Annotated in this window: 44 protein-coding genes and 1 riboswitch (1 of these 45 running past the window's edge); of the genes, 1 reads left to right on the forward strand and 43 read right to left on the reverse strand. The window is 35.6% G+C overall.

All coding sequences use genetic code 11. The features are described 5' to 3' along the window. Nucleotides 1-217: 217 nt before the first annotated feature. Nucleotides 218-835 (reverse strand): superoxide dismutase, encoded by a 618-nt coding sequence (locus tag COD11_RS09635; RefSeq protein WP_098796545.1) that lies wholly within the window; start codon nucleotides 833-835, stop codon nucleotides 218-220. A gap of 220 nt (nucleotides 836-1,055) precedes the next feature. On the opposite strand from COD11_RS09635, the gene COD11_RS09640 reads away from it, so the two are divergent. Continuing rightward, the gene (locus COD11_RS09640) at nucleotides 1,056-1,694 is read left to right on the forward strand and encodes a helix-turn-helix transcriptional regulator (protein ID WP_098796546.1); all 639 of its coding nucleotides are present in this window, start codon (nucleotides 1,056-1,058) and stop codon (nucleotides 1,692-1,694) included. A gap of 67 nt (nucleotides 1,695-1,761) precedes the next feature. Here COD11_RS09640 and COD11_RS09645 read toward each other — a convergent pair whose 3' ends face one another. The 42 genes from COD11_RS09645 to COD11_RS09845 form a co-directional block, all read right to left on the reverse strand. Next, nucleotides 1,762-2,271, reverse strand: a complete 510-nt coding sequence (locus COD11_RS09645; protein ID WP_141549667.1) for a hypothetical protein — start codon at nucleotides 2,269-2,271, stop codon at nucleotides 1,762-1,764. Next, a complete protein-coding gene (locus COD11_RS09650) occupies nucleotides 2,243-3,118 on the reverse strand; it encodes a pirin family protein (RefSeq protein WP_255301582.1) in 876 nt (291 codons plus the stop codon). Before COD11_RS09650 ends, COD11_RS09645 begins: the two co-directional genes overlap by 29 nt. 22 nt (nucleotides 3,119-3,140) lie before the next feature. Beyond that, a complete protein-coding gene (gene murB / locus COD11_RS09655; protein ID WP_098796549.1) occupies nucleotides 3,141-4,064 on the reverse strand; it encodes a UDP-N-acetylmuramate dehydrogenase in 924 nt (307 codons plus the stop codon). A 361-nt stretch (nucleotides 4,065-4,425) separates the two neighbouring features. Continuing rightward, the gene (abnA, locus tag COD11_RS09660) at nucleotides 4,426-5,385 is read right to left on the reverse strand and encodes an arabinan endo-1,5-alpha-L-arabinosidase AbnA (protein ID WP_098796550.1); all 960 of its coding nucleotides are present in this window, start codon (nucleotides 5,383-5,385) and stop codon (nucleotides 4,426-4,428) included. Nucleotides 5,386-5,564: 179 nt separating this feature from the next. Next, nucleotides 5,565-5,819 carry a DUF6171 family protein gene (locus COD11_RS09665; protein WP_098796551.1) on the reverse strand — a complete coding sequence of 85 codons (255 nt, stop codon included), beginning with the start codon at nucleotides 5,817-5,819 and terminating at the stop codon, nucleotides 5,565-5,567. Between the two features lie 22 nt (nucleotides 5,820-5,841). Then, entirely contained in the window at nucleotides 5,842-7,323 is a 1,482-nt protein-coding gene (locus COD11_RS09670) for an alpha-N-arabinofuranosidase (RefSeq protein ID WP_098796552.1), read from the reverse strand. A 100-nt stretch (nucleotides 7,324-7,423) separates the two neighbouring features. Next, nucleotides 7,424-8,908 (reverse strand): L-arabinose isomerase, encoded by a 1,485-nt coding sequence (araA, locus tag COD11_RS09675; RefSeq protein ID WP_098796553.1) that lies wholly within the window; start codon nucleotides 8,906-8,908, stop codon nucleotides 7,424-7,426. A 23-nt stretch (nucleotides 8,909-8,931) separates the two neighbouring features. Then, entirely contained in the window at nucleotides 8,932-9,645 is a 714-nt protein-coding gene (araD, locus tag COD11_RS09680; protein WP_098796554.1) for an L-ribulose-5-phosphate 4-epimerase, read from the reverse strand. 83 nt (nucleotides 9,646-9,728) lie between these two features. Beyond that, complete coding sequence (gene araB / locus COD11_RS09685) at nucleotides 9,729-11,423, reverse strand: ribulokinase (RefSeq protein WP_098796555.1); 1,695 nt, start codon at nucleotides 11,421-11,423, stop codon at nucleotides 9,729-9,731. 271 nt (nucleotides 11,424-11,694) lie between these two features. Next, on the reverse strand, nucleotides 11,695-13,026 hold the full coding sequence (locus COD11_RS09690) for an arabinan endo-1,5-alpha-L-arabinosidase (RefSeq protein WP_098796556.1): 1,332 nt from the start codon (nucleotides 13,024-13,026) through the stop codon (nucleotides 11,695-11,697). A 134-nt stretch (nucleotides 13,027-13,160) separates the two neighbouring features. After that, a complete protein-coding gene (locus tag COD11_RS09695) occupies nucleotides 13,161-14,132 on the reverse strand; it encodes a glycoside hydrolase family 43 protein (protein ID WP_098796557.1) in 972 nt (323 codons plus the stop codon). A gap of 31 nt (nucleotides 14,133-14,163) precedes the next feature. Then, entirely contained in the window at nucleotides 14,164-15,660 is a 1,497-nt protein-coding gene (gene arfA / locus COD11_RS09700) for an arabinosylfuranosidase ArfA (RefSeq protein ID WP_098796558.1), read from the reverse strand. A 90-nt stretch (nucleotides 15,661-15,750) separates the two neighbouring features. Next, a complete protein-coding gene (locus COD11_RS09705; protein ID WP_098796559.1) occupies nucleotides 15,751-16,638 on the reverse strand; it encodes a carbohydrate ABC transporter permease in 888 nt (295 codons plus the stop codon). 25 nt (nucleotides 16,639-16,663) lie between these two features. After that, nucleotides 16,664-17,554 carry a carbohydrate ABC transporter permease gene (locus COD11_RS09710; RefSeq protein WP_098796560.1) on the reverse strand — a complete coding sequence of 297 codons (891 nt, stop codon included), beginning with the start codon at nucleotides 17,552-17,554 and terminating at the stop codon, nucleotides 16,664-16,666. A gap of 95 nt (nucleotides 17,555-17,649) precedes the next feature. Continuing rightward, nucleotides 17,650-18,966 carry an ABC transporter substrate-binding protein gene (locus COD11_RS09715; protein ID WP_098796632.1) on the reverse strand — a complete coding sequence of 439 codons (1,317 nt, stop codon included), beginning with the start codon at nucleotides 18,964-18,966 and terminating at the stop codon, nucleotides 17,650-17,652. A gap of 337 nt (nucleotides 18,967-19,303) precedes the next feature. Further along, on the reverse strand, nucleotides 19,304-20,518 hold the full coding sequence (locus COD11_RS09720; RefSeq protein WP_098796561.1) for a sn-glycerol-1-phosphate dehydrogenase: 1,215 nt from the start codon (nucleotides 20,516-20,518) through the stop codon (nucleotides 19,304-19,306). A 53-nt stretch (nucleotides 20,519-20,571) separates the two neighbouring features. Continuing rightward, nucleotides 20,572-21,711, reverse strand: coding sequence for a GntR family transcriptional regulator (locus COD11_RS09725; RefSeq protein WP_098796562.1), 1,140 nt, complete (start codon nucleotides 21,709-21,711; stop codon nucleotides 20,572-20,574). 194 nt (nucleotides 21,712-21,905) lie between these two features. Then, nucleotides 21,906-24,185, reverse strand: coding sequence for a glycoside hydrolase family 127 protein (locus tag COD11_RS09730; RefSeq protein WP_098796563.1), 2,280 nt, complete (start codon nucleotides 24,183-24,185; stop codon nucleotides 21,906-21,908). Between the two features lie 84 nt (nucleotides 24,186-24,269). Continuing rightward, entirely contained in the window at nucleotides 24,270-25,553 is a 1,284-nt protein-coding gene (locus COD11_RS09735) for a glycoside hydrolase family 27 protein (protein ID WP_098796564.1), read from the reverse strand. Nucleotides 25,554-25,651: 98 nt separating this feature from the next. Then, nucleotides 25,652-27,220, reverse strand: coding sequence for an arabinan endo-1,5-alpha-L-arabinosidase AbnB (gene abnB, locus COD11_RS09740; protein WP_098796565.1), 1,569 nt, complete (start codon nucleotides 27,218-27,220; stop codon nucleotides 25,652-25,654). 302 nt (nucleotides 27,221-27,522) lie between these two features. Further along, complete coding sequence (locus COD11_RS09745) at nucleotides 27,523-30,087, reverse strand: rhamnogalacturonan lyase (protein ID WP_098796566.1); 2,565 nt, start codon at nucleotides 30,085-30,087, stop codon at nucleotides 27,523-27,525. 541 nt (nucleotides 30,088-30,628) lie between these two features. Beyond that, nucleotides 30,629-32,680: a glycosyl hydrolase 115 family protein gene (locus tag COD11_RS09750; protein ID WP_098796567.1), complete on the reverse strand. Its 2,052-nt coding sequence runs from the start codon at nucleotides 32,678-32,680 to the stop codon at nucleotides 30,629-30,631. A 1-nt stretch (nucleotide 32,681) separates the two neighbouring features. Beyond that, nucleotides 32,682-34,055: a family 4 glycosyl hydrolase gene (locus COD11_RS09755; RefSeq protein WP_098796568.1), complete on the reverse strand. Its 1,374-nt coding sequence runs from the start codon at nucleotides 34,053-34,055 to the stop codon at nucleotides 32,682-32,684. 32 nt (nucleotides 34,056-34,087) lie between these two features. Further along, complete coding sequence (locus tag COD11_RS09760) at nucleotides 34,088-36,073, reverse strand: beta-galactosidase (RefSeq protein ID WP_098796569.1); 1,986 nt, start codon at nucleotides 36,071-36,073, stop codon at nucleotides 34,088-34,090. 112 nt (nucleotides 36,074-36,185) lie between these two features. Then, nucleotides 36,186-36,863, reverse strand: coding sequence for a rhamnogalacturonan acetylesterase (locus COD11_RS09765; protein WP_483296284.1), 678 nt, complete (start codon nucleotides 36,861-36,863; stop codon nucleotides 36,186-36,188). A gap of 33 nt (nucleotides 36,864-36,896) precedes the next feature. Continuing rightward, nucleotides 36,897-37,931, reverse strand: a complete 1,035-nt coding sequence (locus tag COD11_RS09770) for a glycoside hydrolase family 88/105 protein (RefSeq protein ID WP_098796571.1) — start codon at nucleotides 37,929-37,931, stop codon at nucleotides 36,897-36,899. 18 nt (nucleotides 37,932-37,949) lie between these two features. After that, the gene (locus COD11_RS09775) at nucleotides 37,950-39,245 is read right to left on the reverse strand and encodes an ABC transporter substrate-binding protein (RefSeq protein ID WP_098796572.1); all 1,296 of its coding nucleotides are present in this window, start codon (nucleotides 39,243-39,245) and stop codon (nucleotides 37,950-37,952) included. A 167-nt stretch (nucleotides 39,246-39,412) separates the two neighbouring features. Next, nucleotides 39,413-40,081 (reverse strand): YesL family protein, encoded by a 669-nt coding sequence (locus COD11_RS09780; RefSeq protein ID WP_176551034.1) that lies wholly within the window; start codon nucleotides 40,079-40,081, stop codon nucleotides 39,413-39,415. Nucleotides 40,082-40,145: 64 nt separating this feature from the next. After that, nucleotides 40,146-40,979, reverse strand: coding sequence for a carbohydrate ABC transporter permease (locus tag COD11_RS09785; protein ID WP_098796633.1), 834 nt, complete (start codon nucleotides 40,977-40,979; stop codon nucleotides 40,146-40,148). A gap of 65 nt (nucleotides 40,980-41,044) precedes the next feature. Further along, a complete protein-coding gene (locus COD11_RS09790; RefSeq protein WP_098796574.1) occupies nucleotides 41,045-41,944 on the reverse strand; it encodes a carbohydrate ABC transporter permease in 900 nt (299 codons plus the stop codon). Nucleotides 41,945-42,029: 85 nt separating this feature from the next. Beyond that, nucleotides 42,030-43,337, reverse strand: a complete 1,308-nt coding sequence (locus tag COD11_RS09795) for an ABC transporter substrate-binding protein (protein WP_098796575.1) — start codon at nucleotides 43,335-43,337, stop codon at nucleotides 42,030-42,032. 278 nt (nucleotides 43,338-43,615) lie between these two features. Then, nucleotides 43,616-45,154 (reverse strand): response regulator transcription factor, encoded by a 1,539-nt coding sequence (locus COD11_RS27855; RefSeq protein WP_176551035.1) that lies wholly within the window; start codon nucleotides 45,152-45,154, stop codon nucleotides 43,616-43,618. Then, nucleotides 45,147-46,916, reverse strand: a complete 1,770-nt coding sequence (locus tag COD11_RS09805) for a cache domain-containing sensor histidine kinase (protein ID WP_098796577.1) — start codon at nucleotides 46,914-46,916, stop codon at nucleotides 45,147-45,149. The genes COD11_RS27855 and COD11_RS09805 overlap by 8 nt, the downstream gene beginning before the upstream one ends. Nucleotides 46,917-46,961: 45 nt before the next feature. Further along, nucleotides 46,962-47,333, reverse strand: coding sequence for a sensory rhodopsin transducer (locus COD11_RS09810; protein WP_098796578.1), 372 nt, complete (start codon nucleotides 47,331-47,333; stop codon nucleotides 46,962-46,964). A gap of 268 nt (nucleotides 47,334-47,601) precedes the next feature. Beyond that, nucleotides 47,602-48,897 (reverse strand): NCS2 family permease, encoded by a 1,296-nt coding sequence (locus COD11_RS09815; RefSeq protein WP_098796579.1) that lies wholly within the window; start codon nucleotides 48,895-48,897, stop codon nucleotides 47,602-47,604. Between the two features lie 78 nt (nucleotides 48,898-48,975). After that, a riboswitch (purine riboswitch) is annotated at nucleotides 48,976-49,077 on the reverse strand. Between the two features lie 214 nt (nucleotides 49,078-49,291). Further along, nucleotides 49,292-49,933, reverse strand: a complete 642-nt coding sequence (gene sigH, locus COD11_RS09820; protein ID WP_098796580.1) for an RNA polymerase sporulation sigma factor SigH — start codon at nucleotides 49,931-49,933, stop codon at nucleotides 49,292-49,294. A gap of 459 nt (nucleotides 49,934-50,392) precedes the next feature. Next, nucleotides 50,393-50,554, reverse strand: coding sequence for a hypothetical protein (locus tag COD11_RS26795; RefSeq protein ID WP_176551036.1), 162 nt, complete (start codon nucleotides 50,552-50,554; stop codon nucleotides 50,393-50,395). A gap of 72 nt (nucleotides 50,555-50,626) precedes the next feature. Beyond that, complete coding sequence (gene rhaA, locus COD11_RS09825) at nucleotides 50,627-51,880, reverse strand: L-rhamnose isomerase (RefSeq protein WP_098796581.1); 1,254 nt, start codon at nucleotides 51,878-51,880, stop codon at nucleotides 50,627-50,629. Between the two features lie 5 nt (nucleotides 51,881-51,885). Continuing rightward, nucleotides 51,886-53,301: a rhamnulokinase gene (gene rhaB, locus COD11_RS09830; RefSeq protein ID WP_098796582.1), complete on the reverse strand. Its 1,416-nt coding sequence runs from the start codon at nucleotides 53,299-53,301 to the stop codon at nucleotides 51,886-51,888. A 159-nt stretch (nucleotides 53,302-53,460) separates the two neighbouring features. Beyond that, complete coding sequence (locus COD11_RS09835) at nucleotides 53,461-54,426, reverse strand: AraC family transcriptional regulator (protein ID WP_098796583.1); 966 nt, start codon at nucleotides 54,424-54,426, stop codon at nucleotides 53,461-53,463. Between the two features lie 770 nt (nucleotides 54,427-55,196). Beyond that, nucleotides 55,197-55,967 (reverse strand): DeoR/GlpR family DNA-binding transcription regulator, encoded by a 771-nt coding sequence (locus tag COD11_RS09840; RefSeq protein ID WP_098796584.1) that lies wholly within the window; start codon nucleotides 55,965-55,967, stop codon nucleotides 55,197-55,199. Nucleotides 55,968-56,184: 217 nt separating this feature from the next. Beyond that, nucleotides 56,185-57,671: the 3' portion of a bifunctional aldolase/short-chain dehydrogenase gene (locus COD11_RS09845; RefSeq protein ID WP_098796585.1), read on the reverse strand. It continues 583 nt past the right edge of the window; the window shows 1,487 of its 2,070 coding nt (coding positions 584-2,070); its start codon lies off the right edge, out of view; its stop codon occupies nucleotides 56,185-56,187.

Here is a 57,671-nt window from a genome sequence, read left to right on the forward strand (position 1 = left end):
TTTGACACTACCTTGAAAAAGCTTGTGTGTGAGATGATAAAATGTTCCATAGTTAACAATAACATGCTCAATCGTTTATTTTCTCTTTTTTTCCATCTTTGCTAACAAGAACAACCTTTTTAAAAAAAATCACTTCTGTATCACATAAGGAAACTTTCATTTTAACAGCAAATAAGGTGCCTTTTTAGACACCTTATTCATAAAACTCATTGATTATTTATCTAGTTTTTTCTAATTTTTCTGCTACTACATCCCAATTAATAATGTTAAAAAAGCTTGAAATATAGTCAGGTCTTCTGTTTTGGTAGTTTAAGTAGTATGCGTGCTCCCAAACATCAAGCCCTAAAATGGCTTGTTGACCATCCATAATTGGGTTGTCTTGGTTAGCTGTACTTGTTACTTGAAGGTTTCCATTTTGATCAACTACAAGCCAAGCCCAACCTGATCCAAAGCGTGTTGTTGCCGCTTTAGTGAATGCTTCTTTAAAGCTCTCAAAGCTTCCAAATGCATTGTTAATTGCAGCTGCTAATTGTCCTGTAGGAGTTTGGTCATTACCAGAGGGTGCAATAACTTCCCAGAATAATGAATGATTTAAATGACCGCCACCATTATTTCTAACAGCCGTTCTAATTTGTTCTGGGACAGCATCTAAATTACTTAATAGCTCCTCTAGTGATTTTGCTTGCAAATCTGCTTTTCCTTCAAGTGCAGCATTTAAGTTATTAACATATGTTTGATGATGCTTCCCGTGATGAATTTCCATTGTGCGCTGATCAATATGAGGCTCAAGTGCATCAAAGCTATACGATAAAGTCGGTAAAGAATAAGTTGTCATTTTTTCCATCCTCCAATAATTTTATATTTTTATACTTGTTAGTATAATAAGTATAAATAAAGAATAAACAAAACTTTTTTAAAGATCAAATAATTTGCTTAAACACGTTTATAAAAAAGAGAAAGTCAGCTAGATGAACATTTCTTCAAACATTTTATACTATATGGTATAATTATATTTTACACCATATCTTCTCCGTATTAAAAATGGAGGTGTTAGTATGAACACGATTCAAAATAGTACAACAAAGGACAAGATCCTTCACTTATTAAAAAAAGAACAAACAATGACTGTTAATGAACTAACAGATGAATTAGGAATTACTCACATGGCAGTTAGAAAGCATCTTTTAAGTCTCGAGAAAGAAGGTTTCATCTCTTCTAAGGAAGTAAAACAGCCGATGGGTAGACCACTCCAAACATATACTTTGTCAGATAAATCAGAACAATATTTCCCTAAAAACTATGAAGGAATCAGCCTTGAATTTCTTCATGATATTAAAGATATACACGGTGAAGAATCTATAGAGCTACTATTTAAAAAGAGAGAAACACGTTTAATTAAGGAATATAGCAACAAAATAATCAATAAAACTACACCAGCTGAGAAGGTAAATGAACTTGTAAAGCTTCAGAACGAAAAAGGATATATGGCTGATGTTTCTGAAATAGATAATGATACATTCGAGCTAACAGAATATAACTGTCCCATTCTCTCAGTTGCAAAAGAATTTAAAATGGCATGTCGATGTGAAACAAGCATGTTCAAAGACGTTCTAGGTGTTAATCAAATAAATAGAACTTGTTGCCGAACTGAAGGTGACAATCATTGTAAATTCATAATAAAGTTTGGTGAGTAAGCTTTTTAGTTTGGAGGTATAACTAGTTTACTCCTCCTCGCAAACTTTAAGTTGTTATAGCAACCATCTATTCTGTAAGCTCCTTAATCGTATGAAATATACAATCCGGTTTCGTGTAAACATTAAAATATTTCACATTATATGTTTGAAGAAGTTGACTAATTTCTAAAAAATCCTTTGAATGCGTATAAAGTATTATGTGGTGCTTTGTTGAATAAAGATCTAAAATTTGTTTTAAGTTACCTACTTCTAAATCTAACAGAACAACTACCTTTTTAATTTTATCGAGCATTTTAAAGGCCTCATCCTGATTGTCATGATTGTAAATCAAGTTAAGAGTTGAATGAGCATGAATGAATAAACTTAAGCTTCTTTGAATATGCGGGTTCTTAGAGATTATCGCCACATCAACCATTGTTACTACCTCCTTGATCTTACTATACAATAATTTGACGTTGAAATATTCCTTTAAAAGAATGATTTTACAGGAGGTTTTTCTACGACTTTTGTCGTAGAAACCTTCAGTAAAAGCAGCTTGTTTTTTACTATTATCTAGCTGCCGGTCCAAATTTTCCATTATGGTAATCTCGATATGCTTGTTTGATTTCTTCCATTGTATTCATCACAAAAGGACCATATGGAACGATTTCTTCTTTTATTGGTGTTCCTGAATATACAAGTACTTTTGAACGCCTGCTATTTGCTTTTATGACAAACTCACTTATGTTTTCTTCGTTTCCTTCACCGTTATAAGTTAATGTACCTACACCATGTTTTTTTAACTCTACCTTGTTTTCTCCAAATGTCATATCACCTGATAAAACGTAAAAGAAGCTATTATGTGTTTCTGGTAAACGATGAACATACTGAGCTCCTTCTGATAAAGTAATTTCTGTTAATGTGATCGGAACAATGGAATTCATCGGACCCTTAACACCTGCAATATCTCCTGAAAATACTTTAACCGATCCTCCTTCAATCGAAACAACAGGTGCATCCTCACTATAAATATTTTGATAAGAAGTCTCTGTTTGTTTTAAATGTTTCGGCAGGTTTAACCAAAGCTGTAACGTATGAGCAATATCATCTTCTACACCTTCCTCAGCATGCCTTGCCGCCCACCCGGCGTTCATATATTGAACATCTCCCGGCTCTAAAATATCTCTTCCTCCAGCATTGTCAATATGCTCCAATCGCCCATCTACTACATATGTGATTGTCTGAAAGCCACGATGAGGATGATCGGAAAAAGTCCCTCGCTTAAACCAATCCTCAGCCATTAAAATAAATGGATCAAAGTCCTTCCAACGATCTACAGGAAGCACCCATCCCTTTTGTATTGACGGAAAGCCTACTTCTTCATATTTAACATACCAATGATCCTTTACACTTCTTTGAAGTGCTTGTGTAGTTTCTTTAGTCAATCTGATCACTCCTAATAATGATTTATCTCTCATCTTCCTTACCTATAACAATCACTTCTGTTTCCAGGTTAACGCCATATTTCTCTTTTACTGTTTTTTGAATCATTTGAATGAGATCTGTATAGTCCTTTGCAGTTGCAGAATCAACATTTACGATAAATCCTGCATGCTTCGTGGAAACCTCTGCTCCTCCAATTCTTAAGCCTTGAAGACCAGAATCCTGTATTAGTTTTCCAGCAAAGTAACCTGGTGGTCTTTTAAAAACACTTCCACATGATGGATACTCAAGCGGCTGCTTTTGCTCTCTTAGTCTAGTATTTTCATCCATCTTTTCTTTTATTTGATGATAATGACCATGCTGTAGTTCAAATTCTGCTTGTAACACAATATAGTTATTTTGGGATATAATGCTTTCCCTGTAGCCTAACAAAAGATCTTCTTTTTCTAAAACGAGTAGCTCACCTAATTCTGTTAAGACTGTAGCTTTTTTTAATACATCCGATATTTGGCCACCATATGCTCCAGCATTCATACAGAGTGCTCCACCTACTGTCCCTGGAATTCCACAGGCAAACTCAAGACCAGATAATGTTTCATTTAACGCGATCCTTGAGACATCGATAATGTTAGCACCTGCTTGCGCTTTTATGATATGACCATTTACTGTTACTTCATTTAGCTTTTTCAAGCTTATAACTAATCCAGCAATTCCACTATCTTTTACAATTAAATTAGTGCCATTTCCTATAATCGTGATTGGTACTTTGTTTTCTTTCGCTTTTCTGTAGATCAATTGGATTTCTTCAAATGTAGAAGGTGTAATCAATACATCTGCTTCCCCACCAAGTTTTGTAAAGGTATAATTCTTTACTGGTTCATAAAATCTTATATCGTTAATATCCAACACATCTTTTAATATGCTTTTCATGTTTACTAAATTGCTCATGTTGCTCACCTTTTCATCAAGAATTTTCATTTAAGAAAGAGGTATACCAAATTTGACCTTAAAAATGGTTGCTGTAGCAACTATATTTTTTCTTTCTATTTAAATAACAATTTAGAATGAACTAGTTTTTATATAAATAGGTATAAAAAGTGAACATCTTTATTAGATCATATGGTTATTTTAATTGCAAATAATATATTCCAATTGTTTTAGTCTTTAACTGATCACATACCTACTTTTATTATAGTTATTATGGCTAGAAATGTGCCCTAAATAAAGATCTTATTTTAATAATGAAGAAACGTAAACTCACACTTATCTCTACAAAAAAGGGGTGGTGATAAATCACCACCCTAAAAAATTAGTAAGAAGGCCATCCTTGAGAATCCCAATACAAATCGTTGATTAATAAGGTTGGCATCCCGTTATTTTCTGCATCATAAGAATGTCTCACAATGACATTGTTGTTGTAAATGTCCTGATGGCCCGGCCCTTTCCATCTACTGTTTCCGGCATCTAAAATTGTACCTCCACCATTCATCATACTTACTCCATTTTTATCAAGATATGGTCCAGTAATATTTTTAGATCTTCCGTAGGCAATTTTGTACGTACTATCCACTCCTTGACAACATCTGTCAAATGAAACAAACAAATAATAATATCCATCTTTATAAGTAATGCTAGGTGCTTCGATTGCATTATTCGGGGAATTTGGTCGAGTTGCAATTGAATAGACAGTACCAGTAGGTTTCATTGTATTTTTATCTAGGCGTGTAAGCTTAATCCCACTCCAAAAAGATCCGTAAGATAGCCAAGGATTACCGTCTTTATCAATAACAAGATCCCCGTCAATGGCATTAAAGTTACTTGAACTTGTTGAGCGAACAACTAATCCATCATCTCGCCATTGTCCAGAAGTTATACTTTCCGTTGATAAAAGGCCGATTAATGAATTATTCGACCCAAAACTAGAAACCGAATAATAGAGCCAATATCTTCCATTGTAATATTGTATATCAGGTGCCCACTGGTTTGATTCATGATTTGGTACATATGTTTTCCACCATGAGGGCGCAGTAGGGAAAATAACAGGTGTAGTGTACCAGTTAACACCCTTATCAGAACGTAATACACGAATTCCATTTTTTTCTGCTTCACCAGTTCCAAATACATACCATGAATTACCCTCTTTAATAATAGAAGGGTCGTGAATCATTTTTTCCCCTGTTACATTCCAAAAAGCGGCACTTGCTGTTACTTGTATATTGAGCACACACAAGATAACCGAAAGAATGAGTAGTTTTTTTATTTGTTTCATTAAATCATCTCCTCTTCACATTTATTCAAACGATTGTTAATATCAGTAATGAAACCCACCACCTCCTTAAAACGCTTTCAAAATAAAGTAAAAAAGATATACATCTTTGCCCAGAATATAGGGTAACAGATGTATATCTTATGCAATAACGAGATGTATAAAAGATTAGAATAGAAGACCTACCACTTAGCACCTGCAGGATTAGGACAATTTTTACTTGTAAACTTAGCTCTATACTCCACTAAACATCCACTATATGAACAAGTTGTTCCGTAAACAAACGAAGGGCAATCTTGACAAGCTTCTAGACGCTTTTTATAGATCTCATCAGAAACAATTAAATTGTCAGGTAAGTGTTTAGAAAGGATTCTATCTACTTCTTCTTTTTTGATAATGACATTTCCAGAACAACCTTTACATACGTTGGTTGTCATAATCATTTACTTCCTTTCTATATTAAATCGTTAACAATACAACAGACATCGGTGGTAATGTTACATCAAGTTGACCATTACTTACAGTGAATTGTGTAAATTCAGCTGGAGCTACTACTTCTGGCTGCTCAAACGTATTGTGTGCATCAATCGTTTCAGCAGTTAAAATTGTACCAGTAATACTACTAACCTCTTTCAATCCACGAAGTTGAAGAGATAATGCTCCAGATTCTTTATGATCAATATTGTATAAGCTGATGTTAACTTTGCCGTTTTTATCTTGAGATGCTGAAACAGATACTTGATCCACTTCTTGACCATTGTATTTGTATTTTCCAACAGTAGCATCAACTGAGAGTACTGTTGCATCTTGGTGTACTTTATACATATCAAATACATGGTAAGTAGGAGTAAGAATCATTTTTTCTCCTTCTGTTAACACCATTGCTTGAAGAACATTTACTGTTTGGGCAATATTTGTCATTTGAACACGATCACTATGCTTATGGAAAATATGGAAGTGGACGGCAGCAACTAATGCATCACGAATCGTGTTTTGCTGATAAAGAAATCCTGGATTTGTTCCTTCTTCAACATCAAACCATGTACCCCATTCATCTATAATCATACCAACACGTTTTTCAGGGTCATATTTATCCATGATCGTGCTATGCTTTGTAATTAATTCATCCATATGCAGTGCTTTTTGCATCGTGATGAACCACTCATCCTCAGGAAAGCCTGTTGCAGATCCTTTTCCTGTCCAGAATTCACCAGGAATTGTATAGTAGTGAAGACTTAATCCATCCATTAAGCGCCCTGCTTCACGCATTAACACTTCTGTCCAATTATAGTCATCTACGTTTGCTCCACCGGCAATTTTATAGATTTTATTATTTCCATAATTTCTTACATATGTTTGGTAACGACGGTATAGATCTGCATAATATTCAGGACGCATATTTCCGCCACAGCCCCAGTTTTCGTTACCTACACCAAAGTATGTAAGTTCCCAAGGCTTTTCTCTACCATTCTCTTGGCGCCAGTTGGCCATTGGAGACTCACCGTCAAATGTCATATATTCAACCCATTCAGACATTTCTTGAACAGTACCACTGCCCACGTTTCCGCAAATATAAGGCTCACAACCTAATAAATCACATAGCATCATGAATTCATGAGTTCCAAAGTGATTGTTTTCAACTACACCACCCCAGTGGGTGTTTACCATTCTTTTTCTTTCACTTCTTGGTCCGACTCCATCTTTCCAATGATATTCATCAGCAAAACAGCCTCCTGGCCAACGAAGCACAGGAATGTTAATTTGTTTTAATGCTTCAAGCACATCGTTTCGAATTCCGTTCGTGTTTGGAATTGGTGAATCTTCCCCAACCCAAATGCCTTCATAAATACAACGGCCTAAATGTTCAGCAAAATGTCCATAAATATTACGGTTAATTTTTCCTTTACTAACATCTGCATTAATAACAATTGAATTTTTCATACTCAATTCCTCCCATGCTTTTTTAGTGATAGTAGAAAGACGAGGAAACTAGAAACATAACATTTCATTTTTGTTTTCCTCGTCTATAAATCAATACCTATTACTTATATACAACGTCGTTCCAACGTAACTCATTTTTAAAGCTATGCTTATTTGTATCATTATTAATAAGAACACATTCAACCCCTACTAGCTCTGCCCAATCTCTAAGCTGGTCTGGTGTTACTTTATAAGAAAAGACTGTATGGTGTGCTCCACCAGCAATGATCCAGTTTTCTGTTCCTTCGCTTAATGAAGGCTGAGGCGTCCAAAGGACTCTTGCAACAGGAAGGTTTGGTAAATCTTTTTCTGGTTGCACAGCATCGACTTCGTTTACAACAAGACGGAAGCGATGTCCTAAATCAATAATTGATGCATTTAAAGCAGCACCGCTCTTTCCATCAAAGATGAATCGCGCAGGATCTTCTTTTCCACCAATTCCTAAAGGATAAACAGCAATCTTTGGCTTAGTTGCTGAAATAGTTGGACAAATCTCCAGCATGTGTGAACCTAACACTAATTCATTTCCAGGTTCGAAATGATACGTATAATCTTCCATAAATGAAGTATCTTCGTTATTTGCCATGATCTTTAAAATGCGGAGTAAACCAGCTGTTTTCCAGTCTCCTTCACCAGCAAAGCCATATCCTTGTGCCATTAATCGTTGTACAGCTAGACCAGGAAGTTGCTTCATACCATGGAGATCTTCAAACGTTGTTGTAAACGCTGTATAACCACCTTCTTCTAAGAACGCTTTCATTCCTAGTTCAATTCTTGCCTGATAGCGAATAGATTCTCGTACTGGACCCGCTTCTTGGCCTTCAGCTACAATATCGTATTCTCTTTCATACTCTTCCATTAGCTGATCAATTTCTAGTTCAGAAATATCATTCATTCGCTGAACTAAATCACCAACGCCGTAACCGTTAATGGTCCAGCCAAGTTTAATTTGTGCCTCTACTTTGTCTCCCTCAGTTACAGCAACTCTGCGCATGTTATCTCCAAAGCGCGCTATTTTCAAATGCTGACCTTCCATAAAAGCAACAGACATGTTCATCCAACTACCAATTTTGCTTCGAACTTCATTATTTTGCCAATGACCAACAACTACTTTTCTTTTTACATTTAGTCTTGTTGCCATAAATCCAAATTCACGATCACCATGTGCAGATTGATTCGTGTTCATAAAATCCATATCAATGCTATCCCATGGAATATCACGGTTAAATTGTGTGTGAAGATGAAGCATTGGTTTTTGTAAGCTTGAAAGTCCGGCAATCCACATTTTTGCTGGAGAGAACGTATGCATCCATGTAATAATACCTGCACAGTTTTCATCAGCATTTGCTTCTAAACATAATTTACGGATGGAATCTGCATCCTTTAAAACTGATTTAAATACTAGCTTATATGTTAATGTAGAATCTTGGTCAAGACCTTCTGTAATTACTTTTGAGTTTGCCTCAACTTCTCTTACTGTTTCTTCTCCGTATAAATCTTGACTACCCGTTACAAACCAAAATTCGTATGGTTTCACTGTTAGCATAATGGTTTCCCCCTAAACGATAGTTACTGTTTCACTTCTTTGTTTTTCTGACCATAATAAGCGTTTGCTCCATGCTTACGAAGATAATGTTTATCTAGCAAGAATTGATCGATTGGACCAGCAATTGGATTTAATTGATACGTGTGTAATGCCATCTTGGCTACCTCTTCTAAAACAACTGCATTATGAACTGCTTGACTGGCATTCTTTCCCCAAACGAACGGTGCATGACCTGAAACGAGTACACCTGGCATCGCTATTGGGTCTATATCTTTAGATTGAAATGTTTCTATAATGACATTTCCTGTTTCTAGTTCATAGCCTCTAGTAATCTCATCTTCTGTTAAAGCTCTTGTACAAGGAATTTCTCCATAATAATAATCAGCATGAGTTGTTCCTAATGCTGGAATTGGACGACTTGCTTGAGCCCAGCTAGTTGCCCATGGTGAATGTGTATGTACAACTCCACCAATCGAAGGAAATGCTTTATAAAGTGCTAAATGTGTTGCTGTATCAGACGATGGGCGCATATCTCCTTCAACTACTTCACCATTCAAATTGACTACAACTAAATCTTCAGCCTTTAGCTTTTCATAAGGGACTCCACTAGGTTTAATGACTACAAGTCCTTTTTCACGATCAATTCCACTTACGTTTCCCCATGTAAAAGTAACCATTTTATATTTTGGTAACTGCAGGTTTGCCTTTAAAACTTGTTCTTTTAACTGTTCAAGCATCAGTTGTCTCCCCTTTCTTTTGAAAAGTGGGGTCTAAAGATGGATGCCCCGCTTCAGAAAATTGAGTGATAGATATATTGGATTTATTGTGTAATTTTCTCTTTTGCTTTGTTAGATTGAGCATGTTTTATCTTCTTTAAGTTTTTCATCACGTTATTTTCGCCACGACCGAAATAATCATATAATCTTGCATATTCAGAGAATAGTTGGTCGTAAACTTGTGAATTCTCATGATTAGGTTGATAAACATAATCTTTTAATCTAGCCATTTCTTTTGCTGCATCTTTAATATCATCGTATCCTCCACGTTCTTTACCAGCTGCAACTGCTCCAAACATTGCAGAACCAAGAGCTGGAGTTTGAGATGAAGCAGAAATTTTGATATCCATTTTTAATACATCTGAATAAATTTGCATCATTAATGCATTTTTCTCAGCAATTCCACCACATGCGTATACTTCATGAATCGGAACTCCACTATTTCTAAATGCCTCAACAATTGTTCGTGTTCCATATGCTGTTGCTTCAATTAAAGCTCGATAAATTTCCTCAGGCTTCGTTAGTAATGTAGCTCCTAATAAAACCCCTGTTAAATCAGCATCTACAAGTGTAGATCGATTTCCATTCCACCAGTCAAGCGAAATTAAACCGCTTTCACCAACCTCCAGTTTAGCTGCTTTTTCTGTTAACAATTGGTGGATGTTCATTCCTTTTTGTTGTGCTTCTTCATAGTAGCTAGCAGGTACACAGTTTTCTGTGAACCATTCAAAATGATCTCCTACACATGATTGACCTGCTTCATATCCCATAAATCCTGGAATTACTCCATCTTCTACAACACCACACATACCCGGTACTACTTCTTCTTTTTCTCCTAGTAAGATGTGACAAGTAGATGTTCCCATAATCATGAGAAGCTTGCCTGGCTCGGTAATTCCAACAGCAGGTACAGCAACATGTGCATCAACATTTGCTATGGCAACTGCTGTTCCTGGATTCAATCCAATCATTTTAGCAGCTTTTTCTGTTAACTCTCCCGCTTTTGAGCCGATAGGATAAATATTAGTAGATAGCTTTTCTTCGACGACATTTTCCAAGCGAGGATCTAATGCTTTAAAAAATTCTTTTGATGGATATCCTTCTTGTTTATGCCATATGGCTTTATATCCAGCTGTACAACTGTTCCTTTTTAAGTCTCCTGTTAGCTGATAAATAACCCAGTCTGTTGCTTCTACAAATTGATCTGTAGCATCGAAAATTTCTGGTGCCTCATTAAGGATCTGCCATAATTTAGGGACAAGCCATTCTGAAGAAATTTTCCCACCATATCTTTGTAAAAATGCTTCTCCCCTTGTTTCTGCAATTTCATTTAAAGAATTGGCCTCATCTTGTGCCGCATGGTGTTTCCATAACTTCACATAGCTATGAGGATGGTTCATATATTGTTCCGTTAAACACAGTGGTGTACCGTTTGTGTTAATAGGTAATACCGTACAAGCTGTAAAATCAATCCCAATCCCGATAACATCTTCTGCTGACACATTAGCTTGTTTCAGGACATCAGGAACTGTCTTTTCCAAAACTTCTATATAATCTGTAGGGTGTTGCAATGCCCAGTCATTTTCTAATTTTGTAACTCCATCAGGTAAGTATTCATCCATTACGCCATGAGTATAGGGCTTTACTGAGGTTGCTATTTCTTTCCCAGTTCCGGTCTCCACCAGAACGGCTCTACCAGATTGAGTGCCGTAATCAACACCAATTGAATATTTAGTCATTTAAAATCCCCCCGACTCTTCCAGCTACTATTTAATTAACTATCAATTTATCAATTTATCAATATTTCATTATTATCATACGTACAAATTTTAGATAATTATTATGATTTCGTATACAACTTAAACGAAAAATTCACAAATCATAACTTATACGTATAACCTTAATTAAATTTTAGCACTTATTTGATATTTTTCAATACAAATTTCATTATTTTCTAAGAAATAGTTGTATTTTTGCATTAAAAATGTATAAAACAGCAAAAATTCATCCTTACAAGTTTAGTGGTTTTTCTACTTTTTTCCCTACAATTACTTCCCCACTAGAATTTTTCCCTGCAAATACCATAGTTGGTCTCCATAAGGTCCAATCCCAAGCTGCCAGTACTAATACTTGGTAAGTTCCATTGTTACAATTCAAGAAAAACTCAAAATGGTTTTCCCCTTTATGTGACCAATATCCATCCTTCGATCCCTCAAACCTACCGTCAAATAAAAAATGAAGTGATTCCGATTGTATTTGCTCATGGTAATTGTTATCCAAATGAAGGATTTCCCAATTTCCAACCATAAACGTTGAATTAATCGGTTGCTCCTTTTCACCCGCATATCTTTCTGGAGATATTAATGGCCATCCATCATCTGTCCAGAGAATTCTTCTAATATGAAGTGCGTGATGTTTTCTGGTCTTCTCACCTCTTGCATGGTGACAAACATAATAGTCTTCACCATCTTTTAATACCGAATTATGTCCAGGCCCAATCCACCCCTCTTCTTTACCAAATTTATATCCTCCCAACACTTTCATCCCAACTTCATTTGGAGGCAAATCAATATTGGTCATTTCATTTCCATTACAATCTATGTAAGGTCCTTCGATTTTGTCTGCTCTTGCAACACGTATATGGTAATCTTTAAATAGCGAATCATATGAAACAAATAAGTAATATTTTTTATAAGTAGGATGGTAGACAATATAAGGCCCTTCAACAGCTCCCTCAACTGAAAGATGTCTCTTGGAAATTAAGGTACCGTTGCCTTTCTCCTTTAACTTTCCTGTATTCTCATCTATACGAGCAACAAAAATCCCACCAAAAAAAGACCCGTAGACCATCCATGGATTTCCTTCTTCATCAAATGTGATATTAGGATCAATCGCATTTGGATCACTTTCACCTTGTTTTGTTTTGATAACCTCACCTTGATCTTTCCATGGACCTTCAATTGATTGACTTGTTGCAACACCTATAAATGATTGGTTTTCTCCAAATTGTGAAGCAGCATAATACAAATAATAGGTATCTCCATATTTTGTCACGTCTGGTGCCCATAATCCCTTTGCACCTGTCCACTCGTAAGCATCTTTTGGAATAGTATCAAATGCATGACCTACCCATTCCCAGTTGATTAGGTCCTTAGATTTTCGAACCTGTATTCCTCCTTTAGGCACACCACCTACTTTTGCATCTGTTGAAAAAACATAATAAGTATCTCCGTCCTTATATAATGCAGGATCATGGACATTATGGATCGTCCATAATTCTTCTTGATCTGCAATTGATTGATCGTACAAGTCATATTTCACTGGTTCTTGTGGAAATATCATATTTATCCCTCACTTTTCTTTTCATAGAGTCGATAAGATACCATTAAAATAAAGTGTTTAACCCTATCACTTAACCTATTATCTTCTTCATCTACATACAGAAAGGCTGAATACACTTCAGCCTTTCCTACTTCTTAATTATTCACTTTTTTAGCGTCTGGAACTGGTACCCCGAAGTGAGGTGTTCCGTCTTCATTCCAAGAAATCGGCTGAACTCGTGTATGTCTGTTTGGATCATACAATGGGTCACCTTCAATTTCTTTATAGTTTCTTGCGTGATAAACAAGAATATCCTGTGATCCGTCTTCAGAAACTGTAAAACTATTATGCCCTGGTCCATATTGTCCTGTTTCTTCTGATGTAACAAAAACAGGCTCAGACGTTTTGTGCCAAGAAGAAGGATCTAATAGATCACTATTTTCATCTGCTGTTAATATCCCCATACAATAATTGAAATCTGTTGCACTTGCTGAGAAAGTAATAAATATTCTGCCATTACGCTTTAATACTGCAGCTCCCTCATTTACTAAGAAGCCGATTTTTTCCCAATCATATTCAGGTGTTGTAATACATACTTGTTCACCTTTAAGTGTCCATGGATTTTCCATTTCAGAAATGTACAAGTTTGAGTTCCCGAAAATTTCCGGATCCTTTTGCGCCCAAACTAAATATCTAACACCTTTATGTTCAAAAGAAGTTGCATCTAATGCAAAGGATTCCCACTTCGTTTTTATTTGACCTTTTTCAATAAATTCACCTTCTAATGGATTAGCTGATGAATTTTCAAGAACAAACATACGGTGGTCAAATAAACCGTCCTTCGTTTCAGAGGTTCTCGCAGCCGCATAATAGATGTACCACTTTCCATCGATATAGTGAATTTCCGGTGCCCATATATTTGCGCTCATTAAGCCGCTCTCATGTTTTACCCATACAACCTTTGCATCTGCATTTGTTAATCCTTCAATGGTTTTCGATCGACGTAGTTCTATTCTGTCATATTCAGGAACGGATGCAGTGAAGTAATAGTAACCATCTGTGTGTTTATATATCCAAGGATCCGCTCGTTGCTCAATAAGTGGATTTTTAATTGTGAATTCTGACATAGTATAATCTCTCCTTAAAGTTAGTAAAATTTTAAGATTCACATTGTAATCTGATCATGTTCCATGACATTTTTGGTAACTTAATTTCTAAGTGATCACCTGTTTTGCTAGTTGAATCAATTTGACTAGGTTTTACATTATCAGGTGCTTCAAAAGTATTTGTCGCATCAAGATTCGTTCCATCCATGACCAAATGTTCGATGACTTTCACCTGACCAAAGGATCGGAATTGTGCATCAAGGACAAAGTCATCATCCTCAGAGCAGTTTAGCGCGAAGATACTTAACGTATTGTCAACTGAATTATAAGTTGTTGAGGATTGCACTAACGGAATTTCACCGTGCTTATTCGTTTCAATCTTTGGTGATTCTACCAGGGAATTCAACACTACCCCTCTTCCGAAATTGGATACTTGATAGAAAGGATAGAAGATTGCTTGCTTAATGGCAGGGCCACCTTTTTGAGTGAAAATTGGTGCGATAACATTCACCAATTGAGCAAGTGACGCCATTTTGACTCTGTCAACATGCTGTAATAGGGTACATAATAGTCCACCAAAAACTAGTGAATCTAACAATGAATAATTGTCTTCTAAAATTGGAGGCGCTATCTCCCAATCTTTTAATTCAACCTTTTTTTGATACCATACATTCCATTCATCAAATGAAATGTACATTTTCTTTTTACTTCGATTTTTTGCTTGAACGTAGTCTGCTGTACTAGCAATTGTTTTAATAAAGTGATCCATATCTGCAAAAGAACCTAGGAAATCATTAATATTACCAAGATTTTCGTAATAACGATGGCAAGAAATATAATCAACATGTTCGTATAAATGCTCTAAAACAACACGATCCCATTCAGGGAATGTTGGCATTTCTGCAGTCGAGCTACCACATGCAACTAGTTTTATTGTTGGATCAACCCATTTCATGATTTTCGCTGCTTCTCTTGCTTTTTTCCCATAGTCTTCAGCATTTAATTGACCAATTTGCCAAGGTCCGTCCATTTCATTTCCTAAACACCAGACTTTTACGTTATAAGGATCTTTTTGACCATTCTGAATACGAAGATCACTCCAATATGTATTTCCTGGGTGATTAGTATACTCAACAAGGTTACCAGCTTCTTTTGGTGTACCTGTTCCCAAATTAACCGCTAACATTGCTTCAATATTGGACTTGTGCGCCCATTTCATAAACTCATCGATTCCTACTTCATTTGTTTCTGTTGTTCTCCATGCAAGATCAAGCCTTGTTGGTCTTTTTTCTTTAGGACCAATTCCATCTGTCCAGTCATAACCTGATAAGAAGTTTCCGCCTGGATAACGGACAATCGGTACATTAAGGTCCTTTACAAGATCCATCACATCTTTTCTGAATCCATCTTCATCTGCAAGAGGATGTTCTGGCTCATAGATACCTGTATAAACTGCTCGACCTAGATGTTCAATGAATGAACCGAATAACTTAGGATCTACTTCACCGATTTTATAATTTTTATCTGCAAAATAACTAACACGCTTCATCTTTTTTCCTCCTTTTTTTAAGTAAAGGAAAAGTGGCTACAATTAATAGTATGAGCCACCTTACATGATGTTTTAATGTTGTATGATCTTTTATCCTTTTACACCTGAAATAGCAACAGACTCAATAATTTGTTTCTGGAAGATAATAAACACGATTAGCATAGGTAAAAGTGACACAACAGATGCTGCCATGATTAATGGGTAATCACTTTGGATGGCAAAAGTTGAGTTAAAGTTTGCGATAACAAGCTGTAAAGTTTGTTTTTCTGGTGAATTAAGGTAAAGAATCGGACCTAGATAATCATTCCAGATTGTCATAAACCATAGAATTAACTGAGCTGCTACTGCTGGCCTAATTAACGGAAAAATGATCTTATAAAAAATTTTAAAATAAGAGCATCCGTCTATCTTAGCTGCTTCAATGATAGAATTCGGAATGCTTGTTAAAAACTGTCTTAAGAAGAAAATCATAATAATGTTTCCGAATATTGCCGGAACAATAAGCGGAAGCAATGTATCAACCCATCCAATATTAGAGAAGAACATAAATTGCGGAATCATAACAACTGGATAAGGAATCATCATTGCAGTTAATAGTAATAAAAATATCTGGTTTTTATACGGAAAATTCAACTTACCAAATGCAAATGCTGCTAAGCTTGATGTAAATGTTCCAATTATTGTGACTGATAATGCTACAGTTAAGCTATTTATAATCCCACTTAATAATGGGCCTTTTTGCCAAATTTCAATATACTTTATCGGATCAAAAGTTTCAGGAATCCAAACTGGTGGTAAAGCGTATACTTCTTGAATATCTTTAAAAGATGTTGATAGCATCCATATAAGTGGTGCTACCATGAATAAAGCCCCTATTGATAGAAAAATGAAAATAATAATATTGGTTAACCTTGTACTTGATTTTACTGATCTCAATTTCGTTTTAGCTTCTACTTTTGCATTTACTCCAACTTCCATCTTTTACACTCCCTTCTTCCTTTTATTAATCAAGTTCAAATGAAGATCTCTCATTTAATTTAAATTGAATAAAAGTAACAATAAATATAAACAACCCAAGTACAACTGCCATTGCCGATCCATATCCCATTTCAAAGTTACCAAATGCTTTTTGCCAAATATAAAATACGACCGTTGCTGAAGAAAATTCTGGTCCACCAGTAGGTGTCATAACTTGGACTTCAACGAAAATTTGCGCCCCTGCAATAATGTTTGTTACAACGATAAAAAACGTAACTGGTTTCACCATAGGAAGTGTTATATTTTTAAACACTTGAAATGCATTAGCTCCGTCAAGTTTAGCGGCTTCATAATACGTTTTTGGCACACTTTGTAAAGCAGCAAGATATAATAACATGCTATAACCAAGGCCTTTCCAAATAGTCATAATAATAAGGGCTGGTTTAACAGTATCTTTATCCATTAACCAGCTAGGACCATCGATTCCTAACTTTTCTAAAAATTGGTTTACTAATCCGTAATCACCGTTATAAGCCCATTGCCATAAAATCGCAACAGCCGCAATCGATGAGATTACAGGAATATAATAGACAACTCTAAAAAACTGTGTTCCAAATATTGCTCTATTTAATCCTAGTGCTAGTAATAATGCCAAAATGATACCAATTGGAATACCTAACATTAGAAATAATGTGTTGAACATCGATTTATGGAAGGATTCATCACTAATTAAATCAATATAGTTCTGAAGTCCAATAAAATTCATTTGACCTAATCCATTCCAGTTTGTGAATGAACCATAAATGGAATATAACGCAGGTACTAGAATAAAAACTAAAAACCCTATAACTGGTGCTGCAATAAATAGATAGGCATTTCTTCGCTCTTCCCGATAAAGCTTAGACGTAGTTTTCATCTTTCCTCCCCATTTCTCTTAAAGGGTACTAACACGAATAAATAGCTTAATACTTTAAAATAAGGTGCTAGTTAAATCTAGCACCTTATTTATTTTTATTTTTTCTTAGATTGCTCTTCCTGCTCAATAGCTTTATCTAATAATTTTTGCATTTTAGGTTGTGCTTCTTTTACGTATTCTTCAGCTGTTTTGTCACCATCAATTACAGGTTGGATATTTTTGAAGAACTCATCATACCATTCACCTGTGTAAGTGAAGTTCGTTGGAAGATCACGTCCATGCTCACCTATAATCTGTAAGAATTCCTCTTTGTTAGCTGGTTTAATTGATGTATCAGCAGCCCATGCTTCAGCTACATCAGTATTGTTAGGTAATTGCACTTGTTGATCCACTAGAGCTTGTTGACCTTCTTCATCAGCTGATAAATAAAGTGCAAGCTCTGCAGCAAGCTCTGGATTCTTCGTTTTTTCAGATACACCAATACCTAAAGAACCGATCCATGCTTTAGTTTCACCAGTTCCACCAACCGGCCATGGCGCTAAATCATATTCGAATTTTAAATCATTGTAAGCTGGCATATCCCAAGGACCAACTGGGAAGAAACCGATTTGTCCTTGCATCCATCTTTGGTACGTATCAAGTGTTTGAGCTTCAGCAATAGATGGTGTTACACCATGAACATTTTGCAAATCTGCAAAATATTGTAATGCTTCAATAAATTTAGGATCATCAACGGTTACCTTTGTATTTGTTTCATCTAACCAATCTGCTCCATTACTCCATACAAATGGTTGTAATGACCAGTTTACGTTAAGTCCAGTTCCCCATTGATCAAGTTTCCCATCACCATCTGTATCTTTTGTTAACTGCTTTGTAACTTCTACAAATTCTTCCATAGTGTATGGTTTGTCTGGATCAGGAAGTGGAATACCTGCTTCTTCAAACATTGTTTTGTTGTACCCGAAAGCGAATGGCCCTAAATCCTTTGGAACCCCATATAGAGCACCTTGTCCCATATTTTCTCCATCATAACGGTATTTGCTTATACCGGATTCCCATATTTTAGTTAAATCAACACCTTCAGCATTTTCTACTAAATCAGTAATATCCTTTAAAACACCTGAGTTTACATAAGCCTTTAAGTTACCGGGATTATAGAAGAAAACATCCGGAAGACTGTTACCAGCAATTGCTGCTTGTAATTTAGTATCATATTGGTCTGGTGCTGTTACAACAACTTTAACTTTTACTCCAGGATTTGCTTCTTCGAATTTTTTTACAACTGCTTTATAGGCTGTTTGTTCTTGTGGTTGACCACTAAACATAAATGTTAAGTTCTTCCCATCTTCTGCTTCTCCGCCTGAGCTGCTGCTACAAGCTCCTAAGACTCCTCCTACAACAACAATTAACATACTGACTAATAAGAATCTACTTAATCTCTTTTTGGATTTCTTAAACACTTTATATTCCCCCCAGATGCTATTTGATAGAAAAGGAGACTTACTTAACAATGGAGTACGATCTATTTTTGTAAGTTTTTCTATTTGTTATGTAAGCGCTTCTTTAATCTTATATTATTATACCTGTTCGTACATGTCAACAACTTTTTTTATATTTATTTAGTACATTTCTTATTTCGACAAAATATATGTACGTACGTGTGTACGGAAAGCTGTTTCACGACAAAAAAAAGACCAATAATTAAGTAATTTGGTCTTTTCCATATTAATATATCTATCTAAGGTTCTTTTATACATATTCATGTAGGCCTACATGTTCATTCCAAAACTTTAACATCGTGTAACGATCTCTTAATTTATGTGCTTTCCTTAAACTGTCTGAAACAAGTTCTGATGGTATACCAAGATCCGACGGAGTAACTGCCCCTTGTAATGACTTAATCATGCCAGCAATGTCACTAGATTTAGGTAACGCTTTTATTACTTGAATTAGCTCATGTTGCTGTTCAAGTACTGCTCCTGCTTGATTTGTCGATAGTTCTTTAAGTTTATCGTTCGAAGAAATTAGTTCCAACATCTGATTCTTATATAAATCTAATACTAACTGGGTAGAAACCCCTACTTTTGCTCCATGAAGAACTTGTGGTTTAGAATTCTTAATAAAGTTCATTTCCCAAAAATGCGAAAGATGATGTTCACCGCCTGACGCAGGTGATGAATGACCAACTAAAAGCATGGCTAAGCCCGATTGAATAAGCGATTCCATTAGAATTTTTAGACCGTCTTTTTCCGCTTGTATAATTTGGTCAATAGAATTCACGCATCCATTCAGAGCTTCTTGTGTTAATCGTGCAGACAAGGGACAGTATGGTTCATTTGCAACAAGATGTGAAAACTTCCAATCAGCTAACGAGGTATACTTTCCAATCATATCAGCAAAACCTGCTGCAATCATTTCTTTCGGTGCACCTTTAAGAATGGAAAGATCAGCAAATACAGCAAGAGGGGATTGCATTTGATACGTTAGTTTTACCCCCTTAATAATGACAGGGGCTCCCATTGAGTTAAAGCCATCAACAGAGGGGGCTGTTGGAACAGAAATAAAAGGTTTCCTCATTTTAAAGCTTGCGAATCTAACAATATCATGAATTGTGCCGGATCCAACAGCGATTACAACATCAACATCCTGAGGTATACCTAACATGGCTTCAATTAATGCTACTTCATCTGCAACTACATCTCCCTGAGCATTTGGCTGAAGAATCGATTTAGAGTTAGCAATGTTTGCTTCACATAGTAGATTTGAAATCGTTTTTCCAGCCACATCATCGGTATATACATCTGCAATAATCGCAACCGTTTTAAATTTTTTACTTTCTAAATATGGAACAACTTCCTGTAATGCTTGATCACTAATAACAATGTCATCAATTAAAATATCATAATGGTTATTTCCACATGAACATGCTTTTGATTGGTTCTTCAGTTCATTTAACGTAATCACTTTTGTTCCCCCTAACAGTTTATTACATCTTAATTTGGAATCACGCTTTTCAATTATATAATTATTTGTTTTCTCTCAACTGCTGGTTTAGATACTGTAGAAGTAGAATTCCGTATGACTAACTTAGGATCATAAACTTTTTGTTTATTTTTGAACGCCTCATTTTCCCGTTTTTCTACTGCATCAACAATCCATTTCGCGGCCTCAATTCCCATATCTGTCTTAGGATGTGTAACAGATGTTAACTTTGTCTCAGAAGCCTCTGCTAAGTATGAATTATCATATCCTACAATAGACATATGTTCAGGAACTTTCATTTTAAGATCTCTTAAAAGGTTCAATACCTGTAAAGCAACTTCATCATTGTAGCAGACAATTGCAGTCGGTCGGGTTGATGCCTCTTTCAAAAGAGTCATCATTTTAAAAATAAAACCCTTTTCCTCTGTTGTGTATGTTACAAACATATCCGGGAAAAATGGTATGTTGTTTTCTCGAAATGCACGAATAAATCCCTGCATACGATTTAACCCTTGTAAATCATCACTTTTAAACAAGCCTATAATTTTCTTATGTCCTTGTTTAATTAAGTGATCAGTGGCAATATAACCACCCTTTTCATCATCTAAAATAATGTTGGCAGGATTTAACTGTGGGTAAATTTGGTTAATCATAAGATATGGGATATTTTTTTGTTCCATTTCCAAATAATAATGTAGATTAGGATTGTAGCTACTGCTTCTTGTAGGTTCCACAATTAACCCATCTATATTATGATTAATCATTGTTTCAATGCATTGCTTTTCCTTTTCAGGATCATTGTCTGTACAAGCGAATGTTAACGAATAACCGCGTGTTGTTAAATAGGATTCAATTCCTTTGATAATAGAGGGGAAGATATAGTCAGAAATATACGTGGTGATTACACCAATTGTTTTACCAGCTGAATTGCTTTTCGATTGTGGCTGTCCCTGAATTAATTGGGTCGAGCAAAAAGTTCCTGCTCCTTGTTCTCTATACAACCAGCCGTCATGCACAAGATCACCAACAGCCTGTCGAACCGTATGCCTACTAACCTCAAACATTTTTACTAATTCGTTTTCTGAATAAATTTTCTCTCCAGGTAAAACCTTACCATTTACAATCCATTCTTTAATTTTTTCTTTCACCATGCTAACCTTTGTTTGCTGTGCCATTATGTCACCACTTTCAGCTTGTATGTCTCTAGTTAAAGTTATTCGTACAACTAATTTTATTATACAACATAAACGTACAAATTTGAAATGAAACAATAATTTATTCTTCTTTTGTATGGTTAATTGTATGGGTAGTTATAAAAAGGACTGGTATCTTTGACATTTGTAGCCAAAACCAGTCCTTTTCCATCAGATTATAATGGTTTATTAATCATTCTTACGCCATATATACCACCTGCTATTTTTCCTTCAGTTGAAACAAATCTCACTTCAATCTTTTCTTTTCCTTCTGTTAATGAAAAGGGGATAGGATATACAACAGCAAAAAGTTTATCAGACTTTTGACCTTTAAGTGTTTGTCGTACAAGTTCTTCCCCCTCTATCAATATATGAAAATCCCTTTCATAAGCTTTACCATCTAGATGTAAAACTCGATCTCCTCCAAAGTAAGTAACATGCAAGTACATCTCAATTTCAGGATCAACAGCTAATTCGTAGCTAAAATACCCATTATCACGACTATCTCGAAAGCCTCTATGAACAAGGTTTAAATAGCCTGAATGGGAGTTTACTGTTTTGATAGCATGATCCACTTCCGGCTGTTGTTCATTTGGTTGGACAGCATCTATTGTGATACTTTCTAGTTTCTCTGTTTCACTTTGTTCTTTGTTTAAAAACTCAACATATTTTTCGTTGTCCATTACATCCCAGTACAACGTATACCTCTGATGATGAAGAGCATAAAAAGGGATAAGTGTCATCTTAAGATTCCCTGGTTGTCCGATAGCCTCTGTTTCAAAACATAATGAGGAGCCTTCGAGTGGCTTGATCACTTTTGTTAAATCTTTTTCACTCGTTACTAGAGTTGGGACATCGATCAAGGGGTGATTATTAAGCTTTAAATGGTCATCTAGAATATCACTCATAGGGAACCTTTCTGTTCCTAGAGCTCCCGCAAGAACGATAGGACCGTACATAAAAGCTACCTTTGTTTCTTCATCTTTCGATTTGTATGAATGCAAATTCATTGGAATAAACAGTTCAATTACATCTCCATCATTCCAACAGCCGCTTACTTCAAGATATCCTTTATCCGCTCTAGCAATTGTTTGTTTACTATTGATAGCCGCAGTTAGCTCACCAGATATCCAATATGGTACACGAATTTGAAACGTCAACAACTCATCTTTTGCTTCTACGATCGTTAACTTTGATATAGGGGCTTCAGGAAATGTTGTTTCTTGTTTAATTGATATATTTTTTTCTACTAGATGTATTTCAGAGGCAATAAATAAGTTTACAAACAATTGATTTTCAGTCTGATGATAAATGCTTCTAGTATATCTTGCAGGATTTTCCATTCCAGTCCCAGTACAACACCAGAAAGAATCATCATGGGAACAATAAACTTTAAAATGACCTGGTTGAGTTGACACAAAGTAGGTTTTCATTCCTGTTTCTGGATCCTGTGATGCTAGAATATGGTTATATAACGCTCTTTCATAATAATCCATATATTTTGATTGATGAGTCCATTTATATAAATGCTCAGTAAGCTTCATCATATTATAGGTATTACATGTTTCGGTTGTTGTTATACCAAGCTCCTCAGAGTTTTCAATACCAAAATGTTCATTTTTGGAATTCCCACCTATTACATATGAGCGGTTTTCTGTGACTTGCTCCCAAAAGAATAACGAAGCATCTCGATAATATGCTTCTCCTGTGATTTCATATAGTTTTGCAGCACCAATTACTTTTGGAATTTGTGTATTTGCGTGTTTTCCTTCTAGTTCATCAATTCCTTTTGATAATGGATCTAGAATAGCTTTATGACAGAATCTAACGGCAAGATCAAGGTAATCTTTGTTACTAGTAATTAAATAAAGATCTGCCATTGCTTCATTCATTCCGCCATGCTCACAAATTAACATTCTTTGAAATTCTCCATCTGTTAAGTTATCTGTTCCTTGTTTGGCCCAATTTGCAAGTTTTAGCACAACTTCTAGTGCCTTCTGATTTTGACAAATGTTGTACGCATCGATAAGACCTGCATATATTTTGTGGATGCTGTACCACGGCACCCATGAATTCCCTAAGCTAAAATGCGATACTTCAAAATCCCCGCCTGCAAAGACTCGATCATAGCAATCTCTTGGGAAACCACTAACATATCCATAGGGATCCTGTGATTGAACATAGGCAAGTTCATCTACAGCGTAATCTAGTTTTTCTTTTAATTTTTCATCTCTAGTAACCGAATACATTGTTGCAGCAGCTGATAGCCAATGTCCAATCGAATGACCGCTAATCCCCATTGTTTCCCATCCACCATAGCGAGGTTTCTTGGGAGTTAATGAAGCGGCAACATAACAAGACGCAACAAGTCGATCTACATCTAAAGAAAGGAGGAACTCTTTTCCAATTCTTTCTGAATCTTTAAAAATACCATCTAAAAGCCTAACATTACTCATTAAACGTCACCTCTTTATACGTTTTTTAATAGAACTTTTCTGGTAACAAATAAAAAAACAATAACCTTAAATGAGACTAATACTCTATTTGTCTATTTTTAAAAGTATTGATGCATGAGGCGATAAATCATACCGAATCTCACTGTTAACGGATGCTAACTGCTTTTCACTCCATAAATCTCTTGGTTGAACTTCCTCCTTGGAAACTTGTAGTTCGCCAAGTGATACAGAAACAGTTTGTTTTCTATCAGATATATTAAAGAGTGCCACATAGATTTCGTTATTACCTTCTGCAGTCCATACAACTTTGTCATGTTTGCGATATACCTGTCGGGCACTATGACTTGTTCTATGCATCTTCAGTACTTCTTCATTTGTAAGTAGAGACAGTGTCCATTCATCGTTATCTCTTAATTCTCCACCAAACATCAGTGGAGAGCGAAAAATTGACCAAAGCGTCATCATCGTGATTTGCTCGTCTTTTGTAAATCTTGTAAATCGGTCACTTGCTCCACCATCCACAGAACGAATACCAATATGTCCTAGTGGCAACATGTCGGCGTCTGGCCAAAATCCTGGACCACTATTTTTACTCCATTTATAGCATCGATCAAACATGTTATAGAGAAGCTCCCAAAGGTCCCAAAAATCATCTGTCATTCTCCACATATTTGCATTTTCTTCTAATAAGCTTGCATGCTCTAATGGAGCGGGTCCAGGTGATAAACTTAACACCATTGGTCGCCCGCAACGATCGATCGCTTTTCTAATCATTTTTATCTCTTCAGTATGTGCTCCGTAGAGTTTCGAATCGGCAATATCATCTACCTTAACAAAATCCACTTCCCACTCAGCATAAAGCTTAAACAGGGAATCATAGTATTCTTGCGCACCTTCTTTTGTTTCGTCTATACCATACATGTCTGTATTCCATGGACAAATAGAGTTAGGCCTTGCAATCTCCCTTGCTGTTTTATTACTACCAAGTATTTTTGTATTTTGATGAACAGCTTGTCGAGGAATACCTCTCATAATGTGGATACCAAATTTCAAACCAAGATTGTGTATGTAATCTGCTAACGGTTTAAAGCCGTTCCCATTCTCAGCAGATGGAAACCGATTAACCGCCGGCACTAACCTTGAATATTCATCCATTTCTAACGGAACAAACGGACGATAAGCAGAAGAAACAGCTCCAGGCTCTGACCATTGAATGTCCACCACAACATACTCCCAGCCATGCTGAAGCAGATGCTTTGCCATGTAATCTGCGTTTCCTTTCACTTCATCTTCTCTTACTGTAGCACCGTAACAATCCCAACTATTCCAGCCCATTGGTGGCGTTAAAGCATATTGATGATGCTTCAATTTTCATCCTTCCTTTCTAAATTGGCTATTCTTTGTAAAGTCCTGATACCGAAGTTATACTTATATTTAATATTGTAAAAACTAAAAGGAGCAGACTATTAGTTTGTTATATTCTTTTTCCTTTTCCAAAAGATAAATAAGCCAATGCTCAAACCTAAAACTAACCCACCAAACAATACTAGATATAAAGAATTCATAGCAGAAACTGGTGAATTTTCATTGGCTAATTTGCTTCCCCAAATTGAAATCCCCTCAGATGATTGTGCAGTGAAAGTCATTATATAACTCTCTGATGCTTGCTCCCATTGACGAACAAATACTCCGTTATACGTTTTACCATCAAGATGCAATGCCACCTCATGCTCACCATCTAATTTCCATGTACCTTCAACTCCACCAGTAATCGTGCCATCCTTATTTAGACGAATAGAAACTGATTCTTTCATTTCTGAACTAATGTCTTTACCATGGTTAATAAAATGATAATCACCGTTAAGCTCTGATTTTTTTACTGTTTCTAACTCTTCCCCAGCATAGCGATAAGGGGAAACAACCGGCCAGCCTTGAGAATTCATATACATTTTGTGCACGCGCACCTCATGTTGTTCTCCTCTTTCTGGGAAACGAGTATGGAAAATTAGATATTGCTCCCCCTTTTTTTCATCATAATAAACAGAATTATGGCCTGGTGAAATATATCCAGTTCCAATTTCACCTTCTTTACTTTCAAATAAAAAGTTTCCCATTAACTTCACACCATAAGGCTCAATTGACGCATCATCAAATAATGGAAGTGATGGATCCGCTTTGGCATGAATCATGTCATTTCCTTCTGCATCCACATATGGTCCATCTGGGTTTTCTGACCTAACAACACGCATGTTATAGCCCCCAATTGCATCAAGGCCGCCAAATGATAAATACATATAATAATAGTCTGTTTCTTTGCTGTATTGAATATATGAAGCTTCTATTCTACTGTGATTTCCTCCAAGCAATTTCTTACCATAACCTTGATCTGGAAAAGGCTTACCCGTTTTTGGATCCATTTTTAGAATGAAAATTCCTCCTGAATAAGAGCCATATGTCATCCACAGCCTTCCATCCTTATCAAAAAATGTATCAGGATCAACTGTATTTGGATGGACTGTTGCATCGTAAATTGTGCCATCTTCACTTTCTTCGTCCCACATACCTGATTTAAGAATAATTCCTAAATCTTTATAAGGTCCTTCTACTGAATCAGCAACCGCCACTCCAAGTGCTGATCGTGGAGAATCTCCTTTACACGCATTGTAGTACATGTAGAACTTACCATCCTCAAGCTGAATAACATCCGCAGCCCACAATGTATCTGATTGTGACCATTCAAACGTTTCTTTCAATTCCTCCACTACGTTTTCAAATAAAGGATTTGCAGGATTAACTTCTGATGAGATTTGCTCCCATTTCATAAAGTCTTTTGTTTTTGCCGCAGCTAAATGAGATCCAAATATATAATAAGTGTCATCTACCCTTAATACAGAAGGATCATGTACAGAAACTTCTTCAAAAACAGGAATTTCGTTTGCCTGAACTTTATGATCTGAGGTAATGGCAGTTCCTGATATAACAAAACCAACTGCACAAAATAACACTAAAAATCTTTGATAAACAGACCTTTTCATTCTCCCCCTTCTCCTCTCCTCTTATAATGAAGTTTCATCATCTTGTATGAACATGCTTATCTTTCCACTTTTCGAAACAGGTTAACTATAGGATAGAAATTAGCTTAACAGCCTTTTATGTAAGCGCTTCTCAATATCATTTTAATCATATTATACATATACGTACATGTCAATCAATTTTGATAATTCGTATGTACAAGATAAACGATAAAGAAGCTTCAATCCTTATGTAAAGATTGAAGCTTCTTCTCATTAACTAAGTATACTTGCTGCCGGAAGAACTGAAGTGTCTATTTAATTATTTATTTTAGTTCCTGCCAATTCTCGATAATCAGTTCTGCTTGATTTTTTAAAGTTGATTTAGCATTTTCAGTAATATGATCTTTCTTCTTTCTATGATCTAGTTGTTTAATAAACTTTTCGATAAACTGAATACCTTTTTTGTAAGAGCCTTTCTCTGCATGATGTTGAGCTTGTTTTAACGAATTTTTTAATTGTGCTTCAACTGATCCATTTACTTCTCCGTTTTCAATAAAAAGATTCAGAGTGTGATTTAGCTCATTTAATTCACCTGGTAGCTTTATCTCTGGCACAGAAACATCTTCCCAGTTTGTATCCGAAGCGAAATAATAGCTTGTATAAGAAGGTTGATTATAACCAACATTTTGCCACGCGATTCCAGTCCGATATTGTGGGTCATGCATGAGCGTGTGAAGCTTGCGATCTGTCACCTCTGTACTTAAGTAAATTCGAATTAACTGGCTATCTTCTGTTCGGACAAGAAGTTCTTCTCTCCAATCCCCGAAAATATCTGCAACTAAAGATGGATTTCCTTTCGTGTAATTATTTGTTCTTGTTCCAGAAGCTGTTAGCACTGTTCCCTTTTGCCAATCGCCTATCGTTGGTGTATTTTCAATAGCTCCATTAATAATTTGAGTTGTCATATCAGCAGCCCACTTGATATTCATATTTGTTCCAGGGGCTTTTTCATTAATCTTTGTTCCATCTGCGGTCCATAGACCAACAGCCCAAGTTTCCAAACCTGGTTGCTCTGGATTAACATCTCCAACCATCCCTCGGCCGGTATCTTTACCAGTATAACCGCCATAAATAACTTCACCAGTTTTAGCATCTCTTAACGCATAGCCATACGGCGCATATCGTCCACCTTCATGAACCATAAAGATCTCTAGTCCATCTCGGTTTGGATCAATATCTGCAACATGTAGTGCATCACCGTGACCTAGGCCTGCTGTTACTCCTGGAGTTGCACTTTCTTCTGGCATGACATCACTAGAGCTATATAATAGTGAACCATCATGATCGATTGTAGATGAGCCATAGATAATTTCTTGTTTGCCATCTCCATCTACATCTGCTGTACTTAAAGAATGTGCACCTTGTGTTGTTAAGGTACCATACTCCTCACTCGTACCTAGACGTCCATGTGGTCCATCATTAAACGGATTTGTCATTGGTGTCCAACCACTATCAACATCCCATTCTTCTTTAAGGTGCTTTCCATCCCAAGTATATGAAACCATTGTTGCTCTTGTATAATAACCTCGTGAGAAAATAGCTGCTGGATTTTTCCCATCCAAATAAGCAACTCCCGCTAAAAAGCGATCAACCCGATTTCCAGGCTCGATGCGTGACATTGCGTAATCGCCCCACATAAGTCCATCATCATGGCGTTCATATTTGTAACGAATGGTTTCCATTTCATCTCCTGTTTCACCATTGAAAACACTTAAATATTCAGGACCTTTTACAATAAAACCTTCAAAGTCTCTTAAATCGTTACGAGAACTCCTACTAGGAGCGTATTCATCAATAAAATAGTCTGCTAAACTTTGAGCATCCTCTGTAGAAAGCGGATAATCATATTGCTTCTCAATTCCAAAGCATTCTTCCAACGTTATAGGCCAATTACCATTTACAACTTCTTCATGGTTATGCCAATTTTTAAACATCTCTACTACGTGATTATAATAGTCTTCACTACTCATTCTGTAATCATCTGAGTTGCTATAACCGGCTTTTTGATCTTCTTTTAACATTGTAATAAATTTCTCAGATTTTACTTTTCCATTTTTATCATACTTAATCACTTTCGTACCTGGAGCTGTTTTAAACATTAATTCAGACTTACCGTCTCCATCAAAATCGTAAACTAAAAACTGTGTGTAATGAGCTCCTGAACGAATGTTAACACCTAAATCGATACGATATAGCAAAGTCCCATCCATCGTATAACAATCTATATAGGTATTACCTGTATACCCCTTTTGTGAAACATCTTTTGAATTTGTTGGATCCCATTTCACAAAAAATTCGTATTGTCCGTCACCATCAACATCACCAACACTCATATCATTTGCCGTATAAGAATAGGATTCTCCACTAGGAGTAACTCCATCTGCTGGCTTTTGAAGTTTTAAATCAACATAGCCTTGGCTCCAAGGTGTTGCTTCTGCACTTTGATCAATTTCCTTTCCATCCTGAACAGCTTTTACATAATATTTAGAAGATGATAAACCGGCTTCGTCTACAAAATTCGTACTATCTTTTACTGTTGCTATTTTTTTCCCATCTCGGTAAACATTAAAGTTGACTCCAGTTAAACCGTTCTCCGAGTATCCGTCAACTTCAGTTCCTAAAAGGCGCCAGCTTAAAAAGATTCCTTGTGATGTATTTGCGGCAACCAGTCCTCTATCAAGGTACTCTAGTTGAACCCCGTTACTTTGAGAAACATGTTTATTTGCCTGTGAAGATGCAGCTGAGGCATCACTTTGTAATCCTGTTAAAAGGAGGGGTGTTGCCAGTGATAACGTTAATAGTTTATTTGTAATAGAACGTTTCCTCATTTTTCCATCACCTTTCGATAATTAATAGAATAAGTGTGTTGTAATTGAGGCAAGATGATTACGAATGAGTTAAGTATGAATATAATAGGATGTTAATCAGGTTTATTATTTGATATCATTACAACAAAACTTTTGCTCTGCGAATAACTCTCACTCAATTTTTAACGATAGTTGTTACACGAAATCAACTAACCAATTCGACAAAACCTACCTTACCTTCACACCTCCTCATTAGAAGTGAGTCCAATAATGTAACCCCTTACATTATTGGACTTACTAATCGTTAAATCTCTTACAGTGTAATGCAAATACTATAGAGAAAACATGTAAATAACAGGGTTAAACGTATAAAAAACAGTGATGATAACGATAAAAAACTATGATTTTTTTATAAGTGATTCGTATGTACCTAGTATTTTTTATAAGAGGTAAATATGTACTAGGTGCCTGCCACTTTCCGAAGTTTGTCAGATTTTGTTCTCTTACAAAAACAAAAAAGACGCTCACTCTCAAAAGAGGTGAAGCGCCTAATTTCGATCAATTATGATCTTTCTAACAGCTTACTACCTAATACTTCATCCATTAATTGCTTTGTCTTATTCGTTAGGAGCATAACCTTTTTTTCCTCAGGATTTGTTAGATATTCCTTTTCCCAGTTGTAAAATGATGGTCCATCGCCATACATCCTTATATTTCTTTGAACTGTTTCTAACGTATATAAAGTTAACATCACATTTGTTAAACAATCATTATCGTAAAATCCAACCCACTTCTCATTCATGGGCTCTTGCATGATGTTCATTGTTTCTTTTATTTCTTCTATCGCCTGATGAAGAAGTAAATAAGCCTCTCGATACTCTTTTTCTTGAAACATTTCAAATGCTCTAGAAAAATAGTAGAGTGCAAAGCAGCCATTTTTATGAATAAGCACTTGAATAAGGAACTGATCATTGATTCTTTTTTGTTCTATACAATCTGCCTCTTTTACTAGTTGGTTAACATTTTTAGTTAACGTGTCCCACTCAGAAAGTTTTGACTCTACCTTTTGCTTAAACCATTCAAATTGCTCTTTTATATCAATTTCTCCTGTGGCCCACCATAAATTTTTACCACTCTGTTTTCCGTGAGAAATAATCCATTGATGAGCAAGGTTACGAATTGTAAAATGATAAAATTGCTCCCCAGCCCGTTCATCATCAGCAAGTCCGTACTGAATAATAGCATCGAAATAGTCATTTATATTCCGACTCATTTCATCACTATAGGCAGGATAATATCTAGTAGCAAATTCGTCTAAAAATGCACCACTATCCACTCTACCTTTATTCCACATGCGGCTAACGAAATCGAGAAAATAGATATGAGGTCTAATATTCCCACAGTTCACAATTAAAAATTCACACATCTGAGAATCAAATACCTCACCTAACTCACTATTAACAAAAGCTGTAGTGTTAGGTAGCATCGTTAAATGGTTTGAAGCTTGCAGATCATAAAAGGTTACATGATAGTAAATGCCATGAGGACCTAGATCATTCTGTTCGGGAATAGAAGGGATTCTAGGATTATGATTTCCTTGTCTTCTAGACACCATTTTCCCATATCCGCTGTCAGCCCATATTTTTATCACTCCCGGCGGTAATTCTAGCAATCCTTTTTTGTATAATTCTGTTATCTCACCGTATAAATTCACACAGCAAATTGGATCCTTTTGATATTGAGCAATCAATTCGTATTGATCGCTCATAATCTTAGAAATGAGTGCTCCTCGCTTCTCGTCTGTATCAAACGTAGGATCATCAGCCCAGAAAGGACGATCACCCTGCCCTCTAAAGCCGATATTCCAGATGACCTTATCATTTTGCTGCTGGATAATTGCATCCTTCCATAATTCCTTAAATAAATCACCATTCTCACTATAAGAAGGATTTTTATCAGGATATACCCTAGAAAACATATGAGCTCCTAGGGGCTCTGCATGGTGATGTGTGATCCAAAGCCCCATCTTCCTGGCAATATCTTTATAGAGAGGATTTTGAATGTCAGTTCCGGGAATGACCATATTTCCTTTGCATCTTATCAATGCCTCAAAAGCCATTTCCCATACGTACGTGTTGGATTGTTGATATTTCCACGTTGAAATAAGGACTTCATCATTGATAAACCAGCCCCTGAATCTAACCTTTGCCACTTCTGATAAATACGGAACAGCTCTTATCTTAACGTTTGCTTTTGGTGAAGGTTCACAATCATTCCAAAACCAAAACTTATCAACACCAAGATATGCTTCACTTATATGAAGGATAGCATAGATTATTCCTAATTCATCTGCAGAAATGACGCTCATTTGTGTCAAGTCATCAGAAAACTGAATAGAGAACTGCTCTTCGTTTAGGTTGTCATGATTCTTTTCATTGAGTTTGAATAAAATGGTCGTTTGTTCCTCACCAGTTTCTGCTCGAAATACTTTGTTTTTATCTCGAGTCAACACATTTAAAAAACACTCAATACTTTCGAGTTTTGGACCATCATATTCAAAACAAGTTTCTTTACTGAATAAAAAGGATGTACCTTCAATCATAGACTGTTCCACTTTAAATAGCCCACCCTGGTAAATAATCCTTCGTGTTTTTTAGCATCTCATCAAACAGTTCCTCCGCTTCTTCGCGACTAACTGTTAGCAACGGCTCGTTCACAAATGTATTCAATGCCAGCTGTTTATCTTTTGTCAAAGCAGCCTGCAAAGTAGACTCTTGATTTAACACATGACGGTGAACCATATTGTGAATATCTAGCGGAAGCTTCCCTGCAAACACAGGTTGAACTGTGTTATTGCGGAATAATGCATTTGTTTCTACAATCGCCCCTATAGGTAACCCTTCAATTTGGCCTTTATTAGGATAATTTACGTTCGTGACAACTTCTTCAACTCCTAACAATGCTAAAATAATCTTAACCCCTTCTTCTCCTGAAGAATATATCTCAAACTTCTGATTCCCTTCAGCTAACTCCTCATTCTCACTGATTCTCTTTATTAAATTCTCCTTACGAAAATCAACGGATGTTAGATGAAACTTCCAGGAAGAAACTGTTTCTGGATCTTTTAAATAAATAGGTGGCATAAATTCAGCTAAATGACGATCACCAGCAGCTGCTATAACCCCATATTTTTTAAACAAATCAAATTTCACTCTCTGGCATGATGAAAAAACACTGTTCTTCCAGCTTCCTTCTTCTTTTTCAAAGCCCGTTTCAGCATACTTTTCTGCAAACTGCTGATAATATGGTATTAAGTCAATATTTTGATAGCTTGCTTGATTCACCCATGTAAAATGATTGATTCCAAGAACATTTACTTTAATGTCTGAACGCTGCGCTACCTCTTCGTTTAAAAATTCTTTTACTACCTCCGCTAAAAGATTTTGGGTTTCAAATACTTCATGACAGCAACCAAATGCTTTAATTTCAGGAAACACCTCGTAAAGTGTACGAGTACAAAGTGACATTGGGTTCGTATAATTAATTACCCATGCATCTTTCGCATGTTGCTTAATAGAATTTGCTATTTCAACGTACATTGGTATTGTTCGAAGTGCCCTGACGAATCCACCAGGTCCGACTGTATCGCCAACAGATTGATAAACACCATATTTTTCAGGGGTATGAACATCAGATGCCATCTCCTCAAAAGAACCAGGTAAAATTGATATAATAACAAAATCACTTTCAGACAGTGCTTCTTCCATGGTCGAAACAGCTTCATATTTCCAATTACTCTTTGCTTCTTCAAGCTGTGAAATTTGATTTCCTATTTTTGCGTTTTGAACAGCTGCATCATAATTTAGATCATAAAGACTCACAGTGCCTGATATTCTACTTTCTAATGCTAGATCATTCATCAAACTTCGTGCCCAGCTCTTTGAACCTCCACCGATATAAGCAATTTTAAGTGAATGTAGATTTGTCATATTTCCCTTATCCCCTTTGCATATATTTGTTGTTAAAATTGAATCACTTTGTGTTCATATGGACCTATGACGCATTTCCCCTTAGAAACTATTCTTCCTGTTATTGCATCTTTTCCAGCGGTTGGAAGGGTAACAGCTCCTCCCTTGCCATCCATATTAACAATTACCCAAATGACTTCATCCATTTTCCCCGCTCTTGGTGCGACAATTGTTCCTTCTGAAACATCTGTTTTCACTAAAACACTAGCTTCTTCCGCATAATGAGTTAAACATTTCTTCAGTAAAATATCTCCTTCATCACCAATTGGTAATGAACCAAGCATCACTATTTTCCCTTTACCACGCTTGCGTTCAGTGATAAAAGCATGACCTTCTGAGATTCCGTCTTGTATTCTACCTACTATTTCTGCTTTTTTCGGTTCAAAAACTGAGCTCCATATGCTTAAAGGAGCTACCAATCCCATAAAATCTCCTTTAGACTCTGTCCCATCCATTGGATACGTATATAATGTTTCAACACCTGCTTGCTCCTCTAATGGACCTAATGCTGCATTAGTATGAATTGTGTGGTGAGCTGTTCTTCCCCCTGTAAGAGGACCAACAATCCAAATCCCTCCATTTTCAACAAATGTGGTTGCTTTATTTAAATAGTCTTCTGATAGGTAATGGATGAAAGGGGTGAATAATAACTTATAACCCCTCAAACTAGCATTCTCAGGTATAAGATCTCGATGAAAGCCTGCTGACAGTATTTTTTCGTAAAAATCAATTACAAGTGACCGATAATCTAAACCAGCATGTGGCTCTGTTTTTAAGAAGGCCTTCGCCACATCTGAATAAGTTATGGCTACTTCTGCTTGTAAAGGTGTAGAAGCTAATATAATAGATTGGATATCCTTCCTAACTGCTTCAACCTCTTTTACATTTTCAAACCCAACAGTTGGTTTTCCCCATGCACTGATTACCGATCCATGTGGTTGTTCACAGCCAGTTCGCTGTTGTCTCCAAAGCCAATAGCAAAATGCTTCTCCTCCTAAAGCATAAGCTGCAACTGCTTCAGCCTTTAAATAACCATTTTGATGCGGAGCTGCGTGACTCTCAAGTGATGCACTGTGTGAAGGGCTTGTTTCCATAATCCAATAATCTCGACCGGATTTAAAATTTCTCCATAAATCACAATTAAATAGATATGAATGAAAATTTTTCCTCTCTGCATACGTATCAAACGATGCAAAATCGAGGTTTTCATATAATCTCTCATTATTAACATGAAAAAATGTCGTACTGTTATGGGTAATAGGTGCTTGTGAATATTTTCGGATAATGGTCGCTTGTTCATCAGAAAATTCTGCTATTTTTTCATATGAAAAGAGCTGATACATCGTTTTCAGAGATGAGTTATGAAGAAACGGTGTTGCAATAGGTTGAGGAACTTGATCAAATCGATGATAATATTGACTCCAAATATGAGTACCCCATGCATCATTCAGATTATCAATTGTTCCATACCGCTCTTCCAACCATTGATGCCACAATTCTCTGCAAGTTTCACACATACACTCACTAACATGGCATTTAAATTCATTATCAAGCTGCCATGCGATTAACCCAGGAAGATGGCTAACTGCCTTTGCAATTTCCTCAGTAATAATTGCAGCTTTTTCACGGAAGTGAGCATTATTAGTACAGATATGCTGACGTGATCCATGTCCCATCACACGACCATTTCCATCAACAAACATCCGCTCTGGATGATTGTGAGTTAACCAGATAGGTGGTGTCGGAGTTGGGGTACACATCACAGTCTCAATTCCATGCTCATTAAGCTTCTCTATGACATTCACAAAAAAATCAAGCTCAATCTTTCCCTCTTCCTTTTCCATCGAAGACCAAGCAAACTCACCCATTCTAACAACGTTAATCCCTGCTTCAACCATCAGCTTTACATCTTCTTCAATTGTTTCTTCATTCCATAATTCAGGATAATACGCTGCACCATGATATAATTTTTTTCTCATTCTACCGAACTCCTACTATAAGAATTTTTTCTTCTTACTTAGACTGGTGTGATCTATTTCTTCTTAATTCATCATCTCTAAAAAGGAAAAACCACGAAAACGTGGTTTAAAATTATTGTTTTAAATGAGAAACAACAGGCAATTGAAGCTCCTTTATGCCTTCTATAACCAACTTCCCAATTTCTAGTGCTCCGACTTCGCTAAAATGGGTGTTATCTTCAATCCCGTTTGGATAATTATGATGAACATTTGGTAGCAAAATAGTGAATAATCTTTTAGAATCCTCTATCCCAAAACGTTCGTATAATTCTTTTGTTTTTGCCCACATATCGATTAAAGGTACATCTAACCTTGCTGCTAATTGCCTCATTGCCTCGGGATATTCTCCTAATGTATTCTCAATTTTTCCGTCTTCGGTAAATGTACGTCGTTGGACAGAAGTTAGTAAAATAGGAATCGCTTTCTTCTCCCGAGCCCCAAGAATATATTGAGCTAAATGCTCTTGATAAGAGGTATATGGTTCTGTTCCATATGACTTTTGATCGTTATGACCAAATTGAATAAATAAATAGTCATTTGGTTTCATTTGCTCCAAAATAGCTTGAAGTCTACCTTCTTCTATAAAACTATTAGAGCTTCTTCCTCCCATTGCTTCGTTTTGAATTCTAATATTGTCTATAAAGAAGGTATGAAATAATTGTCCCCAGCCAGCCATTGGTGCCTCTGCCTCAGGACAATTAGCAGCAGTGGAATCTCCTGCTATATAAATCGTTTGTTTATCAACAGTCACTTTTTCAACCCTCCTCCCTGACATTTCATTTCATTAGCAATATACCTTTTTATTACTTTTTACTAATTCTGCTAAAAAGACGAGTGTTAACCCTTGGCCCCAACCTTGAATACGCTTATATGGTACATTTTTATATCCTTCTGCATCATTCATAACGGCTGTTCCAGCTGAAACCTTTGAGACCTTTCCATCTTCTTCAATTTCGTTGACAATACCCTCGATCGATTTTTGAATATACTTATTATAAAGACTTCCTCTAGTAAGAAGTGCCGCTGCAATGGCTGATGAACCCGAAATTTCATAGTACGACGAAGGATCATCAACGATTGTACGCCATAACCCGTTTTCAGCTTGAAGTCTCACTAACGCACTTAATTGATCTCGTAACGAGCAGTCAATAATCATGTAAGAAGGATCTTGAACATCAACTAACTCTAATGCTTTCGCCATCGTTAAAGCTGCCCACCCATTACCACGAGCCCAATAGATTGATGACATATGATTTTTTGCAATATTGTCCCAGCCATGATAATAAAGATTTGTAAGAGAATCTTGCAGAAAATCTTCATGACCATGATATTGTTTTAATCCATCTCTAAAGTAATCTTCTCGGTCTAGCAATCGACCAACTCTTAGTAGAAATAAACCTGCCATCATCATCGTATCCACCCAAGCCTGTTCTGGAAAAACATGCTTTACTGAATTTACTGTATGTTGAAAGATTCCATCAGCAAAACGTGGCGCATCATGTTGAAGGTACTCTGCCATTTCTTTTATAACAGTTAAATATTTTTCATCTTCTGTTACATTGTACAAAGTAATAAGACAATGACCGATCGACACTCCATTTATAGAAAGTTTAGGCAAACCATCTTCAAGCCATTCATCAACCCAATTTTTTAATAGATCAATATATTCTTGTTTTTCTGTTGCTTCATAGGCTGCTGCTACACCATAAAAAGCAACACCTCCGGGCCAATCCCAGCTAAAATCCATTTCAAATGTACGTTTGACAACTCTATCTAGTAATTCAGTTATTTCAGCTTCCTCAAATTGTAGTTTTGGCATGTAAAACCCCTCCGTTGACTATTGATTATTTTGTAGAATTTCGTTAGCTTGCTTTCTAAATTTCTTTGCTCCTTCTTCAGGTGTTATCTTCCTAAATAAAATCTCATCAGAAATATCTTTCAACACCTTCATTACCTGTGAGCTTCCTACTGGATCTGGTGGGTAAAATTCATCTGTCATTGATTTTGCTTTCTCTACATAGTTTAGAATCTTCATTTCCCCTTCAGTAAGAACTGGTTTAATGGCTTCAGATACTTTTGATGAAACCGGCACTCCTCGTTCACCCTTCATTAACTTATTGGCTTCTACATTAGAAACGAAATAATGAATAAATTTTGCTGCTTCTTCTTTATGCTTTGAACTTTTTGGAACAGAAAATAGCATACTTGGTTTTAAGAATAATGCCTTATTTTCAAGATGTTCAGGTGGCAAGTGAAGCGTTAACGGTGCATTTGTTAACGGATCAAAGCTAGCATATTGATTGGAGTAATTCCAGGTGATTGCTGTACTTCCTGTTACGATAAAATCTGTTTCCATCGTTCTTCCCGCAGCGACCACCTCATCCGGGGTAGGAAATGCACCTTCATCAATTAACCTTAGTTGTCTATAAAAATAATCAATAAACAATTGATCATCAGAATAAGCAAGCGCTGTTCCTTCATTATTATAGAATTGCTCTCCTTTTGTTCTTAAATAATATGGAAAGAAAATATCTGGTGGATGCATCCCATTAGATCCATAAACTCCTGCTGTTTTCTTTATATCCACTGCAATCTGCTCCATATCATCCCAAGTCCAACTATCTTCATCAATCGTGACGCCTGCTATATTCATTAATATGTCATTAGAAATAACAGATAAAACATTGATCCCTATTGTAAATCCGAATAATTTGTCACCTATCTTACCGCTGTTTACTATGCTTTTATCAATGGAAGAAACGTCAATGATCCCCTTTTCGACATATGGAGATAAATCTTCTAGTAAGCCTTTCTCACCATATTGAGACAAAAAAGCCATATCCATCTGAAGCACATCTGGAAGTTGATTCCCCGCGGCCATCGGCTCTAAATTATTCCAATAGTCATCCCAGTTTGCAAACTCCGGTTCAATATTAATGTTTGGATGTTCAGCTTCAAACATTTCAATAATTTTAGTTGTATATTCATGTCTTGGCTGACCTCCCCACCATGCTACTTTAATCGTAATATCCTCTTCCTCCATTACATCTCTTTGCGATTGCTCCTCTGAGTTGCAAGAAGTGAGGGTAAACATCACTATAAGGGTCAGGGTAAAAAACAAATACTTTTTCATAAAGACCACCTTTTTTGTAAGTGTTTACACAAAATAGTTTAATAGGTTTTCTATCTACTTTTAATGTAATTTCTAGAGAAGAATGTTTAAAAATCAGAGTAATATGAAGAAAACCTATTATAATTGTAAGCATTTACATTAAGTAGGTCTACTTGAAAAAGAACCAATTATTCCTGATTGATTAATTCCTGCCTCTTTCCATTTTGTACTATGCGCTCTTGTTGCTTATCATTGATTTTCTGAAAAGCATTCATTGCAGGCCTTGTTATTAGAAGAGCTACTAAATTTCCACTGCATATTAGAAGTAATGGTGGAGCAAAAGAAAGCAAGATCATCAAGCCTGCTCCACACACTAGCATCATTAAAGTTGATAATGGATTCATGATCATAACAAAAAACGAGTTTTTTAGAACCTGCAGGACCTTCATTTCATAATGCACATACATTGGAAAAACATATAGCAACATGCATACAAATAAAATAGAAAGAATTAAAAAAGGAACGGATAATAGCTGTTGTATGAATGAAGAAGCCTGTTTCAGATAATACACATCAATTATTAGCACAATACCTATCAATGTAAGAATCATTCCAAGAATATTACTTTTTATAAACTCTTTTTTATACGCCTTCCAAAATGTTGAAGAGATAGAAAAGTTCATTTCTCGTAATGACCACCTTCTCACAACCGAAAACATAGCAGCTGTCGCAGGAAAAAAACCAAAAATTCCTAATCCAAGGATAGAAAAGAAGATCCATAAAATATTTAATAGCGCCAATCTTGAAATCCATTCCAACACATTATGAACACCACCTAAAAATCCATGAGTCTCCATTCTAATCCGCTCCATTCCCTTTTTAATTTTTCCACAAAGAGTGTTAGAGGGTTAGCTCTTAAGCTTAACCCTTTAATCCACTTGTACTGATTCCTTCCACAACATGTCTTTGGAATAAGAAAAAAACAACGAATACCGGTATTAATGTGACAATAGACATTGCAAACATGGCACCCCAGTTTGAAACTGTTTCATTACTTAAAAACATATTTAATGCCATAGAAACTGTATATTTATCAGGGCTATTTAAATATAAAACCGGTCCTAATAAATTATCCCAAGTCCAATAAAACGAGAAGATTGCTGCTGTAGCCAAAGCTGGTCTAATTAACGGAAGGATAATCTTATAAAAAATTTTAAATGTACTACACCCATCAATTGTAGCTGCTTCATCAAGCTCTCTTGGGATAGTCCTGATAAATTGGACTAAGAGAAAAATGAAAAACGGATGTCCGAAATAGGCTGGTACAGCAATCGGCTTAATCGAATCAAGCCAACCTAATTTAGAAAAAATAATGTATTGCGGAATCATAACAACCTCATAAGGTAGCATTAATGTGACCATCATAATCGCAAACCAAAAGTTTTTCCCTACAAACTCCAGTCTAGCGAAGCCAAACGCGATAAAAGCAGATGATATGACTTGACCAATCATCGTTAAAATAACAAGTACTACTGTGTTTTTAATAAAAACGCCAAACGAATTACCACCGATTCCTTCCCAGCCTTGACTAAAATTTGTTAAGATCCAAGGATCAGGAATTAAAGATTTTGCTGTTACAAAGATTGTTTCACTTGGTTTAAAGGAGCTCATTAACAGCCAAATAACAGGATAAAGCATTAACAAAGCAAATCCGCCAACCAAGATATGATAAATCCACCATTTTGGTTTTTTCATCTTAGGAACTGAAATCCCTTTTGTTTGAGGGACTGTTTTTACATTCGTATTTGTTTCCATAAAGATTATTTCCCTCCCTCAGATTCATAGTGAACCCAATACTTCGATGAGAAAAATATGAGTGCAGTTAATAGTCCAACAATAATTAACATCACCCAGGCCATCGCAGATGCATACCCCATATTAAAGAATTCGAAGCCTTGAATGAAAAGATAGAGTGAGTAAAGAAGTGTACCATCTAACGGACCACCAGTACCTTTTGAAATAATAAAGGCAGGTACAAATGTCATAAATGCAGCAATTGTTTGCATGATTGTGTTAAACAGTATAACTGGACTTAGCATAGGCAGAGTGATTTTCGTAAACTTTTGCCAATGGCTTGCACCATCTACGCTTGCAGCCTCGTAATATGTTACTGGAATGCTTTTTAATCCAGCTAAGAAAATTAACATCGATGATCCAAACTGCCATACAGATAATAAAATTAACATCCACAGTGCAGCTGTAGGATCTCCAAACCAACGAACATCGGGAATACCTAAAAAGCCTAAAAGTAAGTTAACAATTCCCTCATCACCAAATATATTTCGCCACATGATTGCTACCGCTACACTACCACCTATTAAAGAGGGTAAATAAAATAATGAACGATATAAACCAACTGCTCTTGATGCTGTATTTAAGATCATGGCAATTAAAAGAGCGAATCCTAAACGTAGCGGAACACCTGCAAATACATAGATAAGAGTCACTTTAAGAGATTGCCAGTATCTTGGATCGGCTGTAAACATTTTTTTATAGTTTTCAAGCCCAATCCACGTTGGTGGAGCAAACAAATTATATTTTGTAAAAGAAAAATATAATGAGGTTAAGATTGGGATAAACGTAAACGCTAAAAACCCAATGATAAAGGGACTGATAAATAAATAGCCTTTTACACTTTGCTTCATAGCGCGTGCACTCATAGAATCATTTCCTTTCTCCAGAACTGAATTGGCAGTAAGACTGATAGCTGATCGTACAATTGATCAGCTATCAGGTCATTAAGCACTATTTATTTTGAGCTAAAATGCTTTCTGCTTGCTGTCTAAATTGTTTAGCTGCATCTTCTACTTTTAACTGACCATAATTCATTTGTTCAGATAAACTGTCGAGCATCTCAATGATTTCACCTGCTCCAACTGGATCTGGACCATCAAATGCCGAGCTGTTTTGTTCAGCCCATTCAACACTATCAAACACTTGAACTTGTTCAGGAGAAAGTACTGGTTTAAGAGCTTCTTTCACCACTGATGAACCTGGGATACCACGGTCACCTAAGATTAATTTGTTTGCTTCCTCATTGTTTACGAAGAAGTCAATAAATTTAGCTGCTGCTTCTTTATGCTCGGAGTTTTCAGCAACAGACCAAAACATACTTGGTTTCAAATATAATCCATCACTTGTGTTAGGCCCCGGCATGTTTTGAATTTTTAGTGGTCTGTTTGCAACTTGCTGTAATCCTACGAATTGATTTGACCATTGCCAAATACCAATTGCTTCTTGTTTTACTACTGGATCATCTTCAAGACCTTTTAACTGAGCTAAGTAGTCAGGAGTAGGTGCTGCACCATCTTTCACTGTATCTGAAGCCATCGTAAAGAAGTCAATGAACATTTGATCATCATCATATCCTAATGATGCACCATCTTTACCAAATAATGATTTCCCTTGAGTTCTTAAATAGTAGTTAAAGAATACGTCCGATTTCATTGTAGTATCAACAAATATTCCAGCATCTTTCGCTTTTGCTGCTAATTCTTTGTAATCATCCCAAGTCCAATCTTCAGCTAAAGAATCGACTCCAGCTTTCTTTAATAATTCTTCATCATAATGGAAACCAACAACGTTAACCCCTAAGTTAAAGCCATATAACTTGTCATCAAGTTTTCCACCATTGATATAATTGTCCGTAAAATTCGTTGTATCAATTTGATTTCCAACATAAGGTGATAAATCAGCTAACTGTCCATTTTCAGCGTACTGTGAAAAGTAAGAAAGATCCATTTGAATAATATCAGGTAATTGTTGTGCAGATGCCTGAGGTGCTAACTTCTTCCAATAATCATCCCAACTTGCATATTCTGCTTGAATCTTAATACCTGGGTTTTCTTTCTCAAACATTTCGATTACTTTTAGAGTGTAATCATGTCGAGGTTCAGATCCCCACCATGCAATACGAAGTGTTACTTCTTCATCTTCACCACCATCTGATTTTGAACCTGAATCTGAAGAAGATTCACCAGAAGTACTACCGCTACAAGCAGCTAATGTAAATACCATAAAAACCGACATGAAAATTGCCAACCACTTCTTCATTTAACATCCCCCTTGTATTCTTTTTTTGAAATCTTTGTTAACGCTTACAACCTTTATTTTATAGGGTTTATCAAACTATTAAAATGTAAAAAACAGATAAGAGTGTTTAAAAAACAGTGAATTCTGACTACTTTTTCAAATTAGAAAAACTTGGCTTATCGCCAAGTCATAATGGCGAAAGCCTTAGTTTTTCTTATACTATCATCCATAAAAACATAAACTTTGATAGTACAAAAAGGACTGTCTACTCAAAGAGACAGCCCTTTTACCCAAATCTATTAATTTACTTTTTTATATTCAGACGGAGAGTATCCTGTAAACTTCTTAAACACCTGACTAAAGTATTGCGGATTATCACCGAATCCGATCATCTCTGCAATTGCAAATACCTTTACATCGTCCATCAATTGAATCTGTTCGATTGCCTTCTTAATTCGTTCTTGTGTAACATAGCTTGAAAACTTCTGCCCTGTTTCCTGCTTAAACAGTTTACCTAAATAGTCTGCATTCATATAAACCTTATTTGCCACCCACTTTAGGGACATCTCTGTATTTCCAATATTCTCTTCTACAAGATCAATCATCCTATGAATAACAGCCGAATGATTTGATTTATGTCTTTCATAGTAACCTTGTGTAATTTCTTTTGCGGTAGAAAGAAAGAAATGTTTCATTTGCTGGATTGTATCCATATCTACTAATACAGACATTTTATCCATATATTTTTGCATGCTCACTGAGTCTGATTGCTGAATCATCACTAAAAAAATCTGCATCACATAAGAACGCACTAAACTAATTGTTAATCTACTCTCTGTTAACTCAGCGAAAAATTGAGAAATTTCACTTTCCACTTTTTCTAAATTTCCTGATTTTATAAACAAACATAAACTTTGACCATCATATTCATAGTCATTTATTATATTCTCATGTTTAATATCATTTTTTGTAATAATGCTTCCTTCACCTAAATAAAATCTATGTCCCAGGCATTCGAGTGCTTCTAAGTAAAGTCTTCTTACTTGTGTAATACAATCAACCTCACTTATAGCCACTGTCATATCCATTTTATAAATATCAAAGAAATGTTCTCTTAATTGCTCAATCTTCTCCTGAAGATTATTAAACTCCTCCTCATTCACAAGAAAAAGAACATATTCCCCTATACTCGTTGATAAGACTGATTCTGAAAAAAGATCTTCACCCAGGTTTTCAATGACAAACATATGCTCATAATGATAATCACCCTCTATACGAAAGATAATTAACCTTATAAACTCTTCTTCGAAATTCACTCTTAATAGTTTTTCATAAAAATGTATTCCTCTATTGCTGTCAAACTTGCTAGTGATAAACTCTTTTAGTAATTGTTTTTTTACATAGGGCTGTACTTGATCGAGACGACTTTTTGTTTCTAATAGAAATTGCTCTCTCTTTGCATCTATTTTCAGTTCATCAATCACTTTGTTCAAAGCATCCATAATACTATTTTCATTACATGGTTTTAATAAATAATGCTTGACTCCATATTCCATTGCTTGTTTGGCATAGTTAAATTCATTAAAGCCTGATAAGATAATAAACTTTATGGAAGGTTTTTCTACTGCCATTTTTTCTACTAATTGAAGTCCGTTCATTCCTGGCATTTTAATATCACATATCACGATGTCAGGTTGTTCTTTCATGATAAAGTCATAGGCTTCCAAACCATTTCTGGCTGTACCAATTAAACTTGTTCCCAATTCCCCCCAGTTGATGATCCTTGAAATTCCCTCTAAAATAATTCTCTCATCATCAACTAATAACACCCTATACATAATCCCACCTCGTTTGATATGGAATAACGATGCATACCTTTGTCCCTTTGTTTACCTCACTATCAATTTGCAGACCATACTCAGTGCCAAAAACAAATTTAATTCTAGAGTCTATATTACGTAAGCCGATTCCATTTCCTCTAGTCTTTATTTCTCCTTTTTTAACTAATTCGAGTTGCTGCTCATCCATACCAGGTCCATTATCCTCAACGACCAGACGGAGCTTATCTCCTTCTTTGAATGCTAACAAACAAATTTCACATGGCTCTATCATCATTTCCAGCGCATAATGAATGGCATTTTCAACAAGTGGCTGCAAAATCAACTTTGGTAGCTTAGCATTTTTCACTTTATCGTCCATTACTAATGAAAATTCCAATCGCTCTTCAAAACGAAACTTTTGAATAGTCACATAGTGTTCAACCATCTCTACTTCTTGCTCCACTGTTATTACATCATCTTTTAAACTAATGGCGTTTCTTAATAAATATCCTAAAGATTCAACCATTTTGGATATTTGATGCTGCTGATTTACTTTTGCCAGCCAGTTAATAGATTCTAGTGTGTTATACAAGAAATGAGGATTAATCTGTGATTGCAATGCTTTAAATTCAGTATCTTTTATTAATAATTGTTTTTCATAATTTTCATTAATTAGCTGATTAATCCGTTCAATCATTACAAAGAAATTTCGGTGTAACATTCCAACCTCATCCTGATATTGTGAGGGTGTAAAGTTTTCTGTTAGTTTAAAATCTCCTTTTTGAACGAACTTCATCGCTGAAACTAAGTTTTCAATTGGATTCGTAATTCGTTTAGAAAATCTAATAACTAAATAAATAGAAGAAATAGAAATCGCTAAGAATAAAAAAATAACAAGAAACTTAATCATCGTAACCTTTGCGAACATGGTTCCAAAGGGCAAGACATTCCAATATGTCCAATTTGCATATGGAGATTTTGAATAGGTAACAAAAAAGCTTCTTCCATATACATTTTGAATTTGATATCCTTGTTTATCACTAGCTGTAAAGTCTAGCTTATCAACATTAGTAGAATTTCCTTCTGAAAAGAAAATTTCATCTCCTTCTGAGATCGCAATATAACCCTCTTGATCTTCCCATTCTTTTGGCAGCTCTTTAACAATCTCGTGTAACTTAACATCAATTACTAATGTTCCGAGCTTTTCAAGACTTAGATTTTCATAGGATTTTAGCTGTCTCGTAGAAAAAATAGAATTTTTTGAGCCTTCTAGTGAAATCCATACATTACTTCCATTTCCTTTTTCCGCCTTTATGATCATTTCATCTTTATGATCATATAAATTCCGGGAGGGTACTCCTCCAGCACGATATTCCTTCCCAAAACGGTCAAAAAGATGGATGGATTGGATATACTTCTCGGAACCTATATAGCTAGTAAGAGTTTCCCAAATTTCTTTTTCTATTTGATATTGATCATACTTTGTTAAGCTATTGTCCTTTGAACGAAGCAATGCGTTTTGAATAACATCATCACCCATAATTTTATAAGTAACTTCTTCAATATTCTTTAGTTCATCTTCTATTCTATTAGAAGACATAATTAAAACTTGTGAAGATTTACGGTAAATTTGTTCATCATAGCTATTAAATGCATATTGAAATCCAATGATAATAAACGTTAAACAAACAATTAATAAAATAGAAATAAAGACAATTAATTTATACTTAATTCTTAAATTTTTATATCTGGTTGAAATACTTCGGTTTAAGTTCCTCATATATTAGAACTCCAATATCATAATTTGCTAGTAACCGCTTTCAATTCATTTCAAAGGATATCCCATTGTAGACATTAGTGCCAGGCCTGGTTGAGTTGAATCCAATCGACTATATTGGACAATGATTGGCAGATCACTTTCCACTTCAATTGAATAAGGAACACCTGTTGGAATCGTTTCTCCATTAAGCTCCAGTGCTGTTGTACGTAAATGTTTACTTCTCTTGCCCTGCACAATGACAGGAATTTTCTCGATCGGATCTCGATCCTCAAAATAAATCGTAACTTCAAGTTTTGCATCTTGACCATTGCAGTTTAAAATACAAATAGATTCATGGCTAAGAAGTTCCCCTGAGCTTAATGGTGGTATATATCCATCTGGTATGATCCAATGTTTCTCGCCTTTTTGATTATTCATTAACATAACCTCCAACTTTTAAAAAGTACGATAATACTCCATGTTTTAATAATATCATGATTGGTAGTAAATAAGAGTAGGTTCTTATTACTAAACAGATACAAGATAAGAATTTGCTAAAAGTGCAGTTAGCTACCTTCCATTATAATGGAAGCACTTTCAATAATACATTTAATTTTCCGATGATCATGATTAGAAAACAGTGTTTCTATTTCTAATAACTGTTTCAAAATAAAAAGCCTTCTCTAAAACGAGAAGACTTTCAATCTTATATAACAAATGCAAAATAGGCAATAAAAATAAGTGCTAAAACATAGACGATTGGACTGATTTCCTTCTGCTTTTTCATAGCAATCATTGTAATAGGGTACATAATAAAACCAAGACCGATACCAGTTGCTACACCGTAAGTTAGTGGCATCATAATTATCGTTACAAATGCAGGAATCGCAATCTCAAAACGCTCCCATTTAATATGACGTACTTCACTTGCCATTAATGTACCAACAATAATCAAAGCAGGTGCCGTTACCTCTGACGTTACAATAGAAAGTAAAGGCGAGAAAAATAGTGCAATAGCAAACATTCCAGAAATCACAACGGAAGTAAAACCAGTTCTTCCACCTGCTGCTATTCCTGCTGATGACTCAATGAATGATGCTGTTGTTGACGTACCTAGAACTGACCCTGCAACTGATGCTGAAGCATCTGCTAATAGTGCTCGTCCAGCTTTGGGAATTTTATTATCCTTCACTAATCCCGCTTGGTTTGCAATTGCAATCAATGTGCCTGCTGTATCAAAAAATGCTACAAATAAAAACGTAAATACAACAGCTACTAACTCAATTGAAAAGATATCTCCCAACTGCATAAAAACAACACCAAATGTTGGCTCTAAACTAGGAATCCCACCAATAATAGCTTTAGGCTTTTCGATTATACCGAAAAACATTCCTAAAATAGATGTAATCACCATTCCATAAAAGATAGCCCCACGAACATTTTTCACCATTAGAATAACGGTAATTATAAAACCAACAACCGCTAATAAAGTTGGACCAGATTGAATATTTCCTAACGAAACAAATGTTGCTGGATTTGCCACTACAATCCCTGAATTTTTCAAGCCAATAAAAGCAATAAAAAATCCAATTCCACTACCAATTGCATATTTTAAATCCTGAGGAATCACTTCAATGATTTTCTCACGAATTTTGAAAATGCTTAGCAAAACGAACAAAACACCTGATATAAATACACCAGTTAAAGCTGTTTGCCAAGGAATGCCCATCCCAATAACAACTGAATAGGTGAAAAATGAATTTAGCCCCATACTAGGTGCTATCCCAATCGGATAGTTAGCTAAAATCCCAATTAATAGCGTACCGATAATCGCCGAGACTGCTGTTGCTGTAAAAACAGCCCCTTTATCCATGCCTGCTTCTGATAATACAATTGGATTAACAACTAATATATATGCCATTGATAAAAAGGTTGTTATACCTGCAAGAAATTCTTGTCGATAAGCTGTTTGTCGATCTGAAAACTGAAAGAATTGCTTCATGTTGACCTCCTGAATTATGCTAAAAAAGCTTTAGAGTTGAATTACCCTAAAGCACACAAAACAAGAATTACATATCGACATTACATATGTAATCCTTGTAGTCATGCTATTTATGGTAGCTTGGTAGAAACGTTTAGGCCATATCCCTAAACATATACAAGGTTGATATATTATATTAATATAAGTTGATATTATAGAGAAAAATAGTAGTTGAGTCAATGTAAATATTTTGGATTACACGATCAGCTAGGGCTATGTTACTTTTTCTTTGAACAATAAAAAAACCTCAGATGACCCAAAATTCATCTGAGGTTTTTTTATTATTTAGTTTATGTAACAGGGCATCAATCAACAATGAACACTAAAACCAACTATTTCTTCCTGCTATCTTTACTCATACAACCTTACTAATCTCAAAATGACGTTCTAGTTTTCGTTTTACACGCTGAAGAGCATTGTCAATTGATTTAACATGTGTATTCAATTCTTCTGATATTTCCATATATGATTGTCCGTCCATATATAGAGTTAATACTCTTCTTTCCAAATCACTCAGCAATTCATCAATCTTCCGTTCTATTTCGTTCACTTTTTCCTTATTAATAAGCAAAGATTCAGGATTAGTTACTTTTTCCCCTGCAATCATATCCATCAACGTATAATTAGAATCTTCATTAGTAAGAGGCTTGTCCAAGGAAATAGATGAATTTAATGGACCATGTTTTTGGCGAGAAGCAGTTTTAATTGCAGTTATAATTTGTCTAGAAATACAAAGCTCTGCAAATGCATAAAAAGAAGCCATTTTGTCTTCACGATAATCACGAATCGCCTTATATAACCCGATCATTCCTTCTTGAACAAGATCTTCTTTATCGGCTCCTATTAAGAAATACGGTCTAACCTTCGAGCGCACAAAATGCTGATACTTATTAATTAAAAAGGACAATGACTCGCTGTCACCATTATGAGCCATCTCGACCAACACTCTATCCTCTAATCCAGCATAATCGACAATTGGTTCTAATACAGTGTTCATTGATTTGATTTCCCTCCATACTCTTCTTAAATTAAGCCCATTTCGAGCTTATACTTATTTTAAATTTTCACTAGTTTACTAGTTTAAAAAGAAATATATCTATACTAAATACCACGCTACTAACCTAAATAATTTCTTTACTATTTTTCACAGACAAATGTGATGTAGATATAAGTATAAGGGGTTAAAAATAAAAACGTTGTCGAAATATAAACACTAACTACAATTTTTATAAATTTTTTGATTAGATCTATCATTCAATAGGTTTATTTTCAATTTGTTGCATTTTCATGTAAAGAAATGAAGTAAAAACACTCGAAAAAATCATAGATATTGTCATTTAGAAGGAAGATAATTGTTTTAGTGATCACCTAAGATTATTTTTCGGGAAATAATGACAAGAAATAAAAAATAAGTTCTCTGAAATTTTGAGAACTTACCTACATTATTTCAAAATCTTCACTCATTTGCTAGCAGCAACTGAAACACAAAGTTCTTAATAAACGTCTTTCCATTCTGCAATATTATCAGCATCAAATTTAATGGATCGCCAAGCATAATTTGCGTTCGATCTCCATCTTCAACTACTTCTCCTTCATCAATTGGATACCATAAATACATCCATGGTGAAAATCAAAAAAAGCACAACGCAATATCATTTTTGTTGTGCTTTTCTCAATTTGACATATTTAATTATCTTTGCGACAAAACTTCCTTCTCATACTTTTTAACATCTTCCAACCAAGTTTCCTTCACAGGAACACCCATTTGCTCACAATAGTAATCCCAAATTGCTCCAAACGGATATGTTTTAAACTCTTCCATTAAAGCTAATCTTTCCGTAAAGTTTCCTTCTTCTTGAAGCTGTTTTAAGTGATTGTTTGGTACAAGCATTGCGTATAGTAAAGATTTAATCATATTACGAGTTCCGATTGTCCATGCTGCTACACGGTTAATGCTTGCATCGAAGAAATCAAGACCAATCATCACTTTGTCTAATGCATCATTACGAACGATTTCAAGTGAGATTTCTTTTAGCTCGTCATCAAGTGTAACCACATGGTCACTGTCCCAACGAACTGGTCTTGAAACATGCAATGCTAGTTTATCGCTGTATAAAAGCATAGAAGAGATCTTGTTAGATACCATTTCAGTTGGGTGATAGTGTCCAGTATCTAATAAGCATAGCTTGTTATTTTTTAATGCGTAACCCATGTAAAATTCGTGAGATCCAACAACATATGCCTCTGAACCAATGCCAAATAATTTACTTTCTACAGCATCGATATTGTATTGCTCATCAATTTCAACTTCAAAAATTTTATCTAGAGACTCTTTTAATCGAACTCTTGGTGTTAGACGATCGCTTGGTACATCTTTATAACCATCAGGAATCCAAACATTCGTCAAAGCTGGTGTTCCTAATTCTTTACCAAAGTATTCAGCAATTTTTCGGCTAGCAATGCAGTGATTAATCCAAAATTCACGGATTTCAGGGTCTGGATGTGATAGTGTTAGGCCATCAGTAGATTTTTCATGTGAAAATAATGTTGGATTAAAATCAAGTCCTAGTCCGTGTTCTTTTGCCCAGTTCACCCAGTTTTCAAAGTGTTTAGGCTCTAATCTGTCACGCTCTACAGCTTCACCATTTGTTTCAGCATAAATAGCATGAAGATTTACACGGTGTTTTCCTGGAATTAATGATAAAGCCTTTTCTAAGTCACTTCTTAATTCTTCAGGTGTTCTAGCTTTGCCAGGGTAATTTCCTGTAACGTCAATTCCTCCAGATAACTCCCCTTTGTTTACTTCAAAGCCACCAACATCATCGCCCTGCCAGCAATGAATTGAGATTGGTACTTGTTGTAGTTGTTGAAGCACTTCATCAACATTAATTCCCCATTTTTCATATTCCTTTTTTGCTAATTCATAGCTTTCTTTAACTGACATAATACTCATCCTCTCACGTATTGTTGTTTATATGTTTTTACTTCGAATGAACCTTTGATTAATGCTCTAGCTTGTTGAATATGTTCCACTTCTTCTAATGCCATAAGTTGTGCCACAATGTTTCCAATGGCAGTTGCTTCCACAGGACCTGCACATACTTCTTTATTTGTTACATTTGCAAGTAATTGATTAAGCATTTCGTTTTGACAACCGCCACCAATTACATTCACTCTTGGAAAGCTTTTCTCAAATATTTCTTCTATTTCACTGATCGCACGTTTATAGCTATCTGCTAAACTATCATATACACATTTCGCAATCTGTCCTGGTGTTTGAGGGACTTGTTGGTTTGTTTCTTTACAATATTTTTGAATTTCACTTACCATATTTTCAGGCTTTAAGAAGCGATCATCATCCACATTTACGATAGATTGAAAATCCTCTTCTTTTTCAGCCAACTCTACAAATTCAGCAAAAGAAATTTCATCATGATAGTTACGTTTTACTTCTTGAATCATCCAAAGTCCCATAATATTTTTCAAGAAACGATAGCGATAGTCTATGCCGCCTTCGTTTGTAAAATTATATTGAAGTGCCTTTGGAACACAAATTGGAAAACGATTTTCCACTCCAATTAATGACCATGTTCCAGAGCTTAAATAAATCGTATCCTCTAATTCAGGAACTGAGATTACAGCAGAACCAGTATCATGTGTTGCAGGTAAAACTACGTTCATATCAAAACCAAATTCTGATACTAGCTCTTCTGACAATGTTCCTAAAACGTTTTTAGGAGGTAGTATTTCATGAAACATTTCTTTGTTAATACCTAATTTATCAAGTAATTCATGATCCCACTGCTTAGTAAATGCATTTACTAATTGTGTTGAAGTAGCATTTGTATATTCGTTAGCCTTTTTACCAGTTAGTAAAAAATTAAGATACTCAGGGATCATTAAAAATGATTTTGCCTTTTTCAGCACATCAGGTGATTTTTGTTTTAATGCATATAATTGATAAATTGTATTAAACTTTTGAAATTGAATACCAGTCTCAAAGTATAGTTTTTCTTTTGGAATGATAGTAAATACTTCCTCCATCATGCCATCTGTACGAGGATCACGATAGGCTACAGCATCTGTTAATAAATTGTCATGTTCATCTAATAGAACAAAGTCAACCGCCCATGTATCAATGCCAATACTATCTGGCTTTATATTAAGGTCATGACACTTTTTAATTCCTGTTTTGATTTCAGAAAATAAGGTTTCAATATCCCAACAAAAGTGATCATTCTTTTTCACGATATTGTTTTCAAAACGGTGTATTTCATTTAGTTGTAATTTGCCATCTTCAATATGGCCAAGAATTAATCTTCCGCTTGAAGCCCCAATATCTACCGCTAAGCTATATTTTGTCATTTTCTTCACCTCTTCATTGAAAACGCTTGCTTTATTACATAATAAACTAGTTTATTATGGTTTCCTATATCGTGATTAAACAATTTTATTGTCCTTATTTGCCAAATTCATAAAAAATAAAAAAGCTATATCCCCTACTAATTCCAAGTAGTGATATAGCTAGCCTTTTGTTAGTTGTTCACGTAACTTCTTTGGTGTATATCCGTATTTGCTTTTGAATACTCGATAAAAATAACTAATATTTTCATACCCAACCTCTTCAATAATCGAGGTAATTGCTAGTGTTGTATTTTCCAATAAATCCTTTGCCACGCTTAATCTTTTTTCTTGTACAAGCTCCTTAAAAGTATAACTAGTAGCTTTTTTTATTTCTTTACTTAACGTGTAATGAGGCTGCTGAAGTTTTTCTGATAACTCATATAAAGACGCATCTTGGTATTTTTCTTCAATATATTTTAATGACTCAACAATAATGTGATGTCTGTGAGTCTCATCTTTATATTTAACTTTATCAGAGTTTTTAATAAGCTCAACCATTAATAAACCCATATACAATTTTATCGTTGACTCTGACATCATCGAAGGATTCATAATTTCAACTATAATTTTTCCTATCAATTCTTGGATACTCTCTATTTCCGATACAGCGAAATAAAGATATTGTCCGTTTTGTGTGTGATCGAATAAACTATTAATTAAAAAATTCGTTATTAAATTCTCAGTCGTTAAATAAGAAAAAACAAACGAGAAAAATTCAGGCTTTATAATAAAATTAATAATAATATCTTCTTCTTCACAAGCATCGAGTTCATGCTCAATATGCTGGTTGAGAAATAGAATATCACCTTTTATAAGCTCTAACCTTTCGTTCCCAACCGTTTGATTCAGTGAGCCGTTAAACACATAATTCACTTCAATATAATTATGCTTATGCTTCGGAAAATGTACAAATCTCGTATGCTTCCTTACCATAATCATCGTATTATTGTTTAGAAATTTTTCACCCTCAACAACGAAGCTTTCCTGGCTCGTGTAGAGCTCCTTTTGAACCTCGTGTTTTTGCTGAAGAATCAATTTTTCTTCATCATTTAATTGCATGAGCTCTTCTAAAAGATTGGATTTCATCTTAAACCCTCGTTTTTGAGATATATGTGATTCTAGTATTTTATAATGTTATAGTGTGAGGTCCTATAAGTTACTTAGGATCAGGACAGGCACTTTCTATTTGGTTCTTTTTTGTCTCGATTTCGGTACTATCGGGACAGACGCTCGCTCTTTGGTACTGTTTTTGTCTCGATTCTGGCACTATCGGGACTGAGGATCGCTCTTCGGTACTCTTTTTGTCCCGATTTTCGCACTATCGGGACAGATACTCACTCTTCGGTACTCTTTTTGTCCCGATTCTAGCACTATCGGGACAGTTTCCCACTCTTTGCAACTGTTTTTGTCCCGATTTCCGCACTATCGGGACAGATACTCGCTCTTCGGTACTCTTTTTGTCCCGATTCTAGCACTATCGGGACAGTTTCCCACTCTTTGTAACTGTTATTGTCCCGATTTCCGCACTATCGGGACAGTTTCCCACTCTTCGAAACTGTTTTTGTCTCGATTCCGGCACTGTCGGGACAGATGCCCGATCTTTAGCTCTTTTCTTGTCCCGATTCCGGCACTACCGAGAAGGCTGCTCTCTCTTCTCCTCACTTTTTTTCCGATTCATTCCACTAAAGAAAACTCAACCAGCACTCGCCTCAAACATAGCTTCAATATCTTAAAAACTCATTAAGAGAGTAAAAAGCCCTTCATCTCTATCAGTAATGAAGGACAAAATTCCTCTATATAAATTGGCTTAAAATAGAGGTGATTTTAAAGTGAAACCTAGATAACATACAAATGTGTTATCCGTTTACCATCACTGAATTAAACTGTACACCTTTTTCCTCTAGCCCACTGCAATAGCTTTCTTCGATTAGTGAGTCAGTGATTACGTAGCTGATTTTCTGAATATCTGTAATGTGCGCAAACGTTCGTACTCCAAACTTCGTAGAATCTGCCATTAATATCGTTTGATCTGATATTGACATCATCTGTCTTTTTAAAAGAGCCTGCCATTCGTTTGAATCACTTAATCCTGCTTCAATATGAACACCTTTACACGAAATAAATGCTTTATTTACGTGATACATATTAAGTGACCTTTCTGCTAATGGACCAACATAGGATAATGACTTTGGCTGAAGCATTCCGCCGGTGGAAATCACACGAACTTGTTCTTTTTTACTAAGCTCTACTGCTACTTTTATAGAATTTGTTAACACAGTTAATGGGACGTCCGGCATTTCTTTTGCCATATACCATGCTGTTGTGCTGGCATCTAGTACGATCTGATCACCAGGATGAATGAGTTTTACCGCTTCTAAAGCAATTGCTCTTTTTTCGGTAGCATTGGTAATTTCTCTTTCTGTATAAGAAACTTCTGTTTGTTCATCTTGTATACTAACTGCGCCGCCATGACTTCGGCGTAATTGATTTTCTTTTTCTAATTTCTCCAAATCGCGTCTGATTGTTTCCTCTGTTACCTTAAAAATTTTACTTAATTCGGTAACTCGGACACTTAATTTCTCATTTACAACATCGACGATTTTTCGGTGTCTTTCTGCTACAAGCATCTCGGTTTGCCTCCTAAAAACTCTCAATGAAAAAAATAATGATGAGGATGAGCTTACTTGCTTAAAGAGTCAGATCTTACGCTTGTAGGCTCTAGATATTATTATGACATAGAATAGGGTAGAACGCATTGGTTTTAGTGATTATGCGCTTACATTTTTGTCTATAAAACAAGGTGTAATAGAAATGATCTTCTGTTACACCTTGTATGTTTTCTTATTATCTAGTAAATGCTGCTGGCACTCCACCATCAACTGTTAACATACATCCAGTTGTTCTGTCTGATTTAGATGAAGCGAAGAATAGAATGGATTGTGCAATATCTTTTGGATAAATGTTCACTAGTAATGTTGTACGTTTACGATAGTGCTCTTCTAATTGATCCGGGTGAATACCGTATGCTGCTGCACGTTCTTCTCTCCAGCTTGATCCCCAAATGGAAGATCCTTGAAGTACTGCATCAGGAAGAACAGAGTTTACGCGGATTCCAAATTCTCCACCTTCTGCTGCAATACATCTTGCAAGATGAGTTTCCATAGCTTTAACAGAGCTGTATGCTGCTGCATTTTTACCTGCATATACAGAGTTTTTAGAACCGATAAAGACCATGTTTCCACCAGTACCTTGTGATTTCATTTGTTTGAACGCCTCACGAGCTACTAAGAAATAACCAGTTCCTAGAACGTTCATGTTTAAGTTCCACTCTTTTAATGTTGTTTCATCAAATGGGCTTGAAGTTGCTAAACCTGCATTGTTTACGATAATGTCAACACCACCGTATGTTAGAGCAGATTGCTTGAATGCTTCTTGTACCGCTTCTTCACTCGTAACATCCATTTTTACAGCTAAAGCGCGACCTTCTCCGTATTGCTCATTGATTTCTGCTGCTACCTTTTGAGCACCTTCAAGGTTAAGGTCTGCGATCACAACATGAGCACCTTCTGCTACAAATTGACGGCAAGTTTCACTACCGATACCACCAGCACCACCTGTTACAAATGCTACTTGTCTTGAGAACTCAGCTTCTGCTGGAGCTAAAGATAATTTGTAAAGCTCTAATGGCCAGTATTCAACATTGAATGACTCGTTTTCGTTTAAAGAAACAAAGTTTCCTAGAGTTGTAGAACGTTTCATAACTGCAATTGCACGATGATATAAAGCACCACTTACGTTAGCCATTGGGATGTTTTTACCTGTGTTTACCATTCCGATACCAGGAATTAAAATAACACGTGGAGCTGTTTCAGAAATTTTGTCACCTTCGTTTTTGTTTCTCTCAAAGTATGTTTTGTATTCTTCTTTAAAGCTTTCGATTCCAGCTTTTACTTTTTCTACTAAGCTAGCAACATCTTCAGTTTGTGGATTCCAGTCAATGAATAATGGTGTCATTTTTGTATGAACTAAGTGATCTGGACATGCTGCACCAACTTGTGATAATTCTTTAGCATTATTGCTGTTTACAAATTGTAGAACATCTTCTGCATCATCATAAGTTAATAGCATTTTCTTTTCTTCGCTAACCGCACCACGGATAACTGGCATAACTTGTGCTAAAACGTTTTTGCGATCTTCTTCAGAAAGTGCTTCGAATTTTTGTCCACCAAATACATTTTCTTCTACTAATCTAGCTTGAATATATTGTTCTGCTTCATTAATAACAGAAATCGTTTTTTCATAGCTTTCTTCAGCTGTTTCTCCCCAAACAA

It is taken from the genome of Bacillus sp. AFS040349 (assembly GCF_002577655.1).
In the GTDB taxonomy this organism is placed as follows: Bacteria; Bacillota; Bacilli; order Bacillales; family Bacillaceae; genus Metabacillus.

Excerpts from the sequence above, each read along its gene's own strand:
- COD11_RS09635 (WP_098796545.1), bottom strand. The coding sequence starts at position 835 with ATGACAACTTATTCTTTACCGACTTTATCGTATAGCTTTGATGCACTT.
- COD11_RS09640 (WP_098796546.1), top strand. The coding sequence starts at position 1,056 with ATGAACACGATTCAAAATAGTACAACAAAGGACAAGATCCTTCACTTA.
- COD11_RS09645 (WP_141549667.1), bottom strand. The coding sequence starts at position 2,271 with ATGGAAAATTTGGACCGGCAGCTAGATAATAGTAAAAAACAAGCTGCT.
- murB (WP_098796549.1), bottom strand. The coding sequence starts at position 4,064 with ATGAGCAATTTAGTAAACATGAAAAGCATATTAAAAGATGTGTTGGAT.
- abnA (WP_098796550.1), bottom strand. The coding sequence starts at position 5,385 with ATGAAACAAATAAAAAAACTACTCATTCTTTCGGTTATCTTGTGTGTG.
- COD11_RS09665 (WP_098796551.1), bottom strand. The coding sequence starts at position 5,819 with ATGACAACCAACGTATGTAAAGGTTGTTCTGGAAATGTCATTATCAAA.
- COD11_RS09670 (WP_098796552.1), bottom strand. The coding sequence starts at position 7,323 with ATGAAAAATTCAATTGTTATTAATGCAGATGTTAGTAAAGGAAAAATT.
- araA (WP_098796553.1), bottom strand. The coding sequence starts at position 8,908 with ATGCTAACAGTGAAACCATACGAATTTTGGTTTGTAACGGGTAGTCAA.
- araD (WP_098796554.1), bottom strand. The coding sequence starts at position 9,645 with ATGCTTGAACAGTTAAAAGAACAAGTTTTAAAGGCAAACCTGCAGTTA.
- araB (WP_098796555.1), bottom strand. The coding sequence starts at position 11,423 with ATGACTAAATATTCAATTGGTGTTGATTACGGCACTCAATCTGGTAGA.
- COD11_RS09690 (WP_098796556.1), bottom strand. The coding sequence starts at position 13,026 with ATGATATTTCCACAAGAACCAGTGAAATATGACTTGTACGATCAATCA.
- COD11_RS09695 (WP_098796557.1), bottom strand. The coding sequence starts at position 14,132 with ATGTCAGAATTCACAATTAAAAATCCACTTATTGAGCAACGAGCGGAT.
- arfA (WP_098796558.1), bottom strand. The coding sequence starts at position 15,660 with ATGAAGCGTGTTAGTTATTTTGCAGATAAAAATTATAAAATCGGTGAA.
- COD11_RS09705 (WP_098796559.1), bottom strand. The coding sequence starts at position 16,638 with ATGGAAGTTGGAGTAAATGCAAAAGTAGAAGCTAAAACGAAATTGAGA.
- COD11_RS09710 (WP_098796560.1), bottom strand. The coding sequence starts at position 17,554 with ATGAAAACTACGTCTAAGCTTTATCGGGAAGAGCGAAGAAATGCCTAT.
- COD11_RS09715 (WP_098796632.1), bottom strand. The coding sequence starts at position 18,966 with ATGTTAATTGTTGTTGTAGGAGGAGTCTTAGGAGCTTGTAGCAGCAGC.
- COD11_RS09725 (WP_098796562.1), bottom strand. The coding sequence starts at position 21,711 with ATGGCACAGCAAACAAAGGTTAGCATGGTGAAAGAAAAAATTAAAGAA.
- COD11_RS09730 (WP_098796563.1), bottom strand. The coding sequence starts at position 24,185 with ATGAGTAATGTTAGGCTTTTAGATGGTATTTTTAAAGATTCAGAAAGA.
- abnB (WP_098796565.1), bottom strand. The coding sequence starts at position 27,220 with ATGAAAAGGTCTGTTTATCAAAGATTTTTAGTGTTATTTTGTGCAGTT.
- COD11_RS09745 (WP_098796566.1), bottom strand. The coding sequence starts at position 30,087 with ATGAGGAAACGTTCTATTACAAATAAACTATTAACGTTATCACTGGCA.
- COD11_RS09755 (WP_098796568.1), bottom strand. The coding sequence starts at position 34,055 with ATGACAAATCTACATTCACTTAAAATTGCTTATATCGGTGGAGGTTCA.
- COD11_RS09760 (WP_098796569.1), bottom strand. The coding sequence starts at position 36,073 with ATGAGAAAAAAATTATATCATGGTGCAGCGTATTATCCTGAATTATGG.
- COD11_RS09770 (WP_098796571.1), bottom strand. The coding sequence starts at position 37,931 with ATGCCAAAACTACAATTTGAGGAAGCTGAAATAACTGAATTACTAGAT.
- COD11_RS09775 (WP_098796572.1), bottom strand. The coding sequence starts at position 39,245 with ATGAAAAAGTATTTGTTTTTTACCCTGACCCTTATAGTGATGTTTACC.
- COD11_RS09780 (WP_176551034.1), bottom strand. The coding sequence starts at position 40,081 with ATGGAGACTCATGGATTTTTAGGTGGTGTTCATAATGTGTTGGAATGG.
- COD11_RS09785 (WP_098796633.1), bottom strand. The coding sequence starts at position 40,979 with ATGAAAAAACCAAAATGGTGGATTTATCATATCTTGGTTGGCGGATTT.
- COD11_RS09790 (WP_098796574.1), bottom strand. The coding sequence starts at position 41,944 with ATGAGTGCACGCGCTATGAAGCAAAGTGTAAAAGGCTATTTATTTATC.
- COD11_RS09795 (WP_098796575.1), bottom strand. The coding sequence starts at position 43,337 with ATGAAGAAGTGGTTGGCAATTTTCATGTCGGTTTTTATGGTATTTACA.
- COD11_RS27855 (WP_176551035.1), bottom strand. The coding sequence starts at position 45,154 with ATGTATAGGGTGTTATTAGTTGATGATGAGAGAATTATTTTAGAGGGA.
- COD11_RS09805 (WP_098796577.1), bottom strand. The coding sequence starts at position 46,916 with ATGAGGAACTTAAACCGAAGTATTTCAACCAGATATAAAAATTTAAGA.
- COD11_RS09810 (WP_098796578.1), bottom strand. The coding sequence starts at position 47,333 with ATGAATAATCAAAAAGGCGAGAAACATTGGATCATACCAGATGGATAT.
- COD11_RS09815 (WP_098796579.1), bottom strand. The coding sequence starts at position 48,897 with ATGAAGCAATTCTTTCAGTTTTCAGATCGACAAACAGCTTATCGACAA.
- sigH (WP_098796580.1), bottom strand. The coding sequence starts at position 49,933 with ATGAACACTGTATTAGAACCAATTGTCGATTATGCTGGATTAGAGGAT.
- COD11_RS26795 (WP_176551036.1), bottom strand. The coding sequence starts at position 50,554 with ATGTATTTATGGTATCCAATTGATGAAGGAGAAGTAGTTGAAGATGGA.
- rhaA (WP_098796581.1), bottom strand. The coding sequence starts at position 51,880 with ATGTCAGTTAAAGAAAGCTATGAATTAGCAAAAAAGGAATATGAAAAA.
- rhaB (WP_098796582.1), bottom strand. The coding sequence starts at position 53,301 with ATGACAAAATATAGCTTAGCGGTAGATATTGGGGCTTCAAGCGGAAGA.
- COD11_RS09835 (WP_098796583.1), bottom strand. The coding sequence starts at position 54,426 with ATGAAATCCAATCTTTTAGAAGAGCTCATGCAATTAAATGATGAAGAA.
- COD11_RS09840 (WP_098796584.1), bottom strand. The coding sequence starts at position 55,967 with ATGCTTGTAGCAGAAAGACACCGAAAAATCGTCGATGTTGTAAATGAG.